Source organism: Pseudomonas sp. HPB0071 (assembly GCF_000478505.2).
In the GTDB taxonomy this organism is placed as follows: domain Bacteria; phylum Pseudomonadota; class Gammaproteobacteria; order Pseudomonadales; family Pseudomonadaceae; genus Chryseomonas; species Chryseomonas luteola.
This window is the reverse complement of sequence record NZ_KI517369.1, coordinates 268,778-314,734: the sequence shown is the minus strand read 5'-3', so window position 1 is coordinate 314,734 and position 45,957 is coordinate 268,778. Positions and strand designations below refer to the sequence as shown.

General features: G+C 54.9%; 45 protein-coding genes and 5 pseudogenes. 33 read left to right on the top strand and 17 right to left on the bottom strand.

Annotated elements, in window-relative coordinates:
- Nucleotides 1-933: 933 nt before the first annotated feature.
- Both HMPREF1487_RS24415 and HMPREF1487_RS24410 read right to left on the bottom strand, forming a co-directional pair.
- Nucleotides 934-1,851, bottom strand: coding sequence for a hypothetical protein (locus HMPREF1487_RS24415; RefSeq protein WP_010799475.1), 918 nt, complete (start codon nt 1,849-1,851; stop codon nt 934-936).
- 381 nt (nt 1,852-2,232) lie between these two features.
- Nucleotides 2,233-3,169: pseudogene (locus HMPREF1487_RS24410) on the bottom strand (IS481 family transposase).
- A 77-nt stretch (nt 3,170-3,246) separates the two neighbouring features.
- Here HMPREF1487_RS24410 and HMPREF1487_RS27530 point away from each other — a divergent pair.
- The 5 genes and pseudogenes from HMPREF1487_RS27530 to HMPREF1487_RS24390 all read left to right on the top strand — a co-directional run bounded on the left by HMPREF1487_RS27530 (nt 3,247) and on the right by HMPREF1487_RS24390 (nt 6,790).
- On the top strand, nt 3,247-3,393 hold the full coding sequence (locus tag HMPREF1487_RS27530) for a hypothetical protein (RefSeq protein WP_010799472.1): 147 nt from the start codon (nt 3,247-3,249) through the stop codon (nt 3,391-3,393).
- Nucleotides 3,394-3,448: 55 nt separating this feature from the next.
- Nucleotides 3,449-3,841: pseudogene (locus tag HMPREF1487_RS28610) on the top strand (GNAT family N-acetyltransferase); the annotation flags it as partial.
- A 63-nt stretch (nt 3,842-3,904) separates the two neighbouring features.
- Nucleotides 3,905-4,465: an exodeoxyribonuclease VII large subunit gene (locus HMPREF1487_RS24405; RefSeq protein ID WP_349681744.1), complete on the top strand. Its 561-nt coding sequence runs from the start codon at nt 3,905-3,907 to the stop codon at nt 4,463-4,465.
- Nucleotides 4,462-5,618 (top strand): IS3 family transposase gene (locus HMPREF1487_RS24395; RefSeq protein WP_154982418.1). Its coding sequence is split into 2 segments (ribosomal slippage): nt 4,462-4,714 and nt 4,714-5,618, totalling 1,158 coding nucleotides; the frame shifts between segments, so codons are not numbered across the junction. The genes HMPREF1487_RS24405 and HMPREF1487_RS24395 overlap by 4 nt, the downstream gene beginning before the upstream one ends.
- A gap of 98 nt (nt 5,619-5,716) precedes the next feature.
- A complete protein-coding gene (locus tag HMPREF1487_RS24390; protein WP_010799469.1) occupies nt 5,717-6,790 on the top strand; it encodes a hypothetical protein in 1,074 nt (357 codons plus the stop codon).
- On the opposite strand, the gene HMPREF1487_RS24385 is transcribed toward HMPREF1487_RS24390, so the two are convergent.
- Both HMPREF1487_RS24385 and HMPREF1487_RS24380 read right to left on the bottom strand, forming a co-directional pair.
- Nucleotides 6,774-7,025: a hypothetical protein gene (locus HMPREF1487_RS24385; protein WP_010799468.1), complete on the bottom strand. Its 252-nt coding sequence runs from the start codon at nt 7,023-7,025 to the stop codon at nt 6,774-6,776. The genes HMPREF1487_RS24390 and HMPREF1487_RS24385 overlap by 17 nt on opposite strands.
- 454 nt (nt 7,026-7,479) lie before the next feature.
- Entirely contained in the window at nt 7,480-8,220 is a 741-nt protein-coding gene (locus tag HMPREF1487_RS24380; RefSeq protein ID WP_256205784.1) for a GntR family transcriptional regulator, read from the bottom strand.
- A 456-nt stretch (nt 8,221-8,676) separates the two neighbouring features.
- Here HMPREF1487_RS24380 and HMPREF1487_RS24375 point away from each other — a divergent pair, with 456 nt between their 5' ends.
- The 13 genes and pseudogenes from HMPREF1487_RS24375 to HMPREF1487_RS27525 all read left to right on the top strand — a co-directional run bounded on the left by HMPREF1487_RS24375 (nt 8,677) and on the right by HMPREF1487_RS27525 (nt 22,736).
- Nucleotides 8,677-10,287 (top strand): ABC transporter substrate-binding protein, encoded by a 1,611-nt coding sequence (locus HMPREF1487_RS24375; protein WP_256205783.1) that lies wholly within the window; start codon nt 8,677-8,679, stop codon nt 10,285-10,287.
- 67 nt (nt 10,288-10,354) lie between these two features.
- On the top strand, nt 10,355-11,395 hold the full coding sequence (locus HMPREF1487_RS24370) for an ABC transporter permease (RefSeq protein WP_010799465.1): 1,041 nt from the start codon (nt 10,355-10,357) through the stop codon (nt 11,393-11,395).
- Nucleotides 11,392-12,237, top strand: coding sequence for an ABC transporter permease (locus HMPREF1487_RS24365; protein ID WP_010799464.1), 846 nt, complete (start codon nt 11,392-11,394; stop codon nt 12,235-12,237). The genes HMPREF1487_RS24370 and HMPREF1487_RS24365 overlap by 4 nt, the downstream gene beginning before the upstream one ends.
- Nucleotides 12,234-13,892, top strand: a complete 1,659-nt coding sequence (locus HMPREF1487_RS24360; protein ID WP_010799463.1) for an ATP-binding cassette domain-containing protein — start codon at nt 12,234-12,236, stop codon at nt 13,890-13,892. Before HMPREF1487_RS24365 ends, HMPREF1487_RS24360 begins: the two co-directional genes overlap by 4 nt.
- A complete protein-coding gene (locus HMPREF1487_RS24355) occupies nt 13,889-14,845 on the top strand; it encodes an NAD-dependent epimerase/dehydratase family protein (RefSeq protein WP_010799462.1) in 957 nt (318 codons plus the stop codon). Before HMPREF1487_RS24360 ends, HMPREF1487_RS24355 begins: the two co-directional genes overlap by 4 nt.
- Nucleotides 14,842-15,750: an allantoinase PuuE gene (locus HMPREF1487_RS24350; protein WP_010799461.1), complete on the top strand. Its 909-nt coding sequence runs from the start codon at nt 14,842-14,844 to the stop codon at nt 15,748-15,750. Before HMPREF1487_RS24355 ends, HMPREF1487_RS24350 begins: the two co-directional genes overlap by 4 nt.
- A gap of 9 nt (nt 15,751-15,759) precedes the next feature.
- Nucleotides 15,760-16,521 (top strand): SDR family NAD(P)-dependent oxidoreductase, encoded by a 762-nt coding sequence (locus tag HMPREF1487_RS24345; RefSeq protein ID WP_010799460.1) that lies wholly within the window; start codon nt 15,760-15,762, stop codon nt 16,519-16,521.
- A 156-nt stretch (nt 16,522-16,677) separates the two neighbouring features.
- On the top strand, nt 16,678-18,114 hold the full coding sequence (hydA, locus tag HMPREF1487_RS24340) for a dihydropyrimidinase (RefSeq protein ID WP_010799459.1): 1,437 nt from the start codon (nt 16,678-16,680) through the stop codon (nt 18,112-18,114).
- Complete coding sequence (locus HMPREF1487_RS28160) at nt 18,111-18,374, top strand: hypothetical protein (RefSeq protein ID WP_010799458.1); 264 nt, start codon at nt 18,111-18,113, stop codon at nt 18,372-18,374. Before hydA ends, HMPREF1487_RS28160 begins: the two co-directional genes overlap by 4 nt.
- Nucleotides 18,375-18,404: 30 nt before the next feature.
- Entirely contained in the window at nt 18,405-18,623 is a 219-nt protein-coding gene (locus HMPREF1487_RS28155; RefSeq protein ID WP_010799457.1) for a hypothetical protein, read from the top strand.
- Between the two features lie 467 nt (nt 18,624-19,090).
- Nucleotides 19,091-20,482 (top strand): annotated as a pseudogene (locus HMPREF1487_RS24330) (transposase).
- A 442-nt stretch (nt 20,483-20,924) separates the two neighbouring features.
- Nucleotides 20,925-22,019, top strand: a pseudogene (locus HMPREF1487_RS24320) (IS3 family transposase); the annotation flags it as partial.
- Between the two features lie 360 nt (nt 22,020-22,379).
- Entirely contained in the window at nt 22,380-22,736 is a 357-nt protein-coding gene (locus HMPREF1487_RS27525; protein ID WP_010799452.1) for a lysozyme inhibitor LprI family protein, read from the top strand.
- A 350-nt stretch (nt 22,737-23,086) separates the two neighbouring features.
- On the opposite strand, the gene HMPREF1487_RS24315 is transcribed toward HMPREF1487_RS27525, so the two are convergent.
- The 3 genes from HMPREF1487_RS24315 to HMPREF1487_RS26500 form a co-directional block, all read right to left on the bottom strand.
- The gene (locus tag HMPREF1487_RS24315; RefSeq protein ID WP_010799451.1) at nt 23,087-24,154 is read right to left on the bottom strand and encodes a nucleotidyl transferase AbiEii/AbiGii toxin family protein; all 1,068 of its coding nucleotides are present in this window, start codon (nt 24,152-24,154) and stop codon (nt 23,087-23,089) included.
- Nucleotides 24,129-24,542 carry a DUF6088 family protein gene (locus HMPREF1487_RS24310; RefSeq protein WP_010799450.1) on the bottom strand — a complete coding sequence of 138 codons (414 nt, stop codon included), beginning with the start codon at nt 24,540-24,542 and terminating at the stop codon, nt 24,129-24,131. The genes HMPREF1487_RS24315 and HMPREF1487_RS24310 overlap by 26 nt, the downstream gene beginning before the upstream one ends.
- A 364-nt stretch (nt 24,543-24,906) precedes the next feature.
- Nucleotides 24,907-27,024 carry a DEAD/DEAH box helicase gene (locus tag HMPREF1487_RS26500; protein ID WP_010799449.1) on the bottom strand — a complete coding sequence of 706 codons (2,118 nt, stop codon included), beginning with the start codon at nt 27,022-27,024 and terminating at the stop codon, nt 24,907-24,909.
- Between the two features lie 28 nt (nt 27,025-27,052).
- On the opposite strand from HMPREF1487_RS26500, the gene HMPREF1487_RS24300 reads away from it, so the two are divergent.
- Nucleotides 27,053-27,784, top strand: a complete 732-nt coding sequence (locus HMPREF1487_RS24300) for an IS6 family transposase (protein WP_010799448.1) — start codon at nt 27,053-27,055, stop codon at nt 27,782-27,784.
- 505 nt (nt 27,785-28,289) lie between these two features.
- Here the strand turns inward: HMPREF1487_RS24300 and HMPREF1487_RS24295 are convergent.
- The 4 genes from HMPREF1487_RS24295 to HMPREF1487_RS24280 are packed head-to-tail and all read right to left on the bottom strand — an operon-like array spanning nt 28,290 to nt 32,866.
- On the bottom strand, nt 28,290-29,078 hold the full coding sequence (locus HMPREF1487_RS24295; protein ID WP_010799446.1) for an SDR family oxidoreductase: 789 nt from the start codon (nt 29,076-29,078) through the stop codon (nt 28,290-28,292).
- A gap of 18 nt (nt 29,079-29,096) precedes the next feature.
- Nucleotides 29,097-30,299, bottom strand: a complete 1,203-nt coding sequence (locus HMPREF1487_RS24290; protein WP_010799445.1) for an alpha-hydroxy acid oxidase — start codon at nt 30,297-30,299, stop codon at nt 29,097-29,099.
- 60 nt (nt 30,300-30,359) lie between these two features.
- Nucleotides 30,360-31,664 (bottom strand): MFS transporter, encoded by a 1,305-nt coding sequence (locus tag HMPREF1487_RS24285; protein WP_010799444.1) that lies wholly within the window; start codon nt 31,662-31,664, stop codon nt 30,360-30,362.
- Nucleotides 31,665-31,723: 59 nt separating this feature from the next.
- Nucleotides 31,724-32,866, bottom strand: coding sequence for an iron-containing alcohol dehydrogenase (locus HMPREF1487_RS24280; RefSeq protein ID WP_010799443.1), 1,143 nt, complete (start codon nt 32,864-32,866; stop codon nt 31,724-31,726).
- Between the two features lie 155 nt (nt 32,867-33,021).
- Here HMPREF1487_RS24280 and HMPREF1487_RS24275 point away from each other — a divergent pair, with 155 nt between their 5' ends.
- The 7 genes from HMPREF1487_RS24275 to HMPREF1487_RS24245 all read left to right on the top strand — a co-directional run bounded on the left by HMPREF1487_RS24275 (nt 33,022) and on the right by HMPREF1487_RS24245 (nt 38,406).
- On the top strand, nt 33,022-34,020 hold the full coding sequence (locus tag HMPREF1487_RS24275; RefSeq protein WP_010799442.1) for a LysR family transcriptional regulator: 999 nt from the start codon (nt 33,022-33,024) through the stop codon (nt 34,018-34,020).
- A gap of 168 nt (nt 34,021-34,188) precedes the next feature.
- On the top strand, nt 34,189-34,926 hold the full coding sequence (locus HMPREF1487_RS24270) for a hypothetical protein (RefSeq protein WP_010799441.1): 738 nt from the start codon (nt 34,189-34,191) through the stop codon (nt 34,924-34,926).
- A 113-nt stretch (nt 34,927-35,039) separates the two neighbouring features.
- Nucleotides 35,040-35,255: an AlpA family transcriptional regulator gene (locus HMPREF1487_RS24265; RefSeq protein WP_010799440.1), complete on the top strand. Its 216-nt coding sequence runs from the start codon at nt 35,040-35,042 to the stop codon at nt 35,253-35,255.
- A gap of 4 nt (nt 35,256-35,259) precedes the next feature.
- Nucleotides 35,260-36,099 carry a ParA family protein gene (locus HMPREF1487_RS24260; protein WP_010799439.1) on the top strand — a complete coding sequence of 280 codons (840 nt, stop codon included), beginning with the start codon at nt 35,260-35,262 and terminating at the stop codon, nt 36,097-36,099.
- Nucleotides 36,086-36,832 carry an exodeoxyribonuclease VII large subunit gene (locus HMPREF1487_RS24255; RefSeq protein ID WP_037031259.1) on the top strand — a complete coding sequence of 249 codons (747 nt, stop codon included), beginning with the start codon at nt 36,086-36,088 and terminating at the stop codon, nt 36,830-36,832. Before HMPREF1487_RS24260 ends, HMPREF1487_RS24255 begins: the two co-directional genes overlap by 14 nt.
- 17 nt (nt 36,833-36,849) lie before the next feature.
- A complete protein-coding gene (locus HMPREF1487_RS24250) occupies nt 36,850-37,839 on the top strand; it encodes an SIR2 family protein (RefSeq protein ID WP_010799437.1) in 990 nt (329 codons plus the stop codon).
- 48 nt (nt 37,840-37,887) lie between these two features.
- Nucleotides 37,888-38,406, top strand: a complete 519-nt coding sequence (locus tag HMPREF1487_RS24245) for a hypothetical protein (RefSeq protein ID WP_010799436.1) — start codon at nt 37,888-37,890, stop codon at nt 38,404-38,406.
- 77 nt (nt 38,407-38,483) lie between these two features.
- Here HMPREF1487_RS24245 and HMPREF1487_RS28150 read toward each other — a convergent pair whose 3' ends face one another.
- The 5 genes from HMPREF1487_RS28150 to HMPREF1487_RS24220 all read right to left on the bottom strand — a co-directional run bounded on the left by HMPREF1487_RS28150 (nt 38,484) and on the right by HMPREF1487_RS24220 (nt 40,759).
- Entirely contained in the window at nt 38,484-38,615 is a 132-nt protein-coding gene (locus tag HMPREF1487_RS28150) for a hypothetical protein (RefSeq protein WP_010799435.1), read from the bottom strand.
- Between the two features lie 141 nt (nt 38,616-38,756).
- The gene (locus HMPREF1487_RS24240) at nt 38,757-39,152 is read right to left on the bottom strand and encodes a hypothetical protein (RefSeq protein ID WP_010799434.1); all 396 of its coding nucleotides are present in this window, start codon (nt 39,150-39,152) and stop codon (nt 38,757-38,759) included.
- Nucleotides 39,153-39,166: 14 nt separating this feature from the next.
- Entirely contained in the window at nt 39,167-39,439 is a 273-nt protein-coding gene (locus HMPREF1487_RS24235; RefSeq protein ID WP_010799433.1) for a hypothetical protein, read from the bottom strand.
- A 437-nt stretch (nt 39,440-39,876) separates the two neighbouring features.
- On the bottom strand, nt 39,877-40,197 hold the full coding sequence (locus tag HMPREF1487_RS24225) for a hypothetical protein (RefSeq protein ID WP_010799431.1): 321 nt from the start codon (nt 40,195-40,197) through the stop codon (nt 39,877-39,879).
- A gap of 88 nt (nt 40,198-40,285) precedes the next feature.
- On the bottom strand, nt 40,286-40,759 hold the full coding sequence (locus tag HMPREF1487_RS24220) for a hypothetical protein (RefSeq protein WP_010799430.1): 474 nt from the start codon (nt 40,757-40,759) through the stop codon (nt 40,286-40,288).
- A gap of 256 nt (nt 40,760-41,015) precedes the next feature.
- Here HMPREF1487_RS24220 and HMPREF1487_RS24215 point away from each other — a divergent pair, with 256 nt between their 5' ends.
- The 6 genes from HMPREF1487_RS24215 to HMPREF1487_RS24190 all read left to right on the top strand — a co-directional run bounded on the left by HMPREF1487_RS24215 (nt 41,016) and on the right by HMPREF1487_RS24190 (nt 45,002).
- Nucleotides 41,016-41,786, top strand: a complete 771-nt coding sequence (locus tag HMPREF1487_RS24215; RefSeq protein WP_010799429.1) for a toxic anion resistance protein — start codon at nt 41,016-41,018, stop codon at nt 41,784-41,786.
- Between the two features lie 19 nt (nt 41,787-41,805).
- Nucleotides 41,806-42,927: a toxic anion resistance protein gene (locus HMPREF1487_RS24210; RefSeq protein WP_010799428.1), complete on the top strand. Its 1,122-nt coding sequence runs from the start codon at nt 41,806-41,808 to the stop codon at nt 42,925-42,927.
- Nucleotides 42,924-43,931 carry a hypothetical protein gene (locus HMPREF1487_RS24205; protein ID WP_010799427.1) on the top strand — a complete coding sequence of 336 codons (1,008 nt, stop codon included), beginning with the start codon at nt 42,924-42,926 and terminating at the stop codon, nt 43,929-43,931. Before HMPREF1487_RS24210 ends, HMPREF1487_RS24205 begins: the two co-directional genes overlap by 4 nt.
- Nucleotides 43,928-44,134 (top strand): hypothetical protein, encoded by a 207-nt coding sequence (locus HMPREF1487_RS24200; protein WP_010799426.1) that lies wholly within the window; start codon nt 43,928-43,930, stop codon nt 44,132-44,134. The genes HMPREF1487_RS24205 and HMPREF1487_RS24200 overlap by 4 nt, the downstream gene beginning before the upstream one ends.
- 162 nt (nt 44,135-44,296) lie before the next feature.
- Nucleotides 44,297-44,650, top strand: a complete 354-nt coding sequence (locus HMPREF1487_RS24195; RefSeq protein ID WP_154982417.1) for a hypothetical protein — start codon at nt 44,297-44,299, stop codon at nt 44,648-44,650.
- 67 nt (nt 44,651-44,717) lie between these two features.
- Entirely contained in the window at nt 44,718-45,002 is a 285-nt protein-coding gene (locus tag HMPREF1487_RS24190; protein WP_010799424.1) for a hypothetical protein, read from the top strand.
- Between the two features lie 435 nt (nt 45,003-45,437).
- Here the strand turns inward: HMPREF1487_RS24190 and HMPREF1487_RS24180 are convergent, their stop codons facing one another.
- A complete protein-coding gene (locus HMPREF1487_RS24180; protein ID WP_010799422.1) occupies nt 45,438-45,653 on the bottom strand; it encodes a hypothetical protein in 216 nt (71 codons plus the stop codon).
- 149 nt (nt 45,654-45,802) lie between these two features.
- Between HMPREF1487_RS24180 and HMPREF1487_RS27520 the strand changes: the two are divergent.
- A pseudogene (locus tag HMPREF1487_RS27520) lies at nt 45,803-45,957 on the top strand (IS5/IS1182 family transposase); the annotation flags it as partial.

The following is a 45,957-nucleotide window of genomic DNA, read 5'->3' as shown; positions in this document are numbered from 1 at the left end:
CCTGATCCATCTCGATCAGGAACAATTCCTTACGGGTCTGCTTGCGCTTGCTGGCGTACTCGGCGTCGGCGAAGGTCATCTGCTTCATGGAAAAACTCGGCTGGCGGGATCGGCGTATTTCACCAGATTCGGGAAGTCTTTTTCAGACCTTCCTTAGGCAAGCCTATGAAGATAGAGCAGTTCAAAGCATTGATGCAGGGCTCTTCCGGTCTGAGTGTTATCTAACAGACAAGAACTCTATGCACTATAGCGTGCCTGGAAGCCTTCAGCCGGAATGTATATATGAAACAAAACTTAAGCCCTCGCTACAGCGGCCACTCTGAGACAATATAAATTTACTGTTCAGCCACACTGTAAAACAAAAGATAGATACCTTATTAGGTAACAGAAAAGAGAGTTGCCTGGATTTTAGGGTGGTCAAACCTTGACCACATGAAGGAAAGGTTGCAGTCGGCACAGTGAAGAATACCAAGGGTTGGCATGCGTACCAGTTCAGAATTGCCACACTCAGGGCAACAGCCTGTTATCGCCATGGTTGTATTCGCCTACGCCTTGGGTTGGATAAAGGAAGCTGCCTCAGGCTGGGGGACCTTCGGCAGCTAACACAAGAAAAGCAATGTCCATTGCTCCCATAAAAAAGAGTGGCTTATCACTGGAAAGGTTTCGACCGTTTATCAGTAGCAACCTAGTAAAGACTCTGGCATCTTGAAAAGCTCTAAGGATAAGGATCTTACAACCCTAGCCTTTACTATCATTATGCTGATGGTCGGCGACAAACTTGGATCAACTGATCTAACATCCATGGCTCTGGTAGAAACGATATCTGTTAAGCCAAGGTAAACCATGGTTCGCGCAGCAAGAGGCTCATATGGCAGATGCCCTGATTCACTGTGAATTTCCGTCCTCAGCTGATCGGGCATCTTCCCCACTAACTTAGCGTTGAATGACAGTCGCGATATTACCAGTACCGGTTTGGCTCAATGCTGCTGATGAGGTACCCAGCTGCTCGCCAGCGCTCTGAACAAGCGTTGCCTGGTTAGCAATACCCACTTGTGTCACGTCTGCCTGATAATAACCGGAGTAGCCTTCCTGGTTCACGGCAAGTATGTTGCCATCCCCTGCCTGCTCAAACCGTACGCTGCCCGTTTCGATATCTTGGCTGATATCGACAGTATTGGTTTGACCAGTAGAGACACCTGAAACCCTAGTAGATCGACCGCTGGAGGAGATGTTTGCCAGGTTACCTATGCCGTCCTGGGTAAGCGCAATATTTCCAAACTGACTCGTTATCCTGGTAGTGGCCTGGTTATCATCACCGTTCTGTGTAACTTCAGTCTGGTTTGATCCCAATCTGTACGAGGAAGCGGTCACATAAGCTGTATTGTTATTACCCGTCTGGCTCACCAGAGCGCTGGTAGATGATTGTAAGCTTGAGTCGATAGCATTATTGTCGCCTACCTGAGTTAACATAGCGCTTGATACGCCGCCATATTGCTCACTACGAATCGAATTATTATTACCGATTGAAGAAGCTATAGCTCCGTCTGCGGAGCCTGTCATGCTAATATCTAACGTATTGCTATCACCGAATTGAGTCACGTGAGTAGTGTTTTCAAAGCCCTGCATCTGATAGACAGAGGCGCTGTTGGAGACACCGCTTTGAGTAATTGTTGCTTGGCTATTGTCTTGAGCCTCCTGCTGCAGGTAAGCATAGTTACCGCTACCCTGTTGATCAATGGCACCGATGTTGTCATTTCCACTTTGCAGCAGCTGGGCAGAATTCATTTCAGCCAGGGCGTGTGAACTGACCGCTATCAAAATGGCTACGGCGAGCGGTTTCATATTCAGCATGTTCTATCAACCTTGATCTATGAGCATGTCGAGGTGGTAAAGCATTACCACGGAAGGTTTTTATAAGCTCCTGCCGCAAGGAGATAGCTAGGGATACGTTCCATAAGGGAACATGCAGCCTAACCAAGAATTACCTCCAAGAAACACCTAGGCAAATTTATAGCTAACTTCTTGTTAGCAGGCTATAAATCTTTAACTGTATAATGGACTTTAGCCATCACCCCAAGGATTGATTTCATCCTCTTTTTTAAAAGCAAAGAATTAATACCAAGCTTAGTTAGCCTCTGACTCGAATGTCATGTAAGTCTTGAAAAACAATCAGGATTTTTGCTAATTATTAAGCTTCCTAGCTATTAATAGACGGGTTGAGAAGTTAATATTCTAAGTGTTAGGTCCCAGAAAGAAGAAGTCTATACCGGTTAGAAAGAGCTGTGACTGTTTATGCCATTGCTGGAGGATAAAGCCAATCGGTGTTTGGCCTTTCAAGGCACGTAACGGACGAGCGCTGTTATAGGCCTACAGATAATCATTTACATGAACCTGCAGAGGCTTAAGCGAGGCATAGTTAAAGGTCTTGGTGGTGGCCTGCTTGATCGTCCGGTTCATGCGCTCAACCTGGCCATTAGTCCAGGGATGGAAGGGCTTGGTTAGCCGATGTTCAATGCCGTGCCGATAACAGATCACATCGAAAGGATGGGCCCGGTAGCGTTCAGTACCGACCTTCCTGGCAAACTGGATGCCGTTGTCGGTGAGTACCCTATGCACCTTATAGGGTAACGTCTTAAGCGTGGCCTCCAAAAAGTCGACCGCATCTTTGCGCATCATCTGCTCATGTAACTCGGCATAGACAAACTTCGACGTGCGATCGATCGCTACAAAAGGATAGGCCCGGCCCTCTGCAGTCACCTCGGTGATATCGATATGCAGATAGCCCAGCGGATAGCGTTTGAAGGCTTTCTTCTCACGTACCGGCTCAGCTGAGCGCGGGAGGTTGCTGATGCCGTGTCGCTGGTAGAGCCGATGCAGGCCTGAGCGCGAAAGCCTGGGTATGAAGCGCTGCAAGGCTGCAGGCAATCGTCCAGAGGCAGCAACGTCTTCTGCCGGCAGCGGCCTCTTCAGCCAGGGTCAGGGAGGTCGAATGCGGCTCCCGAGGTCCCATGGGCTGATCTTCAACCGAGTCGCGCTTACGCCACTTGATCACGGTCTTGGGGTTTAAGTTGTAACGCTTACTCAGCGTCGCGATCGAATCCTGCGATCGCTGTAATTCCGCTCGGATGGCGTGCGTGGTCGTGGCGCGTTTGTGTAGAACCTGAGCCATGGTTCCTCCTCCGATAGAGGTCTATACCATAAACCCTTTCTCCCTGGGACCAAACAGTCGTGTAATGAGAACGTGTCATGGCAGACGTCAACAATGCTATGCGTGATCAGGTGGGATTTGATGCTGAGGAACTGTCCGAGCACATGCAAAGGACAGGCGAAAGCATGGGCCAGGCTGAGGCGCGGCTGTACAGCCAACGGTCAGGGTTGAAGACCGTTCATTAACGTTTTGATCCTCGACATACCAGAGAGGAGTTACTAGGTCCACTACTCTCTCCAGGGAGTAGCAGAAGCCATCGAAGCAGCTATTGATGATGCCTTTGACGACAAGGGATACCAATATCTACTTAGGAGTCCTTCAGGCCATCTTGTCGGCCGAGTGAATCTTAGAGCTGTTCAGCGCGCGCATTATCATTCAGCCGTTCTCGGCTACCGGATTGCGCAGCATGAGACGGGCAAAGGTTACGCAACCGAAGCTGTCAGGCTTGTACTTGACCTTGCATTTGGCAGACTTAATCTAAAGCGTATCGAGGCGGATGCTCGATCTGACAATGCAGCATCACTGGCTGTATTGCGGCGTAATGGGTTCGTTCAATATGGGCGTTCCAGGAAGAGCTTTGAGCTAAACGGGGAGTGGTTTGACAGGTTTCACTTTGAAAGGCATTGTCAATGACTGTCGGATATCCCAACGACCCGGCCCCTTTGTTTTAACAGGGGATAGCGAAACCAATAGCAGATCGAGGGAGTTATCAAGCGCTCCTTTGCCGAGCATATCTGGGTAGTGGCTGAGCTAAGCGAGTTCAACGTCCGTAATGGTGGTACGTGCTGGTTTACTCTGATCGAGAGCGCTGATGGCAAGGAAATCGCCAAGTGTTCGGCTGTGATGTTTGGCAGTGTCTCGAATGTGCAGCTAAGAGCCTTTGAGCAGGTAACCGGCTCAAAACCGCAGCCCGGTATGAAAGTGATGCTCAAGGTCTGCGCCACGCTCCATCCCCAGTATGGCTTCCAGCTCCAGGTCTATGGCATTGACCCGAGCTACACGCTGGGTGAGATGCACGCCAAGGTCGAGCAGATACTGGCGCGGTTAAAGGAAGAGGGCATCCACGACCGGCAAAAGACGCTCGCAGCGCCAGCGGGCTTCTGGCGTATAGCGGTTGTCTCGCCTGATCAGGCCGCGGGTCTTGGTGACTTCCGGCGCGAAGTGGATCTGCTAACACAGGGCCATAGGCGCACTGTTATCCAGGCGGGTTCTACCCCGTTAGCACGGACACTTTCGAGTAAGCTCACACCGAGCTGAAGGAGTGTTCTAAGAAATACAGCCCCGAATTCAAGCGGGAAGCCATCGAGCTGGTTCGTCGTTCAGGAGCAAGTTGCCGACAGGTGGCCCTTGAGATTGGTGTGGCTCCTAACCTGCTCACCCGCTGGCTTCGGGAAGCGCAACCGGGTACAGAGAAGGCCTTTCCTGGAGCGGGAAGTCCGCGGGATGAGGAGCTTGCCCGCCTCAAGCGCGAGCTGGCCCGAGTAACCAAGGAGCGTGATTTTTTAAGAGACGCGGCAGCGTACTTTGCCAAGGAGTCATCGAGCGGTACACGGTGATCCAGCGCTGCCGCAACGAGTACCCGGTACGACTGATGTGCCGTTGCCTGAAGGTTTCTGCCAGTGGCTATTACGCCTGGCAGGATCGCGAGCCAAGCCCACGCGCTCTGGAGAATGCGCGCCTGGTGAGGCGTATTCGGGAGATCCACGAGGACAGTCGTGGTGTGATCGGAGCGCCACGGATGCACGAGGATCTGCTCGACGAGGGCGAAACCGTCAGCCTGAACCGCGTTGCTCGCCTGATGGCCGCTGAGCGAATTCAAGGCTGGCCACGCCGGAAGAGGCGTGGCTTTGGGAGAGTCACCGGCGGCCGTCCAGCAGGCGTGAAAAACCTGCTGGAGCGTAATTTCACCGCGCAGGAACCGGAGCGCAAGTGGGTCACAGACATCACGGAGATAGCTACGCTGGAAGGCAAGCTCTGTCTATGCGAGGTGCTCGACCTGTACAGCAAGCTGGTGATCGGTTGGTCGATGCATCACCGTCAGGATTGGCAGATGGTGATTCGAGCGGTGGAGATGCCAATCTGGCAGCGCCAGGGTGACTGGTCCGTGATCCTACATTCAGATCGCGGTAGTCAGTTCACTAGTGCTGACTACCGCGATCTGAATCGCAACACATTGATCTGCAGCATGAGTGCCGTCGGGCATTGCGGTGACAACGCTGCCTGTGAAGGCTTCTTCGGTCAGCTCAAACGGGAGCGCGTTGTCCATCAGTCGTATCGAACTCGTGATGAAGCGCGGGCGGATTTATTCGACTACATCGAACGCTTTCATAACCCACGAATGCGTCGTAGAGTCGCCCGGCAAGACCTGAAGTTTTCAGCCCTTTTCAAACCGTCCGTGGAAACGGGGTAGAACCCCGGGGAGGCTACTGAGGTTGGAAAAATCTTACTTTAGTAGTTTAGCGTCAAGCCCCACCGGTACTAGGGTCAGAAGGAACTGGAGATAAGGCCATGAGCAGCACGAGCATTCCCATTGGTATGAAAGACGGCTTGGCATTTCGACCACACGAAGTCGAGAACGGGCTGTTGTGTGGCTGTATTTGCCTAGCGTGCCGCCATCCTCTGATCGCAGCAAACCAGGGCGTTAAAGTTGAGCCATACTTTCGCCACGCCGCCGACAGTGATTGCGTGCGTGGTTATGTAAAAGGGGTGCTGCTCGCAGCCCGGCAAGCTCTAGAAGGCGTCAGGTGCTTTGAGCTACCCACGCATTGCGAGACTGTGACCGCCCGTTACCATGGCGTGCCATTCAAGGAAGAGGTAAGCATAGCCTCTAGAATGGTTACGATCGATGAGGTCATGGAGTTCGGTGACGACGAAGCCGACCTCACGCTGTTCTGCAAAGGCCATGAGCTCAATGTCCTATTTGACATTCGCGGCCGTCGAATTGAAAGGATGGTGAGGCGCCTTCATCAAAACGAGTGTTCTGCACTGCTCATTGATCTAACCGGTTTGAACACTGCGGATATCCTAGACACTCAGAATTTCTCAAAACGGGTCCAAGATGACCTTGTTATCCGCAGTTGGATTTTCTCCCGCGTCATCCAGCGGGAGAAAATCCATGCGCAGCAGCGGATCGATGAAAAGATCGATGAGTTTAAGAAGGGAGCCGCGCTGCATGCTGCAGCGACATGTGGCCAAGCGGGCCAGCGTCAGCAGTCTCCTCCAACGCTCGACGGACCGAGTCTGATTAGGCATACCGCCGCCCAGCCCCCTCGCTATACTCAGGCGGCGCAGCAAGCCGCAAGGAGAACCGCTGTACAGCTTCGTGTACGGCAGATTGCTGACAGCTACACCGAAGTATTTCACCGGCACCAAGGCCAGGGTGTGCTTTGTGGCCACTGCTGGTTTGTAATGCCTGCGCCGCAGGTTACCTGTATATGGTGTGGTCGGGCAGACAAGTTGACGGTCCAACACATTGATGCAGCCCTGACCTCTACCATTCAGTATCGACTCAACTGCAACACCCGCCCGGACGAGTCGCTCACCGTTCTGCCTTCGCTGGAATTGTTCAGCGGCGCTGGTTGACGTTCGCTGCCAAACTAGCCGCCAAAGAAGCCTCGGCAAAAGCGAACGGAGAGAGATGCAAATAGAGTGGCATAAGGGTAGATGTAGAAGACTGCTTTCGGCCGATTCCGTTGAAAAAGTCGGTTTCTGAGAGAGCTGCTTTTCGGTAGCTCAAAAATTGCTCGATTTTGGTGTTGCTACGTAAAAACCAAGACAGCTCAGTCTTCTGAGCGAACCAGACTTCAACGTCGACCATGTTCTTTCGTGAGCAAAAATTGCGGCGGGATTTTCTCAACCGGATCGGCCAGAAACAGACAACATCCGGGGAAACCGATCCTTCTTTTATCCAATCAGCCCCCATTAGCGCTGGCGATCACTAGGGGCCGTGCATTTATCCGGGACTGGATCGGATGCCTTGACACCATCTGGCGGGATGTACAAAACGACCTTCGAACTGTCCTGGTATGTCGATGAGCATGTCGTGTAAGTCAGCCTTGTCGGCATCGACTAAGGCCGCGTTAGCGTAACGTCTCTTAGAAAGACGCTCTCAAAAATTAAGATATCGATGAGGCCCTTGGGCGAGTGCATGGCCCTTGATAACTTTACCTTTTGACTTGTCGAGACATATACCTCGGCTACGCTTATCGCAGCTGCGAGCGGGAAGGACGTCACTGCTTAGGCAGGAGTGAACCAGGATATCCTTCCCTGCCTCACATCGTTCGACCGAAGATCTCGTCCAGATCCACTTCCTGTTCTTCTCCCACCGAGAGATCCAGTGTGTTCTCGATGTGAGTCAGGTGCTCTATCACGAGTCTGATCGTTTCTTCAGTTTCGCCTGACTCAATGGCCTTCACGATTTCAAGATGCTCGTGATTTGGGCATGCCGGCACATTAGGTGAGTCGTACAGCAGGATGATCAGACAGGTCAACGAAGACAGCTCCCGCATGAGTTTCAACAATGGCGGACTGCCAACCATCTCTGCAATCCGTAGGTGGAACTCGCCAGATAAGCGAATGACTGCTCGCTTATCACCTTCTTCCCGCGCCGTTCGCTCCAGGGCGACATGGTCATAGAGTTGAGCGATCTGTTTTTCACCCGCTTGCGCTACGAGCGTGCGAATGAGGGCCGGCTCTAGAATCCGGCGCGCATTGAAGATATGCCGAGCTTCCTCTACGGACGGGCTGGCCACGAAGGCGCCACGATTGGGAATCGTGGTGACAACACCTTCATGAGCGAGACGGACGAGCACCTCGCGGATGCGGGTGCGGTTGACCCCAAACACGCCGGCGAGCTTCTCCTCTACAAGTTTGGTGCCAGGGATCAGCCGGTGCTCCATCACAGCATTCAGGATACGTTCATAAATGGTGTCGCGCTTCTCAGCTGTACCAAGAATTTGGCCAGTAGTGCGAGCTTTGCAAGGACGGGGTGAAGATGAGTTATTGATGAGCATGGGCGTCTGCATAGTTTGTTACGAAAGAGTGCATGATTGTGACATAACTACTGAGAATTGTTCAAAAGTGAACCATGAGCGACCACAATTCTTGGGTGTGCACCGACTACGAGCATAAATCGGCCATTTACCCTTGATGCTTAATGAGTTCCGGATGGCTGATACTTGGGCCATTAGTGCTCTGATTCTTAGGCCTACAAAGCATCCGGCAACTCCGTTAAGGCCCAAAAAGCAGTTCTGTCACATTGGCTGGCATAGGGCTTGCTTATGATTGTCACAAATTCTAATTATTTAGCGACAATTATCGGAGGCTGAATGCCAGTAACTGGATTTCTCACTACCAAAGCCTTGGGGCGCCATTCTAGAGCGGTGGAGGTGGGCCAGAGGTTCATTGGCGTTACGTCTTCGTATTTGAGAAGGGCTTACTCAATCATCTCTAATCGAGAAACCCATACCATGAATACGAAAGTAATGCGGTTCCTTCTGAAGCCGGCTGCGCACGCGTTGGCAGTCGTTACTTTGCTCAGCGGGGCAGTCGCTCCAATCGCATTCGCTCAGGATGCGAACTCTATTTTGGTTGTGGCAGGGCCTCGGACTCCTGAATCGCTCGATCAGGAATATCCGCCAACCGAAGCCACCCACGAAGCCAAGCGCAACATCTACGAACGCCTTCTGGCCTACGACATGAAGAACGTTGACGGTGTGCCGGTTGAAAATTTCGACAAGTTAGTGGGAGCACTGGCACAAAGCTGGACAGTGTCAGATGACAAAACCTCCATCACCTTTCATTTACGCAGTGGCGTCAAGAGCGCTGCGGGGAACACCCTGTCCGCCGACGATGTGATGTGGTCGTTCAAACGGGGTTGGAACAAGAACGCGAACTTTCGCTGGTACATGAGTCAGATTCTCGGTATCGAATCCTTCGAAGATGCGTTCAAGAAACAGGATGAAATGACCGTCATGGTCACTTTGCCCAAGACGTCTCCTCTGATCGAGCGGATCTGGGTCAATAATGACTTGGGTATTCTGGACGCCACTGCCGCCCGCAAGCACGTCACCAGTGACGACCCTTATGCATCCAGTTGGTTGGCGACTCACTCTGCCTCGTTTGCTCCCTATCAGGTGACGAAATTTCAGTCAGGTCAGGAAGTCGTTTACGAAGCCAACCCGAATTATTACCGGGGGGCGCCGCGTCTTTCGAAAATCATATTCCGCGAGATGCCGACGTCGGCCAATCGCCTGGCAGCGTTGCAAGCCGGGGCCGTCGATGTAGCTGAATGGCTTTCGCCTCGCGAGCTGGCGATGCTGGAGAAGAATCCTCAGCTGAAGATCTGGCAGGTGTTTGGCAACTACATTCATCGCGTTGAAATGAACAATACGACGCCTCCGTTTGATAACCCCAAGGTTCGCCAGGCGTTGAATTACCTGGTTCCCCGTGAAGACATCCTGAAGGCGGTGTATTACGGGAAGGCGCGGGCAACCAAGAGCCCTATTTCTGAAATCTACCCGTCCTACACCGATGAATATTTCAGCTACACCCAGGATGTCGAGAAGGCCAAGACACTATTGAAAGAGGCGGGCCAGGAATCTGGCTTCAAAACCCAGCTTGGCTACCGTACCGGTGATCAGATCGAGGAAGAGATTGCCGTCATCCTCAAAACCGCGTTCGCCCGCGCAGACGTAGATGTCGAGCTCGTGAAGTTGCCAGCGTCGACTCTGGTGGAGAAGTACTCCAAGGGCACGATCCCCATGTATTTCTTCCGCGACATGGCGATTGTCCCTGATGCAGCTTACGTAGCGAATCTCTGGCTCAACAGCGCCTCACTTATCAACTACCCAAAATTCAAGAATGCCGAAGTCGACAAGCTAATTAACGAAGCGTTGTCGAGCACGGATGAGGCTGCGAGGGATGCGGGCATGAAGCGCGTCCAGCAAATCGTTGTGGACGAGGCCCCCTGGGTTTTCCTGATGAACCCAGGCTACCAGCTTGCTACTCGCGCCAATGTCGCTGGTTTCAGCTGGTATACGCCCAACAGCAACAGTTGGTACGACTTCTACAAGAAATAAGTAGAGCCAGTAGAGGGGGGATGCTTCGCCCCTCTAGTTGCGCAAGGCTACTTGCAAGGAAAACAGTATGAGACTTAGCAATTCATTGCGGTCGCTACCTCGCCCACTACGTATCGTTCTGGCCAGGTTGACTATTCTTGTTCCGCAGATGTTTGGCGTTCTGCTTGCCACGTTTCTGCTGATTCGTTTACTGCCTGGCGATCCGGCGCTGCTGATGCTTGGCAATATGGCGACGCCCGAGCAAATCCTAAGCCTGCGCGAGCGACTGGGGCTCAACAGCAGTATCTGGTCGCAGTTCACGAGCTACCTTTCAACTGTCGTTCACGGTGATCTGGGAACGTCAATGTTCACATCCAACCCCGTGGCCGTTGATTTGCTCGACCGTGTTCCAGCAACGCTTGAGCTGATTACCTACACGATGATCCTGACGATCATCGTGAGCGTGGTGCTGGCGGTTGTTGCAGTAACCAAGCCCGAAGGAATGATCAACCAGTCCAGCAAGGTATATGGCCTGGCGGCGGGCGCCGTCCCTGACTTCTGGGTCGGTCTGCTGCTCATCTACTTTCTATTCAATGTCGCGGGCATTGCTCCCGCACCGTTCGGCAGGCTTGATCCGATCATCACTGCGCCACCTGCTGTGACTGGGTTTCTAACTGTAGACACGTTACTCGCGGGCGATACAGCCGCGTTCGCCTCGGCTGTAGGCCGCCTGTGGTTGCCGGTCCTCACGCTGACCATCGTCAACGCTGGTGCGCTGATGAAAATGACCCAGATCGTTTTCGCCGATAACTATCGCAGTGAGTTCATTCGCCATGCACGGGCGAGCGGTCTTTCCGAATGGCAGTTGGTTCGAATCACGTTGCGCAATAGCTTGCCACCGATCATCACTATGGTCGGTTTTCTCTTCGGGTTTCTGTTGGGCGCGGCGGTGCTGGTTGAAACGATCTTCGCCTGGGGCGGCCTCGGACAGTACGCGGTGTCCGCAGTAATGAACAGCGACTATCCCGCATTGCAGGGATTTGTGCTGGTAGCCGCTGCTTTCATTCTCATCGTTTACACCGTCGTGGATGTGCTCTACGGCATCGCTGACCCGAGGATCGAAGTATGAAACAGGTGTCTGCAAAGCGCAGAGTGGCTGGCAAAGCAACCTTGATCATAGGTCTGGTGCTACTGGCAATTCAGTTTGTGGCGATCATCTTTGCGCCATGGATCGCCCCGTACTCACCGGAAAATGCCGATCCGATCAATGCCCTGCAAGCGCCATCACTAATGCATTTTTTCGGCACCGACGTGTCGGGTATGGATATCTACTCCCGTGTCATTTTCGCGACCCGAATCAACCTGCTGATCAGCGTCACCGCTGTGGCCATCGCCTTTGTCATCGGGGTTCCAATCGGGCTCGCCATTGGCTACTACAAAGGCTGGGGTAGTTCCTTGGCCATGCGGTTTTTTGACTTTATCCAGTCCTTCCCCGTGTTTGTGCTGGGCATGGTGCTGGTGTCTGTCATGGGGCAGGAAATCTGGAACGTCGCCATTGTGCTGGCGGTTCTTTTTACTCCTGTCTTTGCCCGGCTGATCCGTGCGGAGGTCTTGTCGCTGCGTGATCGCCCGTTCATCGCAGCCGCCAGATGCAGCGGTGCTACCAACAGCTCGATCATGTTCCAGCACATTCTGCCAAATGCGCTGACGCCTGCAATAGTGCAGATATCCATCAGTATCGGCATGGCCATTCTGCTGACGGCGGGCCTGTCCTTCGTGGGTGCCGGCGTGCGCATGCCTACCCCTGAGTGGGGCCTGATGGTAAGCAACGGCGCGCAGCAAATGATCCTCGGTATCTGGTGGGTAGCGCTGTTTCCAGGGCTCGCGATTGTTTTTTCAGTACTGACGTTTGCGCTTCTCGGAGACGCGGCGAAGCAAATGTTCGACCCGCAGACAAGGAGCACTTCATGAAAAAAATCCACGAACCCTTGCTCGAGGTACGCAACGTCTCTGTTGGATTTTCTGACGGATCAATGCCGCCTGCACTACGAGACGTAAGTTTCTCTCTGCAAAAGGGTGAGATTCTCGGAATCGTAGGCGAGACGGGGGCAGGAAAGTCGCTTCTCGCGCGAGCCATTATCGACATGCTCCCAAGTGACGGGCGGGTTGTTGAAGGCCAAATATTGGTCAACGGGCAGCCTATTTCCACGATGACACCGCAGCAAAAACGCGGTTATCGAGGGGGCGAAGTTGCGCTGATCGGAACCAATGCGAAAGCTTTGCTGGATCCGGTTGTGAAGGTAGGTGAGCAAATTGCCAGGATTCTTCGTGCTCATCGAGGGATCAACAAAAAGGATGCATGGCAGGAGTCAATTCGCCTTTTTAAACAAGTCGGAATCGTGAATCCCGAGAAAAGGGCGCACGCCTATCCGCACGAGCTTTCCGGTGGCATGGCGCAACGCGTCGTAATCGCCATGGCATTGATCGCTCAACCGAAAATCCTGCTCGCCGACGATGCAACCTTGGGCCTTGACGCGACAATCCAGCTGCAAGTTCTGGATTTGCTAGTAGAGAAAGGGCGCGAGCTAGGACTGGCGGTAGTTCTGATTACCCATGACCTAGGAATGGTGGCCAGCTACTGCGACCGGGTCGGCATCATGAAATCCGGACGTTTGATCGAACTTGCCACCATCCGCTCTTTTCTCAACGATGGTCCTAAGCATCCATACAGCCAGGATTTGCTGGATGCTGCCAGAGTGCGCCCGTTGCCAATGGATTCTGAGCCAGCACAACACGGCACCGAGGCTAGACCGCTGCTGGAAGTGACCGACCTGGTGAAAGTGTTCCATGTCGAGGGCTCCGCCGAGCCGGTTCGTGCGGTCGACCATGTCTCGTTGACGATCCGCAAAGGCGAGACACTGGCCCTCGTTGGAGAAAGCGGGTCGGGAAAAACCACCACCGGCCAATGCCTTGTTCGATTACTTCAATCGGACTCGGGTTCGATCCGGTTCGATGGCCAAGAAACGCTGACGCTCTCTGACAAGCAGTTCAGAAGCGTACGCCGCCGGATGCAGATGGTGTTCCAGGAGCCTTATGTTGCGCTGAACCCCAGATGGCGGGTGCGCGATCTCGTGGCCGAGCCCCTCAAGTTGGGCGAACCGTTGACCCGCACCGCAAAAGAAGCGCGGGTCATGGAGTTGCTCGATCTGGTTAGCCTTTCCAGGGCTAAGGCAGACGTTTACCCCCACGAGCTGACGGCCGGTGAGCAGAAGCGCGTAGGTGTGGCCAGAGCCTTGGCGGTCAGTCCTGATTTCGTGATTTTCGATGAGCCGACGACCGCGCTCGATATACGGGTTCGTGCACAAATTATCGATCTTGTACGGGATTTGCAAAAACGCATGGGGCTGTCAGCGCTGTTCATTACTCATGATTTAAATTCGGTCCGGTCTTTAGCGCATTACGTTGCCGTCATGCGTAACGGTAAGATCATCGAGCAAGGCCCGACGGAGGAAATTTTTGCCAACCCGAAGGAGGCCTATACCCGCAAGCTGCTTGAGGCCGAACTCCCTATCGAGGTTCGAGAAGAGGTCGAAACTCGGGTTCCTCAGGCGGAGCTGCGCGCATGAATTTCGATCGTTACATAACCAAACCGGTACTTGTCACCGGAGCGGCAGGGCTGGTAGGTCGACAGGTGGTACGGCGATTGGCTAAGCAAGGCCGACCGGTGTTGGCACTGGATCGCCTCTCCTCGATTACTCAGGAAGGAATCCAGATCACAGCCTGCGACCTTGGAGACGTCCATCGTCTGCATGCGATCGCTGTAGGCGGCATCGATTCCATCGTCCACTGCGGTGCGTTTTCCGGGCCAATGGTAGCGCGTGATGTGCCGTATTCGATGGTGCAAGTGAACATTGTCGGTACCGCCAACGTACTTGAGGTGGCGCGCGTTCACGGTGTTCGTCGATTTGTATATTGCTCCTCGACGAGTGCTTACGGGGCGGTCGGGTCAGGCCCTGTTTGCGAAGACGTTATGCTGAAGCCAGCGAGCCTATACGGCGCGAGCAAGGTCTCATCCGAGTACATCATAACGGCTTACGCAGAGCAGTACGGATTGTCCGCTGCGAGTGTTCGCCTGTCTTGGGTCTACGGCCCTGGTAGAACCACGGACTGTGTGATTCGGACGATGCTTGAGGACGCCCTCGCCAAGCGCGCCACCCGAATGCCTTTTGGATCGGACTTCCCCAGACAGTTCGTTCACGTTGAAGACGCGGTTCAGGGGCTTCTGTGCGCGCTGGATGCTCCTGTGCTGCCGCGAACGACCTACAACGTCACTGGCGATACCCGCGTAACGCTCGAAGAGGTCGCGCAGGTGGTACGCAAGATCTTTCCGGATGCTGATATCGCGCTTCAACCGGGTCCCGATCCTGTCGATGAGCTCCAGCAGAAATTCAGTATCGAAGCGGCGCGTCGTGATCTTGGTTACGAGCCAAGGCTATCCCTTGATGACGGCATTAAAGCGTACGCGCGCTGGCTGGAGTCGGCTCACCTTCCTCATATTTCCAAGGTGCAGAAAACATGAGTGACCTTGAAAGAGATTTCGTCGGCTATGGCCGTAATCCTCCCGATCCCAAATGGCCAGGAGGCGCCCGGCTCGCGCTGAATTTCGTCATGAACTATGAGGAAGGTTCGGAGCCGTCAATTCAGGATGGCGAGAAAAGCACGGAAACGTGGTTCACCGAAAGCAGTGGGCTCGACACCGGTGTACAAGGTAGGGATCTGGCTGCCGAAGGGCTGTTCGAATATGGCAGTCGAGTGGGTTTCTGGCGGGTGATGCGCCTGTTCCAGGAGCGCTCACTGCCGGCGACCATTTATGGCTGCGCACTCGCTCTTGAGCGTAATCCAGATGCCTGTGGGGCTATTCGCGAATCTGGGTTCGATGTGTGCTCCCACGGCTGGCGGTGGATCAAACACTACCAGCTTAGCGAGGAACAAGAACGGGAGCACATCCGTAAAGCGGTCGAATCCCTTGAGCGTACAACCGGTGTTCGGCCTCAGGGTTGGTACTGCCGATACTCCCCTAGCGTTAACACTCGTAGGCTGTTGGTCGAGGGAGGGGGATTCACCTACGACTCGGATTACTACGGCGATGAGTTACCGTTCTGGACTCAAGTAAGCGGTAAGCCTCATCTGATCATCCCGTATTCATTGACCAATAACGACGGGCAGTTTGCCGCAGGCGTAAGTACCGGCAGTCAGTGGTTCAGCTTTCTGAAAGATGCTTTCGACATGCTCTACAAGGAGGGGGAAACCCAACCCAAAATGATGTCGGTCGGTCTGCATCTGCGCTTGGTGGGACATCCGGCCCGCGCAGCTGCATTGGAGCGGTTCCTCGATTACGTTTCGAGTTTTCCGGATGTATGGATCACTCGACGCATCGATATTGCCAACCACTGGCATAGCGTCCATCCCGCACCGAAATACTAGGAGTTGGTCATGAGTAACGTGTTTGATCTTTCGGGCCGCAAGGCAGTTATCACCGGCGCAAGCAGGGGCATCGGTGCGGCGATCGCACAACTGTTTTTGGAGCACGGAGCAGAAGTCGCCATTTGTCATGTTGGAGATCATCAGAATGCAGAGGCTTTCCAACAGCGCCTGCGTTCGCAAGGCCTAGAGCTGCATGCCAGCGAATGTGATGTCTCTGATCCGGCTGCGGTACAGCGCTTTGCTGGTTGGGCGCAAGAACAGTTAGGGCACGTAGACATTGTCGTCAATTCGGCCGGCGTAGGTGGAGGTGACCGCCCATTCGCCATGACGGACGACCACGACTGGGATCGTGTCGTCGGGATAAATCTTCGCGGGACGATGCTGGTCACTCGCTCCTTTTTCGCCGCGATGCTTGAGCGACAGTATGGTCGTATCATCAACGTCGCTTCACAACTGGCTTACAAGGGGGCGCCAGGGCTGGCGCATTACTGTGCGGCGAAAGCCGGGGTAGTGGGGTTCACCAGAGCACTGGCCTATGAAGGTGCGTCACATAATGTAATGGTCAACGCGATCGCGCCGGGGCCGGTCGATACCGAGTTGTTGCGCAATCACAGCGCTGAATGGCTTGAGGCGAAAAAAGCACAGTTACCGGTGGGGCGCTTCGGCCAGGTAGGTGAAATCGCACCTACCGCTTTGCTCCTGGCTTCGGGCGCTGGAGCATTTTATGCCGGGCAAACACTGTCTCCCAACGGCGGCGACGTAATGCTTTAACTACGTAGTGCGCGTCGACGAGGCATGACTTCGAGCGATGCATTATGTACCCGTAATTCTAGATACCACCCGTAGGTTCGAACGGCTTCGAGCACCCGGGCGCAGCTTTCGGCGCCCTGAATAATGGTGGTTGACTCCTGTTTGAAAGAGGTTGATATGCAAATTCTGGACACCGTTATCCGTAATGCCCGTGTGGTCACGGCCGCTGACATTTTTACCTGCGACATCGGTATTCGTGATGGACGTATTGTTTCGCTGGCGACTGACTTGCCCCCTGGAATGAAAGAGATTGACGCGGCGGGACGGCACGTCACGCCGGGTGGCGTCGATAGCCATGTGCATCTCGATCAGCCGACCGGCGACGGTTCTGTCATGGCAGACGACTTCTACAGTGGCACCATATCTGCTGCCTGCGGTGGCACTACCACTGTCATCCCTTTTGCTTGCCAGCAGAAAGGCGAGAGCTTGCGTGCCGCCGTCGACGACTACCATCGACGCGCTGGCGACAAGCCCGTGATCGATTATGCATTCCACCTCATCGTGACTGACCCAACGCCCGATGTGTTGCACAGGGAGCTACCTGCCCTGATTGCCGAAGGCTACACCTCGTTCAAGATCTACATGACCTACGATGCGCTGAAGCTGGGTGACCGAGAAGTTCTGGAGACGCTGTCGGTTGCGCGTCGGGAAGGGGCCATGGTGATGCTGCATGCCGAGAACAGCGATTGCATTGCCTGGCTAACTGAGCGCTTACTGGTTGCTGGCCTTGATGCACCGCGTTATCACGCCAGCTCGCGGCCCATGCTGGTTGAGCGCGAGGCCACTCACCGAGCGATTGCATTGGCCGAGTTGGTGGATGTGCCAATTCTGATCGTCCATGTTTCCGGTCGTGACGCGGTCGAACAAATTCGCTGGGCGCAGAGCAAAGGCCTCAAGGTCTACGCCGAGACCTGTCCTCAATATCTGTTCCTGACGGCCGCTTCGCTCGGATGCGATGACAGCTTTGAGGGAGCGAAATGCATCTGCAGTCCTCCGCCTCGCGATCCGGCCAACCAGCAGATTATCTGGGACGGCCTGGAAAACGGTTCATTCGAGCTGTTTTCATCGGACCATGCGCCGTTTCGGTACGAGGGGCGCGACGGCAAAAAAGCGCACGGTGAAAGCCCGACGTTTGAACAAGTAGCCAATGGTATTCCTGGGGTCGAAACGCGAATGGCGCTTCTCTGGTCTGAAGGTGTTCGCAGAGGCCGGATTACCCCTCAGAGTTTCGTCGCACTCACATCTACCAATGCCGCCAAGATGTATGGTTTGTACCCACGCAAAGGCAGCATCGCAATCGGGGCGGATGCTGACCTGGTCATCTGGAATGAAGGCGACCCGGTACGGGTTACCAACGAAATGTTGCATCACAACGTTGATTACACCCCCTATGAAGGCATGCAGCTGAGTGCATGGCCTGCAGTAACGCTGGCACGAGGCGAGGTCGTCTGGGACGGCAAACCAAGGGCTAAGCCGGGGCATGGGAAGTTTTTACCATGCAAAAGGCCTGTTCCGGCCCAATCCCGTCGTCGTCAAAATGAACTGCCGCTATGAATGGCACGACCGAGGTAGCAGCGGCATTGCTTCATGCTTGGCGAGAGCGGCGAAATTTGCTGCATGATGGGCTCGGTTTGATGGCCGAAACCGACGCTTATCGGGTTCAGAAAATCGTCGCCTCGGAGCTTGGTTGGTTCAATGAGTCTTCGGTGACAGCCTGGAAGCTTGGTGGAAGCCCAGGGGAGTTGGTCAGCGCCGCGCGTGTCTCGAGCCGCGCAATTCATCTATCAGGCTGGGAGGTTCCTGATGGCTATTGAAACCGGTTCGGAATCGAGGGTGAACTGATCGTGCAACTTGGACGGGATGTCGATAGCGATGCCGATCGCGCGGTAGCATATGAAGCGATCGAAGCATGGCAGGTCGGGATTGAGTTGTGCGATACGCGTTTTCAAAATGGTGAGCGAACTTATCCATTGCTTCGTCTGGCCGACCAACAACTCAACCGTGCGTTGGTTTTAGGGGAAATGATCCACCCTCCCGCAGACTGGTCGGAGCAGGCTGTCTAGGTGTGGGTAGATGAGAGACTGCAGATCTCCGATATTGGAAGCCATCCCTTCACGGATCCCTTGGCTTCGATACGATGGTTGGCGAGGCGTGCAGCGTCTCAGAACCAGCCATTGAAAGCTGGTGATTTGGTCGCCACAGGAAGCTGGACAGGCCTGAGGCGCAAATGTGAAAGTTGCGTTTCTAGGCTTAGGAGAGGTGTTGCTCTCAACCGACCCCACTTAGAAACGATTTGAAGACGCCCACCTTGGACTTCATGGCGTTGAATCACGACGTTCATACCAACACGGTGAGTTATGGCGAACTGCGCATCTGATGACAACGCTGCGCGACAGCTTCTGAAGGTGAGGCGAGCAAGCTCGCCTCTGGTTTTTCGGACAGCCCGTTTCGGCTGATTTTGTTGAAAAAGTAGCTACTTCCCCATGCCGTCGTCAGAATTGCTCTGTCAGCGAGCGTAGGGGCGAATAGCATGATGGGACTGTTAACGAGTGGGCAGCAGCGCCTGTTCTACTCGTTCAATTTGGAAGATCACGTCCCGCCCCAACACCTCCTGCGCAGCATCGATCAGTGCTTGGATCTTAGTGGTCTGCGCGCCTACCTGGCGGATTTCTATAGTCCTATCGGGCGCCCTCGATTGACCCGAAATTGGTGGTGCGCATGTTGGTCGTCGGTTACTGCTATGGCATCCGTTCCGAGCGGCGATTGTACGAAGAGGTGCATCTGAATTTGGCCTATCGCTGGTTCTGCCGGCTGGGCCTGGAAGACGAAGTTATGATCACTCGACCTTTTTGAAGAATCGCCATGGCAGTTTCCGTGACAGCGATCTGTTCCGCTGGTTGTTCAATGAGGTCCTGCGGCGCTGCATGGCAGCGGGCCTAGTCAAGGGCGAAGGTTTCGCTGTCGACGCCAGCATCATCAAGGCGGATGCCAGCCGGCAACGTGGGGTAGCGGGAGATGAAATCGATTGGCGCGATCCAGCACTCAGCAGCCGCACCGTACGCGAGTACCTCGAAGCGCTTGATGAAGAGGCGTTGGCTGAAGCTCTCCCCAGGAAGATTTCCCTCACCGACCCGCTGGCTCGCTGGCTCGCTGGACTGCAGCACCAGGTGGCCCGGCCTACTTTGCCTACTCCACCAACTACCTGATCGACACTGAGCACGGCGTTATCCTGGATGTAGAAGCGACCCCGGCGCACCGTGCCGCCGAAGTTGATTCGACCAAAACGATGGTGGCGCGCGTCGAAGCGCAGTTTGACCTCACGCCAGAGCGCCTCATCGCTGATACCGCCTATTGCACGGCTCCGATGCTGTCCTGGATGGTCGAAGAAAAGAACATCGATCCGCTTGTCCCAATCTGGGACGAGACCGAGCGCAAGAACGACAGCCTCTCCAGTAAGGACTTCCACTGGAATCCGGAGGCCAATGAATACCGCTGCCTAGCCGGCAAACCTCTACGCAGTGAATGGCGCACCTTCACCCAGAAAAGATCGCGGGTGACCAAGGCCAACACCATCATCTACCGCTCCAGCCAAACCGACTGCGCCACCTGTCCGCTGAAAGCGAAGTGCTGCTCCAATACCGTATTCCGTAAGATCGCTCGGAGCATCCATGAAGCTGCCCGCGACGTAGCGCGACGCATCGCCAAGACACCGGAATACCTCGTTTCTCGCTGTGAACGAAAGAAGGTGGAAATGCTGTTCGCCCACCTCAAGCGCATCTTGCGCCTAGATAGGCTTCGACTTCGTGGCCTAAGTGGTGCGCAGGACGAGTTTTTGCTGGCTGCCACTGCCCAGAATTTGAGGCGAATGGCCCTGTGGCTGATGCCGAAAGTGCAAAAAGGGGTAAATGGCCTGGCGATCTGATCGGAACAGGGGCTTTCGCCTTCAGAAACCTTGCTCGATAGCCTGAAAAATCACTACTCGCCTGGAGCAACTTGGCGCCGGGCCGGACGCCGATCAGTTACGAGGCGAGTTTTTCAACGGAATAGGCCAATAGCGGACACTCTGTCTGGCACGATTTCGCAATTGAGCATCAATTGATAATATCCATTTTTTTCCTGTATGAAATTTTATGCCACTGTATGACGAAGCTACGCTTGGAAAGCCCAACGAAGATTACATTGCGCAGAAGATAGTCGGCTGGCACAAGGGAGATAGACAAGATGCTCTTGATTTAGCTGATTTCTAAGCCCGCTTAGGGGAAACCGAAAAGACCTTTTTTTTGGGCGGAAAAAGCGTGACCTGCTCCCCGATTTCAATACCACGCCGAACTTAGTAGAGCCCGTTTTCCGAGCAGGAGACGGCAGTGAAAAAGCGTTTTACCGAAGAGCAGATCCTCGACTTTCTTAAGCAGGCAGAAGCCGGTATGCCGGTGAAGGAGCTGTGCCGGCGGCACGGCTTCAGTGATGCCTCGTTCTACACCTGGCGCGCCAAGTTCGGCGGCATGACCGTGCCGGACGCCAGACGGCTGAAGGATTTAGAGCTGGAGAACAGCCAGCTGAAGAAGCTGCTCGCCGAAGCACACCTCGACATCGAGGCGCTCAAGGTAGTCGCCCGGGGAAAAGGGTAAGCCCGACAGCACGGCGGGAGGCGGTGCAAGAGATGCAGGCGCGAACCGGCATCTCCGAGCGCCGCGCCTGTCAGCTGATCGGGCTGTCCCGCTCGGTGCTGCGCTACCAGCCTCGTACTAGCGAGCAAAACACCGGGCTGCAAGCCCAACTGGTGGAGCTGGCCCAAGAGCGTCGGCGCTTTGGCTATCGCCGCCTACACATCCTGCTGCGGCGTGCCGGCGTGCAGGTCAACCACAAGCGGATTTATCGCCTGTATCGCGCCTCCTGCTTGATGGTGAAGCGCCGCAGGCGCCGCCACGGTGTCGCGTTAGAGCGCGAGCGCCTGAGTTTGCCGAATGCGCCGAATCAGGTCTGGTCAATGGATTTCGTCTTCGATGCGCTCAGCACAGGACGGCGGATCAAATGCCTGACAGTGGTTGATGACTTCACCAAGGAGGCGGTTGGCATCCTGGTGGAACACGGGATCAGCGGGGTTCGTGTCACCCGGGCATTGGATGAGATGGCGCGGTTTCGCGGCTATCCAGAAGCGATCCGCACCGACCAGGGTCCTGAATTCACCGGCAAGGCGCTCAATCAGTGGGCCTACCAGCGCAACATCAAGCTGAAGCTGATCCAGCCTGGCAAGCCCCACGCAGAATGCCTTCATCGAGTCATTCAACGGCAAGTTCCGGGATAAATGCCTCAATGAGCACTGGTTCTGTTCGCTAGCCGAAGCCAGAATCCGTATCGCGGCCTGGCGAAGGGATTACGCCGAGCACCGTCCGCACAGTGCAATCGGCAATCTCACCCCGGCAGAATTTGCTGCGAGTTGGCGAGCCAGCCGGCAGCAGCTGAAGCAAGAAAAACCAATATCAAACCCAGGGCCTACTACGGTACTAAAGCGGGGGGGGCAGGTCAGTGATGCTGAGGCCGCTGCACTTTTGCTTAGTATCCATCATTTAGAGTATGCCCGAATAAGCCTGCGTAAATGAACGCACATTAGCTATTTTACAAGAAAACTTACAGAGGTTGAATCTATCTAGGGGCCGTTAGACAAAGCCTGAAAGGCCATTCGAGCTCGGCTCCAAATCTCAGCAGAAGCATGTTTTCTTTAATGGAGGGGAATTTCCTCAAAAGATTGTACATCACATGTACATGGCGCTTTATCGATCTGAATAAGCTAGTGTTTTCATCTTAGGAGTAGGCGCAACATGCACTCTCGTTTCCTGTCCTTTTTATGTGCCTTCATAACAACTACTTCATATGCAGTCTCGTTTGACTGTACTAAAGCCTCAACCTCTGTAGAAAAAATGATCTGTACTGACCCCATGCTTAGCAGGCTCGATGATGCCCTTGCTGAGAATTATAAAAGCATGCTCTTATCTGATTTTGGAGGCTCTAAAGCTGAGTTGAGAAATGAACAACGCATATGGCTGAGTAAGCGTAATAAATGTAAGGATAAGGCATGCTTGGTTGATGCCTACCGCGTACGCGTGGACGAAACATGCGACTATGGGGTCGTATCAGGTATTCACCCTGTGTGCACTTCTTCTGAAGAAATCAAATAAAAGCTCAAACCGTAGGTCATGGCATAGTTGTATGCGAGTTCAGACAAGGTTCAATGTTAATGAGCGGCCAGAGCAATGTTTGAGTACATGGGCCATGCTGAAGCACGGCTGTACGGTTGAAGACAGTGCATTAGGAAAGGTGGCGATGTTTTTAGCTATAAAACAAAGAGCTGAAGGGCAGGCAGAAGTGATATCGATTTAACATAACTTATGTTATGCGAAGTGTATCGATAGCCATACCGGGGTTACTCAGGCAAGTCTGTTTCAAATTCTGGCAGGTAAGCTGAGCATATTTTAATAGCATGGCTATATCAGATTTAGAGTCTACTTACTATCCCGATTGTTCTACCTCAGTTTCCATTGACTTGTCCTATATTCAGCATTCGTTCTGCAACAGCAGCGAAGGCGGAATAACAAGTTTGAAAATCCGGCTTATCGTTTGTATAAAGTAACGGCTTCAGGCGCTGCTCGAAATTCGCTTTCAGCTCCTCATGGGTGGCTGCTGCGGCCAAGCTACGCCGAAGTACCGTATAGGGATCTTTGTCAAATTCCGGATGCTGTCCCTTGAACTCCATTACATCCTTATCGACCAATTGCGCAAAGATCTGGCAGGCGGGATCGATGGCATCAGGCTGACTAATAGTAATACGCCAGACATCATAGACGTGACGCACTAATGCTGTATCAAACTCACCGCGTTGATACCCATCCCAGTTCCAGGCACAGCGCCGCAATAGCGACAGCACTTTCTCAGCTAATGTCTCCGCTACCGTGATGCACGGCATGGAGAAACGGAGGGCCGCTTGCCGAGGGATAAATTGGTCAAGCATATATCCCATCTCGCGCATCTCTGCGGCTAATATCGGAGGGCGGTGAATCAGTTCAAGCTTGAGTTGAGGGCGGAGTACGCCAGACACATCCTGAAAATGTGCATTATACGAAACCAGCAGACAGTAGTAGCGTCTTCTGTCACGCGAGACTGGGTTATCCTCATCATCATGGACTACGTACTCAAAGCCCATTTCTGTCAAGCGCCGCTCAACCTCTTGCTGCAAATCCTTTAGACGGCCCCGACTTCCTATTCCATTGGGCAAGACATAGCCTTCCGGTACATCATCCAATATGACCTTGATGTCAATATCCTCAGACATGCGCTCGATTAGACTATGAGCTTTTGATAGGCAGGTTCCACCAGCAAAAACTAATCGCGTAGCAACGTCGATCGATTCTGGGGCCTGATCTTCCTTACGGCGATTCCTTTGTCGTGCAGTATGCGCTACTTGGATTTGAGCTAAAGAGCGAAGTGCGTCGGTAATGTGCTGATCTTTTTCAGCGACGACAGCGGGCAGGTTGCCTAGGAGTCCTGCTGTAGCAGCATCTTCGATATCAGACCTAAGCTCGTCTGGAATTTTTTTCATAGGTCAACGTGCTGTTTCCTACCGTAACCTTTCGTGAAATACGCCGACGTCCTGTATTCACAGTTGTTGCCATCGGAATTTGAGTTGATTTTCCGCTGTTGTACTCCGTCACAAGCGAGCTTGGTTTTACGGAGATATTGAGTTTGCGAAAAAGCTCTGCTGCAATCGTCTCCAGAGTGCCGGCAGGGGTAGGCTTGCCGGTAAACTTATTGATACGTGTTTTGGCAAATGCACCTTTACTGACACGGATGAGCTTTCCTTCCGCTACGAAGCGAGCCAAGACTCGGCCTATTTGAGAGTCGCTCGCCATGTGAGCAAAGTCTGAGCGCAAGATGACCACGCTTGTGCGCTGTTTGATTGAGCGGTTCATGCGATCTTCAAGTTTCATACCTTACCTCTAACCCAAAGCTATAACTCACAAAGTGACTCTAGCTCTAGATTGCACTTTCTTCCAGTATTTAGAGGGGGTTTAGGCTACAAAAACTGTGCATCCATGCACTAGCTTATCATTGAAGACAACGTGTGCTGGCGCGGGTCATACCGAATCACAACAAAGTAGTTAAATCTTGCTCGTTTGTCGCTAGCTCAAGCTTTTTTAAAAGCGCGGTCATTATTCGTGTGCGCGGGCTTCAATAACACCTTCCGACTCTTTTCCCTAATCTCTACAGCCCTCTCCAGCGCCTTGGCAAAATTAGCCTCCCAGGTCTTTGCCGTCCCTATATAGACATTGGCAGGCTTTCCTCTCAAGGGCTTCACCTTGAAGCTGTAGAGCAGCTATGAGTCCTTGCCGCACCGGTAGTCACCTTATGGCTGGCCGGGCTATCCGCCTCCGACATGGAGGCCTTTAGATGATCTTTCCTGAACTCTACCTTTGCAGTACTGGCGTGCTTCATAATCCTCGGGAACAGGTTGAAACCATCTTTTCCCTTGGCGCGCCAACTGCTGAGATAATGGCTATCCCCAAAGAACAACAGATGCAGCTTGGCACGTGAGCAAGCGACGTTCAGGCGTTTGCGATCAAGGATGAAGTTGAGGCCACCTTCAGTGCGCACGGTAGAGTAGCAAACAACGTCCGCCTCACTGCCTTGGAATGCGTCGACAGTATCGACTTCGATGCTCAGCGGACCGAGCTGGCCATTTTGCCAACCGATATTGCGTAGCTGCTTGCGGAGGCGCTCTTTCTGGGCGCCGTAAGGGGTGATGACGGCCACGGAGGTGGGCCGATTTACGTTGTTGGCCAATTCAATCAGGAAGCCGGTAATTTCTTCAGCTTCGTGGACATTCTCCTGGCTCATGCTGTTGTGGGGCTGTTGCTGCCGCCCTTTCACGTCCACCCAGTAAATGCTTTCGTCAAGCAGGTAGCTCTTTTCAAAATAACTATCTGGGTGGCCGTTGAACAGCATGCGCTGGCCTTCACGGCTGTAGAACAGGTTCGCCACCAAATCACCGATGGGAGGCGCCATACGGTACTGCTTGTCGAGGACTTCCCGACACTCGCCTGGCAGGCGTTCAAACATTAGCTCAAAAAAGCTTCCACTGAGGAAGTTTTCACGCAAAAAACCCAGTGCCTGGGTGGCTTCATCCTCGCGTAGCAATGGCGCGATACTAGGAGGTAACTGGTAGTGGTCGCCTACTAGGATGACCTTTCTGGAGCGCAAAATGGGAATGAGGATTTCCGGTACCGTAGCGCGCCCAGCCTCATCGATAATGGCTACGTCAAACTGCAATTGGTCAATGCCGCCCTTGTTGGTGGCCAGCCCGACACAGGTAGCGCCCACCAAATTGCGGTCAGCCAGCAGCGTAATGAAAAACTCGTCCTGTCCAGCGCGGGATTGGGTCGCCTGCTTGAGGATGGTACGCCAGATATGGCAAAGGTTGCTTTCGGCTTCAGGCAGACGCACAGCTGCCTCGACGGCCCGCGCATCGAGTTCGGCAAGGAAGTCGTCATGCTGACGGTCGAAGCCCAAAGGCTGAATGGCCGAACTCATCTTTTCCGGATTGCCGATGCGGATCGCTTGAATGGGCTGCTTCAAACTGTTGCCGTGCTTGTCTAGGAACTTGCCCAAGGCGTTATCCACGGCTGTGTTCTGCTGGGAAACCACCAGCACGCGACGGTTGGGCCGCTGGCAGAACAGTTGGTAGAGCATTTCCACAATGGCGGTAGTTTTGCCTGCGCCCGGCGGCCCTTGAATAAGAGCAATATTGCGCTCCCTGAGAGCAAGTTCCACCACGCGCTTCTGGCTGTCGTCCAAGGTGCTAGCCCAAGCGATGGGCGCGTTGGGCTCTTCCTGCTCGGGCAGATAGTGTTCTGGGGCAAGCAGGATGTTCTTTAGCGCCGGGTTGACCAAGCGATCTTGGAAGAAGTCGTCCAGCGCCTGGCTCTGCCGCTTGAGAGAGGCACTTGGTACGCTCACCAGCAGGCGCAGCATCTGGGCGTCGTTATCCAGCAGCAAGAAATTGCCTTCAATGCTGATGCTGTCTTTCTGCCGGATGTAGAGCGGCCGGTTACGGCGGTCGAAACGCAAGGACGGGATATAGTCGCTACGCTTGGCGTCCCAATGTTGCAAGCGAACACAGTAATCGGGATTGAGGGTATTGTTCTCAGACAACACCTCGCGCAGCTTGTCAGATACGAGATCGAACTGCTCCCTGACTTCCAAGGGCAGTCGATTGCGCTGCAGGGTGAGGATGCCCTCCGCTCGCTGGGCAAGTTCTAGAGGGAACTCTAACGAGAGGTTCTCCTCTAGACTGCGCTGGTAGGCAATGACCTGCTCCCAGCGCTGGTAGAAACGGCTCTGGGCTAACCTCTCCGGAGAATCATTAATGTCTAGAGCGGCTTGGATGCAGAAGCGCAGGAACGGCAATGTCAACTTGAAGGGGGGGCGGTAGAATGGCGAGATGAAAAAGAGTACCTCGCCGTATCACGGTTTCCGTTTTCCATCCGCAGTCATCAGCTGCGCGGTGCGCTGGTATTACCGCTTCAACCTTAGCCTGCGTGACATCGAGGAATTGCTGCTCGAACGCGGCGTCGTGGTCAGCTACGAGTCGGTGCGCAACTGGTGCGACCGGTTTGGTGCGATGTTCGCCTGCCGGGCCAAAGCAGTTCGGCCGCGATCGGGCGCGACCTGGCATCTCGATGAGGTGTTCGTGAAACTGCGCGGGGAGCCATACGTGCTGTGGCGCGCAGTAGACGAACATGGGACCGAACTGGATGTGCTGTTGCAGAAGAAGCGCGACAAGGCCGCCGCAAAGCGCTTCTTCAGAAAGATGCTGCGCTCGTACCCGGTACCGCGCAGGATTGTTACCGACCAGTTGCGTAGCTATCCGGCGGCAAAGGCCGAGGTGCCACAGTTGGCCAATGTGAAACACGTGTTCGTGAAGGCGGCGGCCCGGGTAAACAACCGGGCGGAAAACAGCCACCAGCCAACGCGCCGACGTGAGCGCCAGATGCAGGGTTTCCGTGATCCACGACGCACGCAGCGCTTTCTGTCGAGCTTCGGACCGATCCGGCAGCACTTCGCCTTACCCCGTCATCGCATAGACGCTGCTACACACCGTGCCCAGCTGAAGCAACGTCTGGACAGCTGGTATGGCTGGAGCGCAACCAATCTGGGCACCGACACCCCATAATCAGAAGGAATCCTACACACTGTCGATTCGTACGGCCATCTGCCTTCAATTTGACAAGGCCCTCTGCTGGCTGAGATCAAGAAATGTCGGATTGTTTCGGGTCGAAGCTTGACTCTTCAGTTGCTCGTAGTTATAGACGGAGTAAGGGGTTGCAGGATGAGCTGCCGCATGTTTCAAGCGTCGCTAGATACGATAGGGGCATCAGAAGCAAAGCCATGGAGTAGAGCGGATAGTGCAGACCGGTTTCTCCTGGGCGTACGCGAATGGACACGCGCTGCTCGGGATGCAAGGGTGGTCGGCAAGTTGTATGTCGCCTTTGAGTTGGGCGACAGCACTGGGGATCTCTGTCTCGGCGAAGGCGTTCGCTCGCCGAGACGGGGTACGGTGTACGGTGGCGAAACAGCGGCACTCCTTAAGACGATCGGGAGAGCTAAGATGCGATCGAGATTTCTTCCATCGATTCCTCATGCTCAAGCCTCTCGCGGAGGTCCGCGTCACACCGAACTCAAAACGTTCCTGAAAACGAGCCGCCATCCATCAAGATGTTCTGACCAGTCAAGTAGCCCGCGTGTCCGCTGCACAGGAAAGCGCACATCGCGCCGAACTCCTGCGCCGTGCCGAATCTCCCTACCGGTATTGCCTGACGTTTCGCTTCGAGCACAGCGTCATACGCCTTGCCCTGCGCGGTAGCGGCCGCTTGGGTGGACTGCTTCAGGCGGTCGGTATCGAACAAGCCCGGCAGCAGATTGTTGATGGTCACGTTATGCTCCGCGATCCGTTTCTGCCGGGCCAGACCCGCGACGAAGCCGGTCAGGCCGGAACGCGCGCCGTTGGACAGCCCGAGCACATCGATGGGCGCCTTCACCGCACCCGACGTGATGTTGACGATCCGGCCGAAGCCTCGCTCGGCCATCGCGTCGACGGTGGCGCGCATCAGTTCGATGGCCGTCAGCATGTTCGCATCGAGCGCCGCGATCCAGTCGGCTCGGGTCCAGTCGCGAAAATCGCCCGGCGGCGGGCCGCCCGCATTGTTGATCAGGATGTCGATGCGCGGCGCCGCGCTCAATGCCCGCATCCGTCCCGCGCTAGTCGTGATATCGCCTGCCAAGGCGATCACCTGAACGTGGGGATTCAGTTGCCGAAGCCCGGCTGCCGTCGATGCCAGCGCGTCCTCGCCGCGCGCCGTCACCACGACGTTGACGCCTTCAGCGACCAGCGCTTCGGCGCAGCCCTTCCCCAGCCCCTTGCTCGCGGCGCAAACGAGCGCCCATTTACCCTCGATTTGCAGATCCATTGCGCGTCCAACCTCCAATCAAATGACAGATTCTTCTCGTTGAGTCATGGCCTCAGCTGTGCGCGCGCGGAAAGCTTGTGCAACACGCGGCTCGTGAAAGTTGTGCGGCCCGATCTCGCCGATCGACCGGACGCCGGTCAGCGCCATCGTCACGTCGAGTTCGTTCCGCACAATCTCGAGCATGCGCGCGACGCCGGGTTCGCCCATCGCGCCGAGGGCATACATGAAGGCTCGGCCGATCATCGTGCCCTTCGCGCCCAGCGCGAGCGCCTTCATCACATCCTGGCCGGTGCGGATGCCGCCATCGACCCACACTTCAGTGGCGTCGCCCACGGCATCCACCACGGCGGGCAAGGCCTCGACCGTCGACGGCGCGCCGTCGAGCTGCCGTCCGCCATGATTGCTGACGACGATGGCATCGGCGCCCAGCGAAGCCGCCATGCGCGCATCCTCGGCGCACATGATGCCCTTGAGCACCAGCTTGCCGGGCCAAAGACTGCGGATATGCGCGATGTCGTTCCAGTCGAGGCTCGGATCGAATTGCGATGCGACCCACTTGCTGATCGCGATCACATCGTCACCGCCCTTGATGAAGCCGGCGAGATTGCCGAAGTTGCGTCTGCCCGAAGCGGCGCGCATCACCCAGCCCGGCTTGCGCAGAAAATCAAGCAGGTTCGCCGCCGTCAGGCGAGGCGGCACGGTCATGCCGTTCTTGAGATCCTTGTGACGCTGCCCGTTGATCTGCAGATCGAGCGTGACCACCAGCGCCGAACAACCGGCGGCCTTCGCGCGCTCGATCAGCGACTGGTTGAAGCCCCGGTCGCGCATGACGTAGAGCTGAAACCAGAACGGCGCCTTCGTATGAGCCGCAACATCCTCGATCGAACAGATGCTCACGGTCGAGAGCGTGAACGGCACGCCGAAGCGCTCGGCTGCGCGCGCACCCAGGATTTCGCCGTTGGCCCATTGCATGCCCGTCAGTCCGGTCGGTGCGATGGCCACGGGCATTGCGACCCGCTGTCCGAGCATCGTGCTTGCGGTGCTGCGCCCTTCCACGTTCACGCCTACGCGTTGCTTGAGCGTCAGCCGGGCGAACGCGCGACCGTTCTCGCGATAGGTCGATTCCGTGTACGAACCACTATCGACGTAATCGTAGAACGCCTTGGGCACCCGTTTTTTCGCCATGACGCGAAGGTCTTCCACACACGTTATTGTTCGCATTGAAGCTCGAACTCCTACAAAGATCTTTTCAAGAGGCACATAGGGCGTAAACCGTGCGAATCAGGAAAGCGCGCCGACGGAGGTTTCCCCGACGTCTTCCGACACCGCGACAGGCCGGTGCACGAGCAGCAGATACGCCACCGCCGAGAGCAGCGCGATGACCGCGCTCACGATGAGCGAGGCGACGAACGAATGCGTCCGGTCCACGACGATGCCGGTGACGATCGGCGCAGCAGAGCCGGCCAGGAAGCCGCCGAAGTTCTGAATGCCGCCGAGCGAAGCCACCGCCTGGCGCGGCGCGGCGATCGAGATCAGCGACCACGCGCCGCCCGATGCCAGATTGATGAAGAACATGGCGCCCGAGATGTAGATCACGGCGAGCGTGGTGGACGGCGTCAGCGCCGCCGGAACGGTGAACGCCGCCGCGCCCACGAGACCGATGCAGATCGGCCACTTGCGGCTGGTGATCGCCTGCAGCCCTCTGCGGTACAGGCGGTCTGCCGTGAAGCCGCTGCTCAGCATGCCGAGCGTGCCGAAGACATAGGGAATCGAGACGACCCAGCCCGCCTTCGCGATGCTCAGACCGCGTTCGTGTTCAAGATAGGCCGGCAGCCATGTGAGGTAGAGCCACACGGTATAGATGACGCCCATGAAGCCGAAGAAGATGCCCCACGTCGTCTTCTGCCGGAACAGGCTGCGCCATTGTGCACCGCTGAGCGGCTTGCTGTTCTCGTTTTCCTGCGAGTCCTGGTTCAGATAGGCGGTTTCCTCAGCCGCCAGCTTCACTTCGTCGCGATTGCGATAGGCCACATACCAGCCGATCGCCACGATGACGCCGAACACGCCGGTGGCGAAGAACATGTTGCGCCAGCCGAGCGCAAGCATCATGGCGGTGAGGATCGGTGGCGCTATCGCCGGGCCTACGGTCGTCGACGCAACGAAGATGCCGGTCGGCGTGCCGCGGTCGCGCACCGCGAACCATTCGCCGATGACCTTCGCGCCGGCCGGAAACTGCGGTGCTTCGCCAATGCCGAGGCACACGCGCGCCAAGAAGAACTGCTGGATATTGCCGACGAGCCCGCAGCAGGCCTGCGCGACCGACCACAGGATCATGCCCCAGCCCAGCATCACGCGCGCGCCGAAACGGTCGAGCATCGCGCCGACCGGTAGTTGCGCGAACGCATAGGCGAGCGAGAAGGCCGACAGCAGCAGGCCCATCTGCGAGGCGCTCAAGCCCATCTCGCCGCGAATCACGCTATTTGCAATGGAGAGCGCGCTGCGATCCAGATAGTTGATGCTGCCGGCGAGGGTCAAAAAGAAGATCGAAATGCGCTGGATCCGTACGATCCGTTTGCTCTTGTTCATGCGGTGTCTCCGTCCGTGTCATGCGCGGACGCCTCGTTGGTCGGGCGTCCGTCTCTTCGTCAATACGACGCTTCCAGCAAGCCGAGGTAATCCGCTTCCGATGCTTCGCGCGGATTGGTCTTGTGACTGTGATCCTTGAGCGCGCCCGACACGATGCGCGGAAACATCTCGCGCGTGACGCCCAGCGCCCGAAGGCCGGTCGGCAAGCCGAGGCGTGCCGTCATGTCGCGCAGCGCCGACGAAATCTCCGTGTCCTGACGCAACTGCATGGCGCTCGCCATGCGCTCCATCTTTTCTTCGTCGCGCATGGACGGAGCGCTTCGGTTGAACTCCACGACCGCCGGCAGAAAGATGGCGTTGAGCGTGCCGTGATGCAGTCGCGGGTCGATTCCGCCGAGCGAATGGCTCAGGCTATGGACGCAGCCCAGTCCCTTCTGGAAAGCGAGTGCGCCTTCCATCGAAGCCATCATCATGTTTTCCCGCGCGGTTTGGTCGGTCGGCTCTTTCGTGGCCCGTTCGATATGCGCCCAGGCGCGGCGCAAGCCGTCCAGCGCGATGCCGTCGGCCGGCGGATTGCGCATCGGCGACATGAAGGTTTCCAGACAGTGCGCGATCGCATCCATGCCGGTGGCGGCGGTGAGTTGCGGCGGCAGGCCGACCGTCAGGCCGGGATCGCAGATCGCGACCTTCGGCACGACATGCGGCGAGATCACGCCCACCTTGCGGCCGTCGTCCAGGATCAGGATGGCGCCGCGTCCGACTTCGCTGCCGGTGCCGGCAGTGGTCGGCACTGCGATCACAGGGGCCGTTGCTGGAGTGATGCGAGCCAGGCCACCTTCGATGACAGCGAAGCTTTTCAGCGGGCCTTCGTGCTTGGCGCATACGGCTACACCTTTGGCAAGGTCAATAGCGGAACCGCCGCCGATGGCGATGATGCCGTCGCAACCGCATTCCTTGAACATGGCCACTGCTTCACGAACAGCATTTTCGTTTGGGTTGGGTGGCGTGCCGTCATAGATCGGCAGCTGAACAGTGGAGTCGGTGAATTTGCTCAGAGCTACATCGACGATACCTGCCGCACGGACACCACGGTCAGTGACGATCAAAGGGCGGGTAATACCAATGCGCTGACACTCTGCAGGCAGGAGCGAAATAGCTCCGACTTCAAACTGGATCTGGGTGATGTAATTGATCAGGGACATGGGGTCTCCTCGAGCCTACTGGCTTTGTTATTTTGGGCCGATCTCAGGCCAATCCGCTGCACCGAGTGCGACATCGTGCCGCGCCAGTATAGAAATCTGAATTCAGCCGTGGTATTGAGAACAATCCATACAGGTATAACTAGGATTCATACCAAATGACCCCGTCCCTCAACTCGATCATGTCCAGGCTCCACGCTAGACACCTGCGATTGCTCATCGAGCTGGACGAGCACCGCTCTCTTCTCGGAGCCGCAAATAGCGTGGGGCTGACACAACCTGGGGCAAGCAAGGCCCTTCAGGAGATCGAGACGACTTTTGGTACGACGCTTTTTAATCGCAACAACCGTGGGCTTGAACCAACGGCTGCCGGCTATTGCGCCATCAGGTACGCCAGGGTGGTGCAGACTGATATCTCGAACCTGCGGCACGATTTGGATGCGATCCTGAGAGGGGTCGGGGGACGCCTTGCGGTGGGGGCGATCATGGGGGCAGTGCCGCTGTTGATGAAGGCGGTCTCCCAGCTGACTGCCATACAGCCGGAAATGTCATTCGAGATCATTGAGGACACCAGCCAATCGCTCTTAACCCAGATCGAGAGCGGGCGTCTGGACATGGCCCTGTGCCGGACGAGTGTGAGCAGTTCGCCGCATCTTTTCTCGAGTGCGTTTGTTCAGGACGAGACTCTGGCGGTCATCGCCAACATCGACCACCCCTTCCAGGCCGCTGGAGCACTTCGCTTGGAGGAGTTGGCTGAAAGTCGGTGGATCGTCTACCGGGCCAACATGCCTATGCGGGTGCAGCTTGAGCGAGAGTTCCATGATGCGGGCATCCGCTTCCCTCTGCACCTGGTGGAGACCACGTCGATTCTGGCAACGCTGTCACTGCTGCAGAACCAGCCCGAATTCGTTGCGCTTGTGTCAATCGATGTGGCCAAGCAGTGCGTCCAGCACAACCGCGTATGCATCTTGCCCTTGGCCATCAAGTCCGTAAGCGACCCCTACGAGTTGGTAACACGCAGAGGTAGCCAGGCCACACCGGCTATGGAGCAACTGAGGGGGTTGCTGATACAAGTCGAGCTCGACGATGCTGGCCGCCCTAAAGCGCTTCAATCAGAAGGTGGTCGGGCACTGCGACCGAACCACAATCCCCACTGACCTACGTCAAAACTCGTCGCAGCCTGAAGAGTTACGGCGAACTATAATGAAAATACTTTGTCACGTTATTGGATCCGAAACTGCTTTCGGAGTCTAGCTCGCTCGAATGAGATTCAAAATAATGATCCCATCGGCGATTAGGACGACTTCAGCTGGAGGCTGTTCTCCATGGACGCGATCAAAAGCTGCTATCACCCCATCGATGCGGCAATTCTTTGGTGCGATCTGGCCGATCACACCGCAGAGATCTTACAGGTCGAAATAGCCCACTCAGGTGAGCTACTCAAGCATTTTCCGCAGTGGCCCTGTCTCCACTTCTATGTGGAGCGCATCTACGACGCCATTGCCTCGGGTGAGCTACCGGCAACGTCCCTCGGCGGGCCCATTACGCTCAACGACCACGCCGAGCGAGTGTATTGGTCCATACGCCGTCCGGATCTGCGGGCCTGGTTTGCGCTAAACCATCCGGAGGAAAAACCCGAATTCCTGTTCCCCAAAAATATCGACCACCTCGAATGCGTGAGTTTGAACGCCTTTTTGGCTGTGCAAGCTGAACGGGACTTCTACGCGCGTGAGTTTGAGAAAATGCATCAGGCCTACGATTCTGTTGTCGAAGAGATGACGGTCTACAAGCGCCATGAAAACGAGCTAACGGCGCAGCTTGATGCAGCGGAGCCAGCCCCTGAAGCCTCCGCCAGCGTCCACTACACGATCATCGGCGCCCTACTGGCAATCACCGTAGGCAAGTCGAAATCCGGCCAAGTGCAGTCGATCTATAAAAATCAGACTGCGGTAGTCCAGGCTATTTTGTCTCAATTTCCCGGCCTACATGGTTTGAGCAAACACACCCTTGATCGGAAATTTGCGTTGGCTCGCCGCCATTTGGCCCAAGCGGAGCAGGCCTAACTCCGAATAGCCAGGCAATGGCGGCCATTGCCTGGCAATGATTTTTCACCCCCACGGACCTTCACTGACTGTCACATCCCACTGCGCGCCACATGGCGCTAAGGAGTGACACCATGCAACCGGCCAGCCCTGCCCCAGCTTCCGCCGATCGCCACATCATGCGCCGCGATGAGGTGGAACAAAAAACCGGCTTCAAACGCTCGCACATCTACAACTTGATGAAGGCCGGACTATTCCCGCAATGCCGGCGCATCGGCACGCGCGCGGTCGGTTGGGACTCGCTGGAGATTGAGCAGTGGGTTCAGGATCGCCTGTCTGTTCGGGAGTAGTGCCATGAAAGTCCTTTCGCTGATCTCGACCAAGGGCGGGGCCGGCAAGACCACGGTTGCCGCCAACCTCGGCGGCCTGCTTGCCGACGCGGGCTTGAAGGTGCTGCTGCTCGACCTAGACAGTCAACCGACGTTGTCCAGCTACTACGCTCTGTGCAAGTCACGTGAAGCGGGCAGTTACGAACTGATCTCGCAGCGGCTCACGGTTGCCGAGCAGATCATTTCCGTCACCACCATCCCGCGGCTTGAACTGATCGTTTCCAACGACCGCGCGGGCCACCTGGGCACCGTACTGCTGCACGCGCCCGATGGCCGACTGCGCCTGCGCAACCTGCTACCCGCATTTGCCGATCAGTACGATGTGCTGATCGTCGACACCCAGGGCGCGCGCAGCGTGGTGGTGGAAATGGCCATCCTGGCCTCAGATTGTGCGCTATGCCCGTTGCCACCGGAAATGCTCGCGGCACGCGAACTGCGCCGCGGCACGCTCGGCCTGTTCGAAGAGCTGGAACCCTACCGCTACCTCGGCGTGTACTTGCCCCCGGTGAAACTGCTTCTCAATCAGGTGAACGCCAACCGGCGCGATACCTGCCTGATCATGCAGAGCCTGCGCAACACCTTTGCCGCCGACCCGCATGTCAGCGTCTGTAAAACGGTGATTCCCGATCGCGTCGCGTACCTCAATGCCGCGTCATTGGGATTGCCGGTGCATCGGATCGAGTCGAAAGCCGCCCCTCGATCGCGCAGTCGCTGCGCGGCCGATGTCATGCGGGCACTGGCCAATGAACTGTTCCCGGAGTGGGAGCAGCGACTGGCCCAGCCCAGGGGCCGTGCGCGCTCTTAAGCTGGAGTCCGAGGAGCTGGGTAGAAGCATTGAGCTGGCCAGGCAGCTGATCGACCAGACCCTAAGCCGTGAAGAGACCTGTCTCGTCAGCCTGCACGGGCAGTATCAGAACCTGTCCCAGCAAAGGTTAAGCAACGAGACCTTATCGTTGGCCGAGCTAAGCCACTGCTACCGCCGAGGCGTGGATGACTGCCTGAACCGGCACGAGAGACAAGTGACCCTTTGGCAGGCCCAGGCGCACTCCATGGTGCGCGAATCGCTGCAGAGCGCCAGCGATCGCTTGCACAACTATCAGGAGCGGTATCTGGCGCAGCTTCCAGCAGCCGTAGCTGAAGAAGAGCAATGCCTAGGCAATCTCCTCACGCAATACACCTACCTTGCCGAGCGCAAGGCTGCTGATTCCGCGCAGGAACTCATGCAGATAAGGCAAGCCTTGTCCATGCAACTTGATGCTCGACTGGCTGAGGAACAGCGCTGTGTTGATTCGCTGGCTGGTCAGTACCAGCTGGCAGCGCAGGGAAGCCTTCAGCAAGAGGAAGCCTCGCTTCAGCGGTACAAGGATCTTTATACCGTTCTTGATCCAAGAGCGATCATGGCCAAGGGGTTTGCGCTGGTGAAGCGGCAGGATGGACAGGCTATAAGGTCAGCTAACGATGTGATGCCAGATGAGCCTATTTGCATTCATTTCCATGACGGTATAGCAGCCGTTATAGCAGTTCAAAAGAATATATAAAGATCAGGATATAAGGGATGTCTAGGAAAACTTTAATATTTGGCAATGGACTTGGAATGGCACTAGATCCTACTCATTTCTCGCTCACGAATGCGATGGCTGACGTATGGGATGATGATGAAGATCTTTCGGATACTCAAAAAAATCTGATTAGCGAATGTTTAGGTGGTGGGGGCCTAGTACCTGAACAGGAAGACCAGCTCGATCCTCTTCACCAAGTTATATCAGCCTGCAAGATACTTAATAGCGTAAGCCAGTCTCAAAACATGGAGGTGCATTGGCTTTCATCTGAAGGTCAAGAATTTCCTAGGGCAGTAAGCAGGTACATACATAAGGTGGCAACAAGATTGCATTTGTACGAAGGCGCCCTACCTAGAGATTTCGTACAGCCCTTAGCGAATTTTATCAGAAGGACTGACTCACACGTCGCAACGCTGAATTACGATCGGTTGCTATATGACGCTCTCATTGATGAAGAAGTGATAACTAACAATTACTACACCACTTCTTTAGTAGATGGCATGGTGCGGGATGGATTTAATTCGGATGCAATGCAGCGAGCTTTCGGCAACACGTTTGGCTATTACTTGCATCTTCATGGCTCTCCTCTGTTCTATGACGATCAATATGGCGCGATACGCAAAAGGCAGAGGCATGAGCTAACTCCTACTTCAGCAAATGGTTCTGACCACATCGTATTAACGCATGTAAGGCATAAACGCTCTGTAATTGGTGCTTCACATGTGCTATCGACTTACTGGGATTACTTAAACCTTTGCCTAGAAGAATCTAGCGGAATCGTCATCGTTGGCTACTCTGGCTGCGACAACCATTTGAACAACCTACTTGCTGCCCATGGGCGGTCCAGAGATATTCATGTAGTGGAATGGAGCAATCCTGCCGAGAGGCGTGCCGAAAGACAACAATACTGGGCACGTAAGCTCAAAACTGAAGAATTCACATTACAACGGTTAACTAATATTCTTGACTTTAATAGCTGGGACTAATTATGACTCAGAGCTGGCACTCTCACTATAGAGCTATCAGGGCAAGTTATGGCCATATCACTTGATGAAAATCAATCCAAAGTCAATACGCTGTTTGAGCTGATCCAGCTGCTCCATATGGCGCTCAAGCTGGATAGTCTAGAAATCCAGGAAGAGGAAATCGTCGACCTGATTATCGAGATAGCCAACGAGCTGGACGATACGAGCCCAGCACCATATTTGCACAACGCCCTGATTGATCCGACCGAGCCTATGGAGCCCATCTGCTGGGTCACGCTCTATATGACTCTGTTGCCTGCCGTAGGCCGCAAGCTAGGACTGCTAGATACGCAGAGCGCCGATCCACGGGCATGGGTCAATGAAGAAATGACTCACACGCAGAACCTTGTCAGCGAATGGTCGCGTAATGCAGAGCGTGTCATCGCTGACGTCAACCATGCCATGCGTAACCAGGTGGGATTTGATGCTGAGGAACTGTCCGAGCACATGCAAAGGACAGGCGAAAGCATGGGCCAGGCTGAGGCACGGCTATACAGCCAGCGGTCAGGGTTGAAGACAGTGCATTAAGAGCCGCAGCGATGTTTAGCTATAAAACAAAGAGCTGAAGGGCAGGCAGAAGTGATATTAATTTAACATAATCATTATTATGCGAAGAGATAGGTCATAACGGGCATGGCAATCAGACCAAAAACAATCCATGGGATAGAGTCATTGAGTTCCTCCCATTCGCTCTGGCTAAGCTGATCCCAGCGGCACATCAGAATCTTAACAATCATCTCGATTGACCTATTCACGATTGTAGCAAGGATCTCTAGGAGGCTTGGAATGCTAGTCAGATTAACAGGTTATAAAGAAGGAATATTCCACCACCAATGACCGGAACCGCAATCGCAGCCGCTTGCAAAAGCGGAACAAAGCTATTTCTTTGGTTTTTCTGCATCTGATGGATGATGCTTTGAACCTTCTGCGGATCGTTCAGGTAAGGGCTCTTGAACTGTTGTTTGGTGCTCATAGTAGACCTCTCGTGCTTTAAGCGTGGCGGTTAAGCCCGTAAAGATGGCCGCTAATACAGCCCCAATAACCGTAAGCCACTTGCGGATAGACTCCTTTCGGTAGTCTTTCACTTCTACGTCAAGCTTGCTGATGTCAAGATCCAGCTTAACGATGTCCAAAGCTGTTTTCTGGTTATCCAGTTCCAGCTTTTCAAGCGTCTTCTCGAGAATTCGAATTTCGAGTCCCGTCTTTCTCAGTGTATAGACTGCCTGCTGGGATGCAATATCCTCTGGCTTGTCTGGTATGTCTGATTCGCTCATTGGAAGTGCAATCCTCAACGGACCCCGTGCTCAGTCAACATCCACACAACTGTGTAGCTAATCGATGTAATCACAAGCAACAACACCCATGCTCGCCAGCCTTTGCCAAGGCTGATGCCAAAGGAAGCTGAAATGACTCCAGCAGAAACAGCGGCCAGACTTGGAAACAGGCTATCCGCACGCTCTCCATTGAGCAGGCTGAAAACCAGAAACATCATGATGATGAACGTGGCTAGGCCCAGCTCCTTGGGCGAAGGGTGCTTGATCTCTACACCAAACAGGTTCATGGGTTAACTTTCCCCATTGAGCAAACGTGGCGAGCCCAGGAAGCCAACGTTGCCATTACCATGAATGGTGCAGCACCCAACGATGTAAGAGGCACGATCACCTCAGGTGTGTAGTCAAAAGCGAGATACGAACCATATGTTTGTGTGGCTCCTGGGAGCACAGTCGTCAGGAGTAAACCGAGAGGAAAGAGGACGTGGACGATGAGACCAAGAGCGACTACGGCAGCCCCGATTACTACCGCCTCTGAAAACCACCCTTTAACAAATGGCTGCATCTCGCGCACCCACCAAATGCTCAGGCCGCGGCTGATAGTTTTTACATCGCAATTCGTGGCGTGATGCTTACGTAGAGGCATTGCTGTTTCCTAGGTCAATCGGCTTGCTTTATCAAAAGCGCGGGTAGTATTCGTGTGAGCAGGCTCTAATAATGCCTTCCATCAAGCGATCCCCTGCTGGTGACACAGATAGTCCAGCGCCACCTCGCTATAGCTGTCTCCAGCCTCTAGCTTGATCTTTCCCTGCGCTTCAAGCTCTTTACCCAATGCGGCCAGCTTTTGCGATTGCGGATACAGCTTAAGGATTGAAGACATCCAAACAATTGCGTTCTCTACATCCAATGCAAACTGATCAAGCTTTTTACTCTTAACGAGGGAAAGAGGATCTGGCCGGTCTACACCATCTTTTTCGGACTGTAGTTTTTGGCAAAGCTCCAAAAGCTCAATGCCTCGCATTACCTGAGATTCGTATGTCGTTGTCACTTTGATTTCCTCTAACTCTTCCGTCCGTTGGTATGAAATCAGCTTCTCACGAGTTTGGTGAAATGCAAGTCAGGCAGAAACTAGGCTATCAAGCGCGGGCAGTATTCGTGTGAGTTGGCTTCAGCAAGAGCTCCCGACTCCTTTCCCTGATCGCTAAAGCCTTCTCCAACGCCTTGGCAAAATTTGCCTCCCAGGTATTGGCGGTACCAATGTAGACATTCACAGGCTTTCCTCTCAAGGGCGTGACCTTGAAGCTGTAGAGCAGCTGTGAACCCTTGCCCCCTCGGTTAACGCTTTTGCGTGTGGCCAGCGTAATGCCGACAGGCAGGTCAGGGCGGGCTTTATCGCTGCGCTGGTTGGCCTGATTGCGGATCGGTGCAATGTACGGACGAAGCTGATCGTTGAGTTCCTTGGCGGCTATATAGCTAGCGCCAGGATCGAAGTCATAGGCCGCATCGAAAAAGGCTTTGGGAGACTCCCCGCTCCGGATTGGTGCTACATACCAGCCGTCGTCGGTCCGGCTTCGAGTGATTCCATGGTCTGGATTGTTCTCGTTGAGCATTACTTCACCTTTGATACCAGTGTGAGGTTTCCATACACCAATTTTTAATAAATGCAATAGGGTCAATCTTGCTACTCCCTACCCGCGCGGGTAGGCAGTACGCCCATTGGATGGGTTCTTGATCCCTTAACATTAACGCCATACCAGGTGCCGGTTCGATTGCCAGCCTTGGTCTACGGCTGAGATGTTGGGGTGTTGTCTTCTCCACGGGGCACTCAGCGTTCAGTAACTGAATCTGGCTCTGCTGGAGGCAACGATGAACCTACCCATGATCTCGGTTGAGCACATCAAGACCGAGACCCTGCCCGCCCTGTTTCTGGATAGCGATGCCATCGGACAGTACGGCGCTGGCGCCATCGACAGCTCAAGCGTGGATCGTTACTCGGACCTCATGGAAACAGCAGCAGTGTCCAGACTGGCTGGGTTGATCGGCCAGATTGTTGAAAGGCTCGCTGACGCTGATCCGCGCAAGATGGCAAAACAGCCTACTCGGCTTGAGCGCTGGACAGGCAAAGGGCTTGAGCGCCAGGCGCGCTACTACTCCGCGCGCAAGAATCTTGAGGATTTGATCGAAGAGGCTCAGGTTCATGCTCAACGTGTCACGGATACGCTCAAAGCGCTAGATAACCTTCTTGTCAGCCTTCAGGAAGAGGCCGCCCGGCTACGCCTGTATATCCAGGCTGCACGTGAATTCCTGGACGAGAACCCTGAACTTGGCCTTCACCAGCAAGCGCAATGGGAGTTCGACAACCCGCGAGACCGCCTGACGCGAAAGATCGTCAACCTGACCACCCTCCTCTCATCCCACGACATGAGCGTGATCCAGATGCGACTGACCCGTGCGCAGGCGCTGGACATGCTGGACCGTTTCAACGAGACCGTGACCGTTCTGGTGCCGGTCTGGCGCCAGCACACCCTGACGCTTTTAACCACCCGCCACATGAGCGCGGAGATGGTGGCCGAGGCTACTCGTGCCCACAAAGACCTGCTGGGCAGCCTTTCCAAAAGCCTAGACGGCATCCATTAAGCAACGGAGAACACGCATTGTGAATACCTATATTCAGCCACAGCAGTCTCGCCATGCCGCTACCGTGTTTACGCTGGATGCCAACAGCCTCAGCGCTCTTGGCCTTGGCGATACGGATATCGAACAGATCAAGACCGTTGCCCAGACCATCAAGCTTGATGACCTCGTAAGCGTGGCCAACTTTGGGCGTGAGGTAGCGGCACATACGTCCAGCTATGCAGACCCTCTATTGGACCAGATCACCAACAAGGACCTCGACAGCGCCGGCGAAAAGCTCTCCCAGATTGTCACCCTTGCCCGCTCGGTCAACATTAACGGCCTCACCCAAAAGCGCTCACGCCTGCCGGTCATTGGCGGCCTGATCAATCGAATCAAGTTGCGAGGAGGCAACGCTTTGGCTCGCTTTGACACCACGCGTGAGCAGATCGAAAAGCTTATCGGCGAGGTGCAGACGGCTCAAGGCAACATTGCCGAGCGCAATGCCTCCCTGAACAGCATGTTTGCTGCCGTGGAGAATGAGCATCATCTCCTGGGCGTACACGTAGCAGCCGGACACCTTCGGCTCAACGAGATGCGCGCACAGGCCGAAGACATGCGCCAGAGCGTCAATAACGATCCTACCCAGCTTCAACGTCTGGCGGATCTTGACGCGCAGATTGCCAACCTTGACAAGCGCATCGATGACCTCAGAGCCATGCAGCATTCGGCGTACCAGAGCCTGCCCGCAATTCGCATCATTCAGGCCAACAACCAGATGCTGATCGACAAGTTTCACACGATCCGGGAGATCACAGTTCCCGCATGGAAACGCCAGTTCATGCTGGCGGTATCGCTCAACGAGCAGCGCAACGCCGTCGAGCTGGCGCAATCGATCGACGACACCACCAATGCGCTGCTGCGTAGCAATGCCGAGCTGCTGCACCGCAATGCCGTAGACACCGCCAAGGCCAACCAGCGGCTGGCCATCGATCCTGAAACGCTGCAGAAGGTACAAGACGAGCTGATCAGGACTGTACAGGATGTTCAGGCGATCATTCGCAAGGGCGCGGGTGAGCGGCGTAATGCCCAGAAGCAGATTGAGCAGATGCGTACTTCCCTTCGTACACAACTGGTCGGGAGCCAGTCGGAAGGTGAGGTATGAATCAGCAAACACAGATATTCAGGCAAGGCTTGGCCGAGCTGGATGAGCGCTGCTGTTGGCTCAAGAGCAAGACAGGTCTCCTGTGGAAAGCAGCCGCCACAGTGTTGGCTCTTTATCTGATCGCCCTGACTGCCAGCTGGATGCTTGGAGATCTGGGCAAGATCAGCTCTATCGACATACCCGCAGAACTGGCACAGCTGTTCAAGGACGTGGGCAACACTACGGGTCATGATCAGGGCATCGGGCTTGTAGCCTCAAATGAGTTCGAGGCTATCCATAGTCAACTCCTAGGAATGCTGACCACTTATATCGCGCCCGTGGGGTTTGCCTTGGGTCTCATGGTTGCCGGCATCAAGTTAAACTTTGGAGAACCTGCGTCCGCCCTGAAGGTGGCCGTGTTTTCGCTCATGATCTTGGGAGTACCCAGACTAGCCGCAACATCGCTTGGCATTGATGACCTATCAAGTTCTGATACATCGAGCTACGCCACCTTTACTTCGGCGGTTGAGGAGGGACGAGCCCATGATGTGGAGTATCAGCTCAAATCGATTGCCCAGAGCGGTAAGAGTGTTGATTCGCTCCAGGTTGATTACCTGCTTGCCCAGATGATTGTGCGCTACCACAGCCATCCAGAAGTCAGAGAAGGATCGTTTGAGAAAACCAGGGAGTGGTATCGCTACAACAGTGGTATTGCCAGGCGCTTCGTCGATGCTCTGGTCGCCAGGCAAGGACAGGCACTGTTTGAGATTGACGCACAGAACCTCTTTGCCATTGCTCACTTCGTCCATAGCAAGCCATACCCACAGGCAGCGATTGATTATGAAGCCAGCCAAAGCTGGAAGCTGGCGATCCTTGCAGCATTGGAGAAACTGCTGATCGCTTTACTCGCAGTGCTGGTGATGCTCAGTACAGGTGTATTGCTAATCAAAGCCATGCTTGAAGGTCGTGCTGATCGCATCCGTAGTTTGTTGGGCGATGTCGTGGAGCAGGAGCAGGCGGTATGAGCCACTTTGATCATCCACTCAGCCCTGATGTAAATGAGCTTGAAGCTCGCAGCCGCCTGCTTAAGCGCAAGGCGGGCCAGCTCTTATGGGCGTTCGGCTGTCTGGCGGCGGTTCAGGCGGGTGTGTTTGTCTTCGGCCTATTGATCAAACCAGGTCACCCGCTGGCTCGTATCGACCTACCTGCCAACCATCGCTTCAGTTAGAGGAAAACTATGGCCGACTACCTATTGAGTGTTTTCCTGGTTGCACCGATAGCTATCTTGTGGCTGGTGCTGTTAATGCCGTCCGATCAAGAGTTAGCGGTAGCATCGATTGAGAGAGAGCGTGAGCGGGTAGCTATACGGGTTTCGAGCAAAAGGAGGCTTATGCACCGCTTCCTCAAGGGCTGGCTTGCTGCCTGTGTAATGTGGACCGCGCTGGTCGCAGGCGCCACGTACCTGAGCTGGCCAGAGCAGACTCGACCCATGCCTGTCCTGCCCGAGCTGCCAGGCCTCGAACACTACGAGCAGGCGTATAGCAGAGGTCTTACAGAGGAATCGTTCTTTGAATTCCATGCCGCAGCAGTAAGGAAGCAGAACACCATCCTTGCTACCCATCAGGAATTTGAAGACGGGTATGGGGACAGGATCAAAAAGTTGCTGCTTGTAGCTTTAGGGATCTGGATAGGCCCCTGTGCAGCGCTTGGAGTAGCCTTAGCACGCGTGGAAGGCAGACGATAATGTGAATCTTTGGGGTATCAATTTCTTTCCATAGTTTGGCGGCAATGAGCCATTTGAGGGTTTACACATGGAAACCATGAGCAATTACAAATATCTGGTCACTTACGGAAAGTTGCTGTACGACAAAAATGATTTTATTCCATTCTTGGTCGAAACCACTGCCCCAATCAGCACAGCTTTGCATTTCAAGGTGCTGAAAAATAGGGCAGTTGCGGCGCACCCCCACCGGTCAGATGACTTAATTCCTATATCAGTCAGCCTTCTACTGCCGGGAATATCTCCAGCTGTACCTGCAGATTTTTCTGTGATCAGCTTTGAATTGGTTCACCCTGAGGCGAAAAGTCAAAAGTAATGAGAATTCAATAGCTGGATAGCCCACAGAAAAAGAACTGCAGTGGCTTGCATGTAACATTAGAGGGAATAGGATGAACGAAACAACAGTAGTGAATATAGCTAGCGTATGTTTTGTGCTTGCAGTACTGAGCACATACTTTCCTTTGAAAAAGGCCCAGCTTGGTGTCAAAGGGGGACTCGGCATCGGAGAGCTGATCTGTTACGGGAGTTATACCGTCAGTTTTTTGCTTTTCGCATGGAGTGATTACGCCTCGTTCAAGATGACGCCAACACCAGCAGATGTTGCTGGTATATGTTTGACCCTTGCCCTAGTGAGTTCGTACTTTCCACTCAAGAGAGCCTACCTTGGCATCAAGGGAGGAAGTCGGATCGGTGAAATCGTATGCTATGGATTCTATTTTGTTAGCCTTTCTATAGCGGGATGGTCCCAGTTCTACTCGTAGACACGGCTGTGGCGGGTATCAAGAAAACCGCTCCACTCCTGCATCAGCCCCCTTCTCTTTTCCAGCAGATCCCCACGGTTATAGGCCGCCTCCACCTTACTGCCCAGCATATGCGCCAGCGCCATCTCGCAGACCTCGCGGGGGTAATTTGTAGTCTCTGCCGCCCAGGTTCTGAAGGTTGCACGAAAGCCATGCGGTACTGCCATGTGAGCGTTTAGGATATCCAATACGCTGAAGATAACATTGCCGGTATACAGCCAGTGCGTCTGCGATTGCGTAATACCACTTAGGGAAGGTCTGAAAAAGACTTCCCGAATCTGGTGAAATACGCCGATCCCGCCAGCCGAGTTTTTCCATGAAGCAGATGACCTTCGCCGACGCCGAGTACGCCAGCAAGCGCAAGCAGACCCGTAAGGAATTGTTCCTGATCGAGATGGATCAGGTGGTGCCGTGGAAGGGATTGATTGCCCTGATCGAGCCACACTACCCAAAGGGTGAAGGTGGTCGTCC

Bases quoted from the DNA above. Each gene is read 5' to 3' on its own strand.
- HMPREF1487_RS24415 (WP_010799475.1), bottom strand. From the start codon at position 1,851: ATGCTGAATATGAAACCGCTCGCCGTAGCCATTTTGATAGCGGTCAGT.
- HMPREF1487_RS27530 (WP_010799472.1), top strand. From the start codon at position 3,247: ATGGCAGACGTCAACAATGCTATGCGTGATCAGGTGGGATTTGATGCT.
- HMPREF1487_RS24390 (WP_010799469.1), top strand. From the start codon at position 5,717: ATGAGCAGCACGAGCATTCCCATTGGTATGAAAGACGGCTTGGCATTT.
- HMPREF1487_RS24385 (WP_010799468.1), bottom strand. From the start codon at position 7,025: ATGGTCGACGTTGAAGTCTGGTTCGCTCAGAAGACTGAGCTGTCTTGG.
- HMPREF1487_RS24380 (WP_256205784.1), bottom strand. From the start codon at position 8,220: ATGCTCATCAATAACTCATCTTCACCCCGTCCTTGCAAAGCTCGCACT.
- HMPREF1487_RS24375 (WP_256205783.1), top strand. From the start codon at position 8,677: ATGAATACGAAAGTAATGCGGTTCCTTCTGAAGCCGGCTGCGCACGCG.
- HMPREF1487_RS24370 (WP_010799465.1), top strand. From the start codon at position 10,355: ATGAGACTTAGCAATTCATTGCGGTCGCTACCTCGCCCACTACGTATC.
- HMPREF1487_RS24365 (WP_010799464.1), top strand. From the start codon at position 11,392: ATGAAACAGGTGTCTGCAAAGCGCAGAGTGGCTGGCAAAGCAACCTTG.
- HMPREF1487_RS24360 (WP_010799463.1), top strand. From the start codon at position 12,234: ATGAAAAAAATCCACGAACCCTTGCTCGAGGTACGCAACGTCTCTGTT.
- HMPREF1487_RS24355 (WP_010799462.1), top strand. From the start codon at position 13,889: ATGAATTTCGATCGTTACATAACCAAACCGGTACTTGTCACCGGAGCG.
- HMPREF1487_RS24350 (WP_010799461.1), top strand. From the start codon at position 14,842: ATGAGTGACCTTGAAAGAGATTTCGTCGGCTATGGCCGTAATCCTCCC.
- HMPREF1487_RS24345 (WP_010799460.1), top strand. From the start codon at position 15,760: ATGAGTAACGTGTTTGATCTTTCGGGCCGCAAGGCAGTTATCACCGGC.
- hydA (WP_010799459.1), top strand. From the start codon at position 16,678: ATGCAAATTCTGGACACCGTTATCCGTAATGCCCGTGTGGTCACGGCC.
- HMPREF1487_RS28160 (WP_010799458.1), top strand. From the start codon at position 18,111: ATGAATGGCACGACCGAGGTAGCAGCGGCATTGCTTCATGCTTGGCGA.
- HMPREF1487_RS27525 (WP_010799452.1), top strand. From the start codon at position 22,380: ATGCACTCTCGTTTCCTGTCCTTTTTATGTGCCTTCATAACAACTACT.
- HMPREF1487_RS24315 (WP_010799451.1), bottom strand. From the start codon at position 24,154: ATGAAAAAAATTCCAGACGAGCTTAGGTCTGATATCGAAGATGCTGCT.
- HMPREF1487_RS24310 (WP_010799450.1), bottom strand. From the start codon at position 24,542: ATGAAACTTGAAGATCGCATGAACCGCTCAATCAAACAGCGCACAAGC.
- HMPREF1487_RS24300 (WP_010799448.1), top strand. From the start codon at position 27,053: ATGAAAAAGAGTACCTCGCCGTATCACGGTTTCCGTTTTCCATCCGCA.
- HMPREF1487_RS24295 (WP_010799446.1), bottom strand. From the start codon at position 29,078: ATGGATCTGCAAATCGAGGGTAAATGGGCGCTCGTTTGCGCCGCGAGC.
- HMPREF1487_RS24290 (WP_010799445.1), bottom strand. From the start codon at position 30,299: ATGCGAACAATAACGTGTGTGGAAGACCTTCGCGTCATGGCGAAAAAA.
- HMPREF1487_RS24285 (WP_010799444.1), bottom strand. From the start codon at position 31,664: ATGAACAAGAGCAAACGGATCGTACGGATCCAGCGCATTTCGATCTTC.
- HMPREF1487_RS24280 (WP_010799443.1), bottom strand. From the start codon at position 32,866: ATGTCCCTGATCAATTACATCACCCAGATCCAGTTTGAAGTCGGAGCT.
- HMPREF1487_RS24275 (WP_010799442.1), top strand. From the start codon at position 33,022: ATGACCCCGTCCCTCAACTCGATCATGTCCAGGCTCCACGCTAGACAC.
- HMPREF1487_RS24270 (WP_010799441.1), top strand. From the start codon at position 34,189: ATGGACGCGATCAAAAGCTGCTATCACCCCATCGATGCGGCAATTCTT.
- HMPREF1487_RS24265 (WP_010799440.1), top strand. From the start codon at position 35,040: ATGCAACCGGCCAGCCCTGCCCCAGCTTCCGCCGATCGCCACATCATG.
- HMPREF1487_RS24260 (WP_010799439.1), top strand. From the start codon at position 35,260: ATGAAAGTCCTTTCGCTGATCTCGACCAAGGGCGGGGCCGGCAAGACC.
- HMPREF1487_RS24250 (WP_010799437.1), top strand. From the start codon at position 36,850: ATGTCTAGGAAAACTTTAATATTTGGCAATGGACTTGGAATGGCACTA.
- HMPREF1487_RS24245 (WP_010799436.1), top strand. From the start codon at position 37,888: ATGGCCATATCACTTGATGAAAATCAATCCAAAGTCAATACGCTGTTT.
- HMPREF1487_RS28150 (WP_010799435.1), bottom strand. From the start codon at position 38,615: ATGATTGTTAAGATTCTGATGTGCCGCTGGGATCAGCTTAGCCAGAGC.
- HMPREF1487_RS24240 (WP_010799434.1), bottom strand. From the start codon at position 39,152: ATGAGCGAATCAGACATACCAGACAAGCCAGAGGATATTGCATCCCAG.
- HMPREF1487_RS24235 (WP_010799433.1), bottom strand. From the start codon at position 39,439: ATGAACCTGTTTGGTGTAGAGATCAAGCACCCTTCGCCCAAGGAGCTG.
- HMPREF1487_RS24220 (WP_010799430.1), bottom strand. From the start codon at position 40,759: ATGCTCAACGAGAACAATCCAGACCATGGAATCACTCGAAGCCGGACC.
- HMPREF1487_RS24215 (WP_010799429.1), top strand. From the start codon at position 41,016: ATGAACCTACCCATGATCTCGGTTGAGCACATCAAGACCGAGACCCTG.
- HMPREF1487_RS24205 (WP_010799427.1), top strand. From the start codon at position 42,924: ATGAATCAGCAAACACAGATATTCAGGCAAGGCTTGGCCGAGCTGGAT.
- HMPREF1487_RS24200 (WP_010799426.1), top strand. From the start codon at position 43,928: ATGAGCCACTTTGATCATCCACTCAGCCCTGATGTAAATGAGCTTGAA.
- HMPREF1487_RS24195 (WP_154982417.1), top strand. From the start codon at position 44,297: ATGCACCGCTTCCTCAAGGGCTGGCTTGCTGCCTGTGTAATGTGGACC.
- HMPREF1487_RS24190 (WP_010799424.1), top strand. From the start codon at position 44,718: ATGGAAACCATGAGCAATTACAAATATCTGGTCACTTACGGAAAGTTG.
- HMPREF1487_RS24180 (WP_010799422.1), bottom strand. From the start codon at position 45,653: ATGGCAGTACCGCATGGCTTTCGTGCAACCTTCAGAACCTGGGCGGCA.